Origin of the sequence: Bacteroides sp. MSB163 (genome assembly GCF_036416795.1) — a bacterium.
Classification (GTDB): domain Bacteria; phylum Bacteroidota; class Bacteroidia; order Bacteroidales; family Bacteroidaceae; genus Bacteroides; species Bacteroides maternus.
The window spans coordinates 2364531-2405000 of record NZ_CP143867.1 but is presented as its reverse complement, the minus strand read 5'-3'; the positions used below and the strand labels follow the sequence as shown (position 1 = coordinate 2405000).

The window sequence follows — 40470 nt, the reverse complement described above, 5'->3', positions numbered from 1 at the left end:
TGCTCCCCTACCGATGTATAAACATCCCATAGCTTCGGTAAATTGCTTATGCCCGATTATTATCCACGCCAAACTCCTCGACTAGTGAGCTGTTACGCACTCTTTAAATGAATGGCTGCTTCCAAGCCAACATCCTAGCTGTCTTAGCAATCTGACTTCGTTAGATCAACTTAGCAATTATTTCGGGACCTTAGCTGATGGTCCGGATTGTTCTCCTTTAGGACATGGACCTTAGCACCCATGCCCTCACTCCTGATATAGAACTAATACGCATTCGGAGTTTGTCAAGACTTGATAGGCGGCGAAGCCCTCGCATCTTATCAGTCGCTCTACCTCATATTAGTATAAATCAAGGCTGCACCTAAATGCATTTCGGGGAGTACGAGCTATCTCCAAGTTTGATTAGCCTTTCACCCCCACCCTCAGCTCATCCGGAAGCTTTTCAACGCTTATCGGTTCGGTCCTCCAGACAGTGTTACCTGTCCTTCAACCTGGCCAAGGGTAGATCACTTGGTTTCGCGTCTACTCCTTCCGACTATCCGCCCTATTAAGACTCGCTTTCGCTTCGGCTGCAGATCTCAAGATCCTTAACCTTGCCGGAAAAAGTAACTCGTAGGTTCATTATGCAAAAGGCACGCCGTCACAGCTAAAAGCTGCTCCGACCGCTTGTAGGCGCATGGTTTCAGGGACTATTTCACTCTTCTGTTCGAAGTGCTTTTCACCTTTCCTTCACAGTACTGGTTCGCTATCGGTCTCTCGGGAGTATTTAGCCTTACCGGATGGTCCCGGCAGATTCACGCAAGATTCCTCGTGTCCCGCGCTACTCAGGATACCACTAGGGTTAAGTTAGCTTAGTATACCGGGTTATCACCGTCTATGACTGAACTTTCCAGATCATTCTACTCACTAACTGTCGTCCCACGACGTGGTCCTACAACCCCATACATGCCGTAACACATATGGTTTGGGCTGTTCCCCGTTCGCTCGCCACTACTAGGGGAATCATTATTTATTTTCTATTCCTACAGGTACTAAGATGTTTCAGTTCCCTGCGTTCGCCTCCATCATTAGATGGATAATATCTCTTCAAGATATTGGGTTGTCCCATTCGGAAATCCGCGGATCAAAGGTTATTTGCACCTACCCGCGGCTTATCGCAGCTTATCACGTCCTTCATCGCCTCCGAGAGCCAAGGCATCCGCCATGCGCCCTTACTTACTTTTAGTCTTACCTAGCCGTATGGCTCGATATATACTTTCAGCTTGTTATAACTTTACTTTTTTTTGTACATCATGTCAAAGATCGATTACCTAGAAAAGGTAGAGTGGAGAATAACGGATTCGAACCGTTGACCCCCTGCGTGCAAAGCAGGTGCTCTAGCCAGCTGAGCTAATCCCCCCCTTTTAATTACGAATTACTAAATAACAACTACAAGTCCGAACGGAGTAATTTTTATTCATAATTTGTAATTACTTAAAGAGTAGTCCCAGGCAGAGTTGAACTGCCGACCTCTACATTATCAGTGTAGCGCTCTAACCAACTGAGCTATAGGACTGTCAGTCAAACCCTCGCCTTGCGGCTCGGCTTCTTCTTTCTCTTATATTATATAAACAACTACGCGTAGTCCAAGAGGTTCTAATGGAAGTATCACAAAAGAACCAACCTCTAATATTTGTTTCAATCGTTTAATTGAATTTGAGCGCCGCTCCAGAAAGGAGGTGTTCCAGCCGCACCTTCCGGTACGGCTACCTTGTTACGACTTAGCCCCAATTACCAGTTTTACCCTAGGCCGCTCCTTACGGTTACGGACTTCAGGTACCCCCGGCTTTCATGGCTTGACGGGCGGTGTGTACAAGGCCCGGGAACGTATTCACCGCGCCGTGGCTGATGCGCGATTACTAGCGAATCCAGCTTCATGGAGTCGGGTTGCAGACTCCAATCCGAACTGAGAGAGGCTTTTGGGATTAGCATCACATCGCTGTGTAGCTGCCTTCTGTACCCCCCATTGTAACACGTGTGTAGCCCCGGACGTAAGGGCCGTGCTGATTTGACGTCATCCCCACCTTCCTCACATCTTACGACGGCAGTCTCTCTAGAGTCCTCAGCATGACCTGTTAGTAACTAAAGATAAGGGTTGCGCTCGTTATGGCACTTAAGCCGACACCTCACGGCACGAGCTGACGACAACCATGCAGCACCTTCACAACTGCCCGAAGGAAGATCTGTTTCCAAATCCGTCAGTTGCAATTTAAGCCCGGGTAAGGTTCCTCGCGTATCATCGAATTAAACCACATGTTCCTCCGCTTGTGCGGGCCCCCGTCAATTCCTTTGAGTTTCACCGTTGCCGGCGTACTCCCCAGGTGGAATACTTAATGCTTTCGCTTGGCCGCTTGCATTATATCGCAAACAGCGAGTATTCATCGTTTACTGTGTGGACTACCAGGGTATCTAATCCTGTTTGATACCCACACTTTCGAGCATCAGCGTCAGTTACAGTCCAGTAAGCTGCCTTCGCAATCGGAGTTCTTCGTGATATCTAAGCATTTCACCGCTACACCACGAATTCCGCCTACCTCTACTGCACTCAAGAAACCCAGTATCAACTGCAATTTTACGGTTGAGCCGCAAACTTTCACAACTGACTTAAGCTTCCGCCTACGCTCCCTTTAAACCCAATAAATCCGGATAACGCTCGGATCCTCCGTATTACCGCGGCTGCTGGCACGGAGTTAGCCGATCCTTATTCGTATGGTACATACAAAACAGTATACATACTGCACTTTATTCCCATATAAAAGAAGTTTACAACCCATAGGGCAGTCATCCTTCACGCTACTTGGCTGGTTCAGACTCTCGTCCATTGACCAATATTCCTCACTGCTGCCTCCCGTAGGAGTTTGGACCGTGTCTCAGTTCCAATGTGGGGGACCTTCCTCTCAGAACCCCTATCCATCGATGTCTTGGTGGGCCGTTACCCCGCCAACAAACTAATGGAACGCATCCCCATCGGTTATCGAAATTCTTTAATAACAAGAAGATGCCTTCTCGTTATACTATCCGGTATTAATCTTTCTTTCGAAAGGCTATCCCAGAATAACCGGTAGGTTGGATACGTGTTACTCACCCGTGCGCCGGTCGCCATCAGTCTATTGCTAGACCATGCTGCCCCTCGACTTGCATGTGTTAAGCCTGTAGCTAGCGTTCATCCTGAGCCAGGATCAAACTCTTCATTGTAAAAGTATTGTTATTACTAGTAAGAATACTAGTGATTTTGCTCTGTTCAGGACGCTCGGTTTATTAAAAGTCTTCAAATTACCTATATATATAAGTTACTTGACGGTTCTTTTTTTTATACCCAGAATGTACGCTTGGTTATTAATTATTCATTACTAACCATTGTAGCATTCTGCTCTTGTACTACTTGTATTGTTTATGTAAATTCTTCAAAGATCGCTTCTTTTCAAAACTGCTTTTCTTTTCAGAAAGCGGATGCAAAGGTAAGAACTTTTAAGCATATCTTCCAAATAATTTCAGAAGTTTTTTTTCTTTTTTCTTTTTCTCGTCGTCTCTCTTTGCGAAAGGGAGATAAAAGAGGAAAGAGAAAGGAGTTCTTAACAACACCGGTTTCCTAATCAGCAAGTCAATTATCGATTGCCTTCGTTTGGAAAGCGGGCGCAAAGGTAAGAACTTTATCACATATCTTCCAAATGTTTCCGGAAGTTTTTTTTCTTTTTTCTTTTAAAATGCTGTATTCTTGGTTGGAATTAAGCCCAAAGAAAAGAAAAACGGTGGAGTTCCTACGCCGTTTCTGTCAGAATGTCAATTGCAAGGCTTACCGTCTCTTGGAAAGCGGATGCAAAAGTAGGGCATATTACGATTCAATCCAAATATATCTATCACTTTTTCACCATATTTCTGAAACAATTTCGTAAATGGCTGATTGATAAGGATGTTGTAGAACATAAATTTGAAAGGAAGTATGAAAGGGGGTGGAAGGGGATACATTATATATATACGTGCGCGTAACATGTGCGCGTAGACGGAGGCGGGAAAGAGGGAAAATAGGGATATGCGGGTACGAGGAAAAGAAAAGAACAGGGGAAGAAGGGGCTGACAGGTAAGAAAAGAAAGATGAGCTCACCTACCACCTCCCCCCTACGGGGTACTCCTCCTCCCGGGAGAAGGAGAAATGAATAGAAATAGAAAGGGAGGGCATACAAAAAAAGACGGAGCTCCTCACGAAACTCCGTACTCACAAGATGAAAAGGATAAAAAAAACAATATATACTGGTTAGATGAGGTATTAGTTATCAAGTTAGGTCTTTATTTCTTTTTGGAGAAGAGTAAATGCCAGAAAGAAGGCCAAAATTCAAATCGGCTACTGAGCGTAGACTTATAGTCTTCCACTATTTTCTGGTGCAACGAGTTCAAACGATCGGTAAGCTCTATCATTTTATCTAAATCAGCTTTTAGCTTAGCCTCCCACTGAACATGCAAATAATTCTCCTCCCGCAGATCATCATTCCTTTTTGCTAATCGGGAATTCTCCTGGTAAATCCAGTCTAAATGCCCTCTCGGAATTCGCTCAATAGTTTCATCGTCAGGATAGGATTGTATCGATTTTAATTCAAGAGCTCTATCGAGTTCGTCAGTATCCACCAGTGGGTCCGGATCTTCAAAAGGATCCCTCTTTAAAGAAGAGATTGTCAAATAATTGAGCCGAATCCTTTCCCGGATTAACTCCTCAGATACGCCGTATTTTTCGGCAGCTGCTTGTATAGAAAGCCAATTAGCCATATAGTATTTGATTAATAAGTTTAAAATCAACCCTATACGGCTAATAATATATTAGTGGTACGGGGCATTACCAATCCCAACAGTCAGGTATGTGGCGCACCCTTGACACAGGACGAGTAAGCCCGTACCAATGACTGATACAGGCTACGCTCATCCGGGCATCAATTAAATTGCCACATTTAGACTGTTCCGGAAGAGGACATGACATATTATATAAGATATCATCATGTCAAATAGTTCAGTTGCAAAGATACGTTTTTTTTCACATTCAACAACAAAAGCATTCATTTGTTTCGAATTTCATCAAAAAATATTCTCTAAAAACCGTTGAGTACCTATTCTTGTTTTCCTCAGTCAAACCAGCTTTTGCCATATTCATAGCGAGTATCCCTACCCTTCCACACTACCGAAACGCCCGATTCATCGGGGTTAGCGGGTGGAAGGGATATTTTCGGACAAAGAAATGACCGCATAATAATTCCCATAACGGCTACGTGAGCGGGAAAATCCCAATGGCGCCAACAATTGGGCAAACGCATTCGAATTAACTCCCCGCATGGCGGCCGGATTCTGTCTCTTCAAAACCTTGAAAATGTCTGCCGCGGAAAGGCGTTGCACCATTTCATCCCGATCTTCGGCTGTGGCAGGACGGAAACAGGCATAAAGCACTTCTTCCATTATGCTGCGACGCTGAAACATCTTATTATGCTCCTTCAATTCATGTTCTTCTTCTGCCGTAAACCAATATCGGGCACCCTTCAGAAGCTCCTGCTTCAACTGGGCATAGATTTGTTTGTGCACAATGCGGGAACAATCTATCTTCCCCTTCACTTCCACACAAAGAAAACGCCGGCTTCCCGTAGGATCGGATAATAAATCGAAACGGTTGCTTGTGCCTATGAAAGAGGCGATACGCGACAGGTTGCGATAGTTTCTCTGATAGGCTTTACAAAGGTTCAGCTCCGCCATCTGCATCAGATTCTTCAGCAAAGGCATTTTAGAAGCGGGATATTTATCGAACTCGTCGAGATTCAGCAGACCCATTTCCGACATTTTTCGGGTAACGTTTCCTTTTGAAGTCAACTCCACTTCATCCGAATAGTAACGTGACAGGGTTTCAGGCATTAAACTCTTGCAAAAGGTAGATTTCAAACAGCCTTGTTCCGTACTGATAAGGATAGGAGCCACACTGTTAGCATGCTTTCCCGTTATGCCCAGCCATTGTGCAGTAAGGGCAAGCAGCCATATATGGAAGTGTTTTATCCACAATGGATCAGAAGAAACACGGTGCGCCAATGCTTCGAGACGGTCAATACCATCCCAGGCCGGAAGTTCGTCCAGATACAGAAGGAAAGGATGATAACCGGGTACACTGGTAGAATAGAGATAACGACTGATGTCTTTATCCCAACAGGCAATGCCCCGTGCATGCGCTTCGAGGCAGAAAGAATTCAGTTCCCGCCTGCCCACAGGTGCAAAAGGTTCTCCTCTCCCATCTGCCGGACGGTATTCGGTTTCTTCCGTCAGCAAATTATAACGAAAATCGTAGGTAGATTGCAGGAAGCGGTTTACCTGATCCGTCAGACTAACCGGCACGTTCTTTACACGTTCCGCAACAGGATGGTTTGTGGAAGGTGTAACGGTAATATCCGTGTGCTCCACAATAGATTCCGGCTGATTTGCCAGCACTTTTTTTCTTCTCTCCAACTTTCAAAAAAAGAGGTAATGAATCGCATTAATTTTGTCTTCATAATTCTGTTACTATTTTAGTGATTAATGCTACGAAGTTAGCATCATAAAAGGCCTGTTTGCAAACGTTTCAGAGAAATCCGTTCAACTAATCAGCGCTAGTAAAGCAGGTATATATCGTTGTGATTTCACATATGGGATCATCGTCTTTTGCATAAGGCATCCGCAGCGTTTGATTATAGTCAGCAGGCTTACTGATTACTGTCAGCAAGCTTGTTGATTGCAATCAGCAAACCTGCCGACTATAATCAAACGATATGAATGGTTCGTTCAAAATTTGCTCTTCCCTTATATATATGGTACATTTGCATCATCAATTGTAAAACGACAAGCAATGGCAATACTTTTTGAATGGTATGAGACTCCGGTACCGAACAATGAAACGGACGAAACTGAGAAAACAACGATCCATGCACGCATCACCCTCAATGGAAAAGTAGGAACCGACGAAATCCGCCGAAAAATACAGAAACGCAGCTCGCTGACTGAAACTGATGTGTCGGCAGTGCTCGACGCGCTTTCTCATGTGATGGGCGAGGAATTATCGGAAGGGCGGCAAGTACATCTGGATGGTATCGGCTATTTCTACCCCACACTGAAAAGTGAAAAAGGAATCACAAGGGAGACGGACCGGAAAAATGAAAAGGTGAGATTGAAAGGTATCAAGTTCCGTGCCGACCGTGCGCTGAAGGACGAGGTGGGCAACGTGAAACTGAAAAACTTCAGGCACAGCGGGCACTCCGGTAAACTGTCCGATGTAGAGATAGATATGCGGCTGAAAGCGTATTTTGCAGAACATCAACTGATGACACGTGCCGATTTCCAGCGTATATGCGGCTTTATGCGGTCGAAAGCTGCGGAGCACCTGAAACGGCTGAATGCGGAAGGAAAGATAGAAAATATAGGAAGGAAGACGCAACCGATATATGTGCCGGCGGCAGGATATTATGGAGTCAGCCGGGAGCGGCTCGTAACGAGATAAGTCAGCAAAAAGAACACCCTTCCACACGCTATGCCCGATGAATAAAGGGACGCAGCGGTGTGGAAGGGGGCATATGTTATTCTTCTATTACTTTATACACCTGTTCGCAAATACTCTTCATTCCTTTTATGGAGGGATGTCCCCACTGTTTGTCAATATCGCGCAGGCGGATATTGGTTACTCCGTAATGGCGGCAGATTTCATCCATAGAAGTGGTTACATCTTCCGACAGTTCGGTGTTCGTGATATTATAGATTCGGGTATCCGGATAGCGCTTAGTCAGATAGCCCATCAGTCGGCAGAAGGCAGGACGGAAGTTGTAAAGATCGGCTTTAGTCCAATCTGCATACTGGTAGCTGCCGACAGGGGCTTTCGCCCAACTGTCGTTCGTACCGCCAAAGACCAGGAGAACATCAGGATTACCCAGGTTGTCCATACGCGTTACGAAGGAACGATCCGAGTAATCCGCTTTCTCATAACCGGTGTGGCAAACGGTTGAACCGGAATAGGAATTATTACGCTCCATCTGATAACCGTGCTCATTGATAAGAAGATACCACCAGGTATCCTCCACCCGCTTCACATCATTCTCTCTCTTTTCTTCCGGTACGCCATACCAACAGAGGTTGGTGTCGGGAGTGACATAACCGTAATATGTAGAATAAGAGTCTCCAAGGATGGAGAGTTTCTTTTGGGCAAAAGAAACTGAAACCGAAGTGAAGAGAATCGCTACAAATAATAAGAAAGAGTTGCGTTTCATGATAAATGTATTTTTTGTATGCAAATGTATTGAAAATAATTCATAGGTACAGCCATACTAAACTTTCTTTCTGCACAACACAATAAGGATTGTTGTAGTAATATCTCCTGCCGCCACAGCAAGCCAGATGCCCGTCACTCCCAACCATGCAGGAAGTACGAAGAAGAACAAGACCGGCAATATGCCACGCAGCAACGTAAGCCTCATTGCCAGGTTAATACGTTCAATACTGGTATAATACCCTATTGTGATTACATTTATCCCGAAAAAAATGTAATCGACAGCAAACAGAGGCAGACCGGCAACCGCATACTGCCAGGCATGACTTGTCCGGTCCGGCAAGAACAGAGAAACGATATCACCGGAGAAACAGACAAACACTCCACTAATCACCAAAGCAAACACAACGGCGGAAACAATGCATAAACGCAACGCTTTATTGGACCGCAATAACTGTCCGCAACCATAATTGTAACTGACAATGGGTTGTGCCGACTGAACCATAGCGTTAAACACCATGAAAATAATAGGGAACAGATAGCAGACAATGCTATAAGCCGCTACCCCATCCGTTCCGAGATGGCTCATAAACACATAATTGCCTGCAATAGCCATGACAGCAATCGTTATTTCACTCAAACAGGATGAAACACCCAGTTTCAGCATATACCATGTATTCCTCAGTGTCAGGCGGATGCTCTTGATGCTCATCTTCAACCTGGCAAACCGAACCGATACGGAGGGACGAAGCAGATAACCCAAGAGTAAAAGTGTTCCCACCAATTCTCCCAAATCAGTGGCGATAGCAGCACCGAACAATCCCCACTCAAAAACAAAGATAAAGATATAATCGAGCAAGATATTGACAACAGTAGCCGCCAGCATAGCCCACATGGCAAAGTTAGGATTCGTCAGGCGTACAAAGAACGGCAATGCCACCAGTAAGACCGTGGACGGAATGGATATGGAGAACCAAAACAGATATTCCGCTGACAATTCCGTCAGATGCCCTTCGGCTCCTAATAAGGTTACTACAGTTTCGGGGAACACAGTCAATAGTATTCCCATAATGATACTGACAATCGTCAGCATGACGATTGACTGCGTGACATTGATATTAGCGACCACCAATTTGCCACGAGACAGATTAATGGAAGCAAGAATTCCTCCACCCATACCGAACATCAGTCCCAACCCGGCCGCTATCATAAAAATAGGCGCCGCAATATTCACCGCGGCAATGGCATCACTACCTATTCCGCGTCCTACGAATATCCCGTCGACAACAGTGAACAATGCGGATGATACCATACCCAGCAACGTGGGGAAGAGTTGTTTTGTAAACAACTTACTCACACTCATGTTTTTGAAGTCCAAATTATCCCTTTGCATATCTCATTGTTTTTAAAAAAGCGGGGCAAAGGTAGGCTTCATAAATTTGCTGATACTTAACAAATGGTAATTAAAACATTTGCATTATCTTTGTCTCTCAATACATTATATAAGTAGTTGAATTATGAAAACTTCTCTCAACATTTTCCTCCTATTCCTGATCCTGTGTGCCTCATGCGGTAGCCGGAAAGCGAACGACAACAAGGAAACGGCAGTCCAGGCAGACACCGTAAAAAAATTCACGCTCCCCCTTATACCAACCATGCTGAACACTCCCGAATTGCGTGCGGACTATCTGGTACGGCACTATTGGGACAATATGGATTTTACCGATACCACTTATATCAACCTTCCGGATGTTACGGAACAAGCATGGGTGGACTTTATAGATATCCTGAAGATAGTACCGGACACTACTGCGATAACTGCCATAAAGCAAATGTATAAGATGGCAGATCAGAAGAAAGTCGTATTCTTCTATTATACGGACTTAGCAGAAAAATATCTGTATGATCCGAATTCTCCGATGCGGAATGAAGAATTTTACATTCCGGTACTGGACGCCATGCTGGAAAGTAAAGTATTGAATGATACGGAGAAAATACTTCCGCAAGGACGCCGGGAACTGGCAGAACAGAATCGTATCGGAAGGCCGGCAGAAGATTTCACCTATACACTGCTGTCCGGAAAAAGCGGTACGCTCTACGGAGTGAAAGCAAAATATACGCTGCTGTTTATCAACAATCCGGGATGTCATGCTTGTGAAGAAGGCATAGAAGCACTGAAACAGGCGCCTGCCATCAACAAGGAGTTTGCAGCAGGAAGTCTAAAGATACTGGCTATTTATCCGGATGAAGATAAGGAAGAATGGGAAAGACACCTACCGGATTTCCCCAAAGAATGGATAAACGGGTATGATAAAAAACTCGTTATAAAGGAAAAGAATCTGTATGACCTGAAAGCGATACCTACCCTGTATCTATTGGATAAAGACAAAAAAGTACTGCTGAAAGATGCAACGGTGGCACAGATTGACCAGTACCTGAATAAGTGATCACTAAAAATATCCCCTCTCACCACTCCACTTCGTGAAGGATAAAAGGGGATGAAGAAACGAGAGAAGAGAGAGTATATGATTTATTCTTTATTCCCTGCCACCACCTAAGGCTTGGTAGAGATTGATAATTCCCTGTATCTCATCGAAGCGGTCGGCTATCTGCGTCAGTTGGGCAGAGAGCAACGATTGCTGGGCGGTAAGTACTTCCAGATAAGTGGAGTTGCCATGTTTCATCAACAATTGCGTGCTGCGCACTGCAGTTTCCAATGAAGTGATTTGTCCGTCGCGCAACTCTGTTTTACCGCGGGCCACCTGCACTTGGGTAAGGGCATTATTCACTTCACTTCCTGCATTCAGCAGAGCCTGCTGGAAAGAAAGTTTAGCTTCTTCCTGTTGGGCTTTGGCTATTTTCAACTGTGCCATGTTTAATCCTTTATTAAATAAAGGTTGTGTCAGTGAACCAACTGCAGAGAGTAACAGCTTACCCGGGTTGATAATCATGCTTCCGGCAGAATTTGTCCAACCTGCCGTACCTCCCAAAGTGATGGAAGGATAAAAGGCTGAACGTGCCGCATTGGTACTATAAAAGGCCTGTGCCAGCGAGAGTTCCGCACTCTTCACGTCGGGACGACGGGAGAGTAACTGCAAAGGTACGCCAACGGTAAGTTCTTCCGGGAAATTTTGTCCCTGTAGCTTTCCACGTTCGATGGCGTCGGGCACATCACCCAGTAAAATAGAAAGTGAATTCTCCACTTCACGGATTTGCTGTTTAAGGTCGAGCAAAGAGGCTTCTACCATATAACAGTTTGCTTCGGTCTGGGCTACTCCGGCCTCATCCGTCATACCTGCTGCTTTCATGGCACGTATTGTCTTCACGCTCTCACGCCACTTGGCGGCAGTTTCGGCAGAGACGTTATATTGTGCATCGAGCATTAATAAGGTATAATACATATTTGCCACATTGGCTATCAACGAAGTAGTGACAGCCTGTTCGTACTCCAGGCTCTGAAGGTACAAAGCTTTCGCACGGCGTTTCGCATTGGTCAGTTTACCGAAAATATCAATTTCCCAACTGGCGGATGCTATGCTGCTATACGTCCAGGAACCTTTTGATTTATCAAAGCTACTGACACCTCCCTGCGGAGTCAACATAAAAGAAGGCAGATAGGCCAGACGGGCGGATGACAGAGTGGCTTCCGCTTCTTTGATACGCCACTGAGCGGACTGCAAGTCAGTATTGCCTTGCAGTGCATGCTCAATGAGAGATTGTAGTTGCGGGTCGGTAAACAACTCGCGCCAGGAGAGAGAGGCGATAGAGGCGGTGTCTTCCACCTCTACATCCTGCCCGTAAAGTCCGTCGGTCTTGACTTCGGGACGTTCATATTTGATATAGATGCCGCAACTACTCAACAGCAAGGCTGCGACAGCTAAAGTGATGATTTGTTTCTTCATTACTATAATATTATTTGTATATGACAATTTATTTAAATGAAGAACTAAGAATGAAGAATTACCTTGCGGCATGCTTGCATTGCGCAGCCAAATTCTTCATTCTTCATTCCTCATTAAATTCTCATTTATGTGATTCTTCTATTTCTTTCTTACTCACTTCCATCTCCTCCTCAATCTGCCAGTCTTTGGTAGGCATGGACTGAGCCGGACGAAGACGTTCTTGCAACCACTGGAAGGTGACAAACAAAGCCGGAACGATGAAAAGCAATGCCAGTGTGCCGATGGTCATACCACCTACTACACCCGTACCCAACGAGCGGTTACCGTTAGCACCTACTCCTGTAGCTACTACTAGCGGGAACAGACCGAAGATCATGGTAAGTGCCGTCATCAGGATAGGACGAAGACGGGCTTTGGCTGCGCTAACTGCGGAAGCAATCAATCCCATGCCTGCCTTTCGGCGCTCGGCAGCATATTCCGTCAACAGAATGGCTGTCTTGGCAAGCAAACCGATCAACATAATCAAACCTGTTTGCAAATAAATGTTATTCTCCAATCCTGCTATCTTGGCAAACAAGAACGTACCCATCAAACCTACCGGAACCGCAAGAATAACTGCAAACGGAACGATGAAGCTTTCATAAAGCGCACTCAGGATAAGATAGATCATCAGAATACAGATACCGAAGATAATTACCGTCGTACCACTCTGCTGGTTCTCTTCACGCGTGATACCACCGAAGTCATAACCGTAACCTTTCGGCAAGCTGATTTCCGCTGTCTCTTTCACGGCACGGATGGCATCACCCGTACTATATCCCTCGGCAGGCATGGCATTCACAGCTATGGAGTTATACATATTGAAGCGACTCAAAGTCTCGGCACCATAACTGCGGGTTAGCGTAACGAACTGGCTCAGCGGAGCCATCTCACCGTTTGCCATCCGTACAAAGGTGTTGTGCAATGAAGACTCATCCATGCGGTATTCCGGACCGGACTGTATCATAACCCTATATACCTTTGAGAAACGGTTGAAGTTGGATACATACTGTCCGCCATAGTAACCCGAAAGTGTAGAGAGCACTGCATCCGGAGTAATGCCGGCACGCTTACATTTGGCAGCATCTACTTCTACAGTCCATTGCGGATAGCGCACATCGAAAGTAGAATAGGCCATGGAGATTTCGGGACGCTGGTTCAAAGCACCCAGGTATTGCTGGGTAGTCTGGAAGAAGGTATTCACATCCGTGCCCAACTTATCCTGTACATTCAGGTCGAGTGCATTACCCATACCATAACCCGGAATCATACCCGGAGCAATTGCAAAGATTGTGGCATCCTTGATATCTGCCGTGCGGGCATAAATCTGTCCGATGACAGCCTGCACCTGATCTTCTTTCTTTGTACGTTCATCCCAAGGTTTCAGCTTCACAACAATCATACCGAATGTATTTCCCTGTCCGGAAAGCAATCCGTAACCGGTTACTTTCTGGATATGTAACTTTTGCGGAAGAGCTTCCAAGCGTTCTTCTATACGAAGCATAACATCATCCGTAGTCTTCAATGAACTACCCGGAGCTGTACTTACGTTGACAAACAATACACCCTGGTCTTCATCAGGCACCAAACTGGTCTTCGTAGAGTTCATCAGGAGTACCAACACTACCACTGAGCAAACCAGCAATGACCATGACAACCAGCGACGCTTGATAAAGAATAATACCGCATTCTTATACTTATTCACCACCACATCGAAAGCCGCATTGAACGAATTACGGAAACGGGCGGCAAAATTATTTTTCTGCGTACCATCTTCATTAATATAAGGTCTCAGCAACAGGGCGCAAAGAGCCGGGCTCAGCGTCAAAGCGTTAACGGCTGAAATACCTACCGCAACCGCCATCGTCAGACCGAACTGCGTATAGAACGTACCGGACGTACCACTCATAAACGATACAGGAATAAACACCGCCATAAATACCAGTGAAGAGGTGATAACCGCATTACTGATACCTTTCATAGCATCGATACTTGCCATATAAGAAGACTTATACCCGACATCGAACCTCGACTGTACCGCCTCGACGACGACTATGGCGTCGTCCACCACCGTACCGATCACAAGCACCAATGCAAACAGTGTAATCAGGTTGATACTGAATCCGGCAACGGACATAAAAGCGAAGGTACCTACCAGTGACACGATGATGCCCACCAACGGAATCAATGTGGAACGGATGTCCTGCAAGAATACATATACCACCAAGATAACGAGAATGATAGCCTCGATCAAAGTCTTTACTACTTCATGGATAGAAGCGAACAGGAAGTCATTGGAACTCATCATCTGTGTCAACTCCACACCTTTCGGCAGGTCTTTGCGTACTTCGTCCAACAGGTTGTCGATGTTCTGGTTTACTTCCGTAGCATTGGAGCCGGCCGTCTGAAATATCATACAGGAAACACCATTGTGACCGTCCATACCGCCTTTGTAGGCATAACTTTCCTTACCCAGTTCCACATCTGCAATGTCTTTCAACTTCAGCACTTCACCGTCTTCCGTAGAACGGATTACGATTTCACCAAATTCCTCCGGTGTAATCAGACGGCCTTTATACTTCATGGTATATTGATAGGTTTCGTCCGAATTTTCACCGAACGAACCGGTAGCCGATTCTATATTCTGCTCGGCAAGTGCTGCCGTCACGTCAGACGGAATCAGTTTGTACTGTGCCATCACATCAGGCTTCATCCAGACACGCATACTGTAGTCACCACCCATAATCATCATATCGCCCACACCTGCAATACGCAGCAACTGCGGTTTCAAGTTGATACTCATGTAGTTGGCAAGGAAGTTTTCATCGTACGAATTATCGGGGCTATGCAATGAAAACATCTGCAAAATACTGGTCTGGCGCTTCATAGTCGTCACACCTACCTGAGTAACTTCTCCCGGAAGCTGTCCGGTAGCTCTGGATACGCGGTTCTGCACATTAACGGCAGCCATATCCGGGTCGGTTCCCTGTTTGAAATAGACGGTAATGGATACCGAACCGGCATTGGTAGCGGTAGACGTCATATAGGTCATGTCTTCCACACCGTTGATAGCTTCTTCCAACGGAGCGATAACACTCTTCTGCAAAGTTTCCGCGCTGGCGCCGTAGTACGTGGTGCTTACCATAACGGTAGGCGGAGCAATATCGGGATATTGTTCGACGGGCAGGGTAAACAACCCGATGATACCCAGAATGACAATCGTTATAGAAATGACCGCCGAAAATACCGGGCGTTCAATAAATGTTCTCAGATTCATGGATTAATCCTCCTTTGTTTGTTGATTAGCGGTTTCTTGTGTTGCAGAGGATGCTGCCTTAGCTTGAATAGGTGTACCTTCGCGCAATAACCCTACGCCTTCAGCCACAATTACATCACCCACATTCAAGCCCTTGTCTACGATATACTCTTTTCCACCATTTACACGGGTCACCTCCACCGGGGCAGACTGCGCTTTACCATCTACTACTTTAAATACGAACACTTTATCCTGCACTTCATAAGTAGCCGCTTGCGGAACAACGATACAGTTCCGTTTTTGAACAGGGACCACTACATTGCCGGCTCCCCCACTCTGTAACAATCCTTCCTTATTCGGGAATACGGCACGCAGACTGACAGTTCCAATAGAAGTATCGATAACCCCACTGATTGTTTCAATCTTACCTTGCGAAGGATAGGTGGATTTATCATTCAAAATCAATTCAATAGCAGGCATTTCCTCCAATGCTTTACTCCTGGAACCGTAACGGCGCGTCATATCCAGCAACTGGTTTTCTGTCATCGAGAAGTAAACGTACATATCGGAATTATCAGAAACCGTAGTCAACGGTTTAGGCAGGCTGGCACTAACCAAAGCGCCCACACGATAGGGCAGAGTGCCTACAACACCGTCGGCAGGACTTTTCACTTCCGTATAAGAAAGGTTATTGGCGGCACTTACACGTTGAGCTTCCGTCTGCGCCAATTGTGCTTTCGCCGTCAGCAGGTTATTATAAGATGTTTGCAAATCGAACTCGGAAATCACGTTCTGGGCAAACAATTCTTTTTTACTGTCATACGTCAGTTGGGCCGTAGCTACACTTGCACGCGCCGCTTCCACATTAGCTTCCGCAGTCTGCAAAGCCGCACGGTAAGGTACTTGGTCAATAATAAACAAGACTTGCCCTTTGCGGACTGCCTGACCTTCTTCCACACAGAGTTTAGTCAGGAAACCTGATACCTGCGGGTAAATGTCAATGTCTTGTCTTCCCCGGATACTCGCAGAATAGGTCGTTTGCAATTCCTTGTCGGATGTCGTGATTCTCATCACCTCATACTCAGAACTGGTCTGCACGGTAGGAGCCTGTCCGCATGCTACTAATGTTACTCCACAAATGAATACCATCATTTGTCTAATCAATCTCTTCTTTGTTGTCATACTACAATCTTTTTAAAAACATCTTTTGCTATGTCGGCGGCAAAGGTATGCCGTTTTTGAACAACAACTTGTTTCATTTGTCGCACTCCTTTGTTCATTATCGGAACGGATTGCTTAACATTCCAAAAAGAACTTCTACCTTTGTTCCAGCAAAACTTTAAAAAGATAAAGTATGAATCCATTATTAACCACGAAAGCAGAAACCTTCAGATCCGGAAGCGATAACCTGGAATTTTATCACAACCGACTCGTCAAACTGACGAATGGAGTCCTTATGTTCTGTTCCAGCGGAGAAGCGGAAATCACCATAGATTTGGAGAAGCATCACATTATACCGAATACGAATATCACGTTATTGCCCGGTTCTATTCTTTCACTCAGATCGGCCAGTCAAGACTTCCGGATACACTATTTCGCCTATTCGGGCGAAATGATGAAGGTCGCCTGTTTCCGTCTGGATCCGGCATTCATGCATTTCATGAAAGAGAATTCCTGTTATACACATACCAGGCTCGAAACAATACGCCCCATCCTGGGAATGATAGAGGCAAGTGCTGCTATTTATGCCGACAAGGAAAACCAATTCCGCGAAAGCATTGCCCAGAACTTGCTTCAGATATTATTTTTGGATACCTATGATAAAGTGCAGCGATACTTCACCAAAGAGCAATTGGAAGGAGGGAACCGGAAAGGGCAACTGTTCAAAAAGTTCATTCACCTGGTACATACTAATTGTACCGCACAACGAGATGTAGCCTTTTATGCCGAGCAACTTTGTATTTCTACACGTTACCTTTCTGCTATAACTAAAGAGGTAGGCCAGATTTCCGCTAAAGAAATTATCGATGAATTCCTCACATTGGAAATCAAAGTTGCCCTGCAATCCACCAACCTCTCACTGAAAGAGATAGCCGACCGATATAATTTTCCCGACCAGTCGTTCTTCGGACGGTACTTCAAGAAGCATACGGGGATGTCACCGAAGGAATATAGGGCAAAAAGAATATGATGAAACTTATTGCTATAACTTGTCGCATTTCAGACGGGTTTTGAATCTTTTCACCACGGAGTACACGGAGGTTTATAAATGATAATTTATCGACACTATTCCCGATTATCCGCTCACTTACAGTTGCTTACATGAGTGTTGGAAGAGTGTATGTAAGTGTAGTTAAGAGCGTTGTCGACACTTTTTTTTCGATAATCACACAAGAAATGCATATTAATCATCTGTATATCAACTACTAATGCGCATAGATACCGTTTCTTCATAATCTATGCAAAATCACCGTATTTACGGCACTAAACAGCCCCAATATCGTCAGATATGTGCTGGTTTTCGCCTTCGGTACATAAATATCATTTGCTCCATGAGCTATCCTTCAGAAAGATACCGGAAACGGATGAATCCCGTTCATTCAAAACCGTTCCGGATGGGCGCTAAGTATCATTCTGACATTTTGTATTATCAACGCTCCGAGAATCGTTTCTTTGCGTCCGGGAGTGCGTTGCAGAGGAAATACGGGAAGGAAAAAACGCATTCTACTGTATGACAACCAAATACAGAAATACGTACAATTATTCTACAGAAAATAACAAGCAATGTGCCACGGATTAAGATACTATGTGCCGGGGATTAACAAGTAATGTGCCCGATCTCTATATCCAATGTGCCCGAAATATAGATCGGACACGCAGGAAATATAGATCGGACTTGCTGGAGATATAGATCCGGCGGCTCAATTCTCCATATTCGACAGGAAAAATGCGAATATACTGCATGTATATGCGGTAATCCGTTTGGAAAAGCCTCTATTTTATACTTTTCGAAAACAGCGATTGTTAGCTTATAATCTATTCCTCTGACTTTTTGCCGTCATATTCCTTTTTTTTTCAATCACTTCGCCATCTTGCCGAGACAAACGCTTTGTTCATGCGGCGAATCAGCATTCCTCCCCCAAGCTGTCCGAAAAGTGAGAGGAGTGAGAGTAAAATGAGCTCAACTTTTATTTGAAAGCAAAAAAGAAAAGTGAACGGGCGCTTAAAATAAATCCATACCCGGCATTTTAACATTCAACATGTTCATGGTACCTTTGTTGAAATGAAAACAAAACAAGAGAAAGGAGAAGAACTGATGACTAGTAATTATATTCGTTTCTGTAAGGGTTATGAATTAATTCACCACAGAGGAACACAGAGTCTCACTGAGTTTAATCAATTTGAAATCAAAAGAATAGAACTCCGTGATACTCTGTGTTCCTCTGTGGTGAAAACTCATTTCTTTTCCGTTATAAACAAAGTACAATGAGATAATTTAGAGTAATAAAACACTTAAAATCAGTCGTAACGTGAACAAAATCCTCTTGCACTGTAAGAAAACAAAACAATGTGCCCGGTTAGCATAGTTTTTTAGCATTTATTTGATAACTTTGTACACGAATCAATTAAATACTAACACCATGAGAAAACTTAACCACGCACTTCTTGCAGGTGCTCTCGCCTTGGCATGCGCTTCGTGTACCGCGGAGAAAGAAGCTAACTACCAAGTGATACCTCTCCCCCAAGAGGTAAGTTTAACCCAGAGAAATCCGTTCAAACTGAACGAAAATGTTCTCATCGCTTATCCGGAAAACAATGCCTTATTGCAACGCAATGCTGAGTTCCTGTCGGAGTACATCCAACAAGCCACGAACTATGCACCGAAAATAAAGGCCATCGCAGCAGGAGAACAGGTAAAAAATGCAATTGTACTGGGACTCGACCCGGGCATTGCAAACAAGGAGGGCTATGTGCTGACTACCACCCCCGAAGGAATCAGCATCAACGGACAAACCGAAAACGGAGTGTTCTATGGCATCCAGACTTTACGCAAATCCATTCCCGCCGAAGCCAAAGGAGCAACCGTCCTGATACCGGCAGGTGAAATTAAGGACGAACCGCGCTTCAGTTATCGTGGCATGCACCTTGACGTAGGACGTCACTTCTTCCCCAAAGAGTTTATAAAGAAATATATAGACTTGCTGGCACTGCACAATATGAATACTTTCCACTGGCACCTGACTGAAGACCAGGGCTGGCGTATTGAGATTAAGAAATATCCGAAACTTACGGAAATAGGTTCTCAACGCAGTCGTACGGTAATCGGAAGAAACACACAAGAGTATGACAATACGCCGTATGGTGGTTTCTATACACAGGAAGAAGCTAAAGAAATCGTGAAGTATGCGCAGGAACGTTACATCACGATAATTCCGGAAGTAGACTTGCCGGGACATATGCTTGCCGCATTAGCTGCTTATCCGGAAATGGGGTGTACAGGCGGTCCATATGAAGTATGTCCTCGTTGGGGCGTATTTGAAGACGTACTCTGCATCGGTAATGATAAAACCATGCAATTCCTGGAAGACGTAATGAGTGAAATCATCGAAATATTCCCATCAGAATATGTACATATCGGTGGTGATGAAGCTCCACGTACCCGTTGGGAAAAATGTCCGAAATGCCAGGCACGTATCAAAGCGGAAGGGCTGAAAGCTGATAAAAAACATACCGCAGAAGATCGCCTGCAAAGTTATTGCATGACACGTATCGAGAAGTTCCTGAACAGCAAGGGACGCCGGATTATCGGCTGGGACGAAATTCTGGAAGGCGATGTAGCCCCCAATGCGACAGTAATGTCATGGCGCGGAGCATCCGGAGGCATAGAAGCGGCACAAATGGGGCATGATGTAATTATGACGCCCAACACCTATTGTTATTTCGATTATTATCAGACGGCAGACACCAAGGATGAACCGCTGGGTATCGGTGGATATGTACCCATAGAAAAGGTGTATAGTCTGGATCCTACTTTCGATCTGAATGAAGAACAGAAAAAACATATTATTGGTGCCCAAGCCAACTTATGGACAGAGTACATAACTACCACAGAACACGTGGAATACATGGTATTGCCCCGTATGGCTGCCCTTGCCGAAGTACAATGGACACAGCCCGAAAAGAAGGATTTCAAAGATTTCACTAAACGTCTGGCCCGCCTGATGAAGTTCTATCAAAGAGATGGTTTCAACTATGCCAAGCATGTATTCGATCTGAAGGTCGACTTCACACCGGATGTTGCCAAGAAAGCGGTAGTAGTTACATTGAGTACTATTGATGACGCTCCTATTTATTATACATTAGATGGGACCGAACCGACTACAGCTTCATTGAAATACACAGAACCTGTTGCCATTACTGAAACAGCAGATTTCCAGGCAGTGGTTATCCGCCCGGAAGGAAAGAGCAAAGTGGTGAATAAAAAGATTTCTTTCAATAAGGCTACATATTGCCCTATCGAACTGACCTTCCAGCCTTCGGAAAAATATAAATTCGGAGGTGCTATCACCTTAGTAGATGGTATGAAGGGAAACGATAGCTATGCCACCGGAGCCTGGTTAGGTTTTGTAGGTGGTGATGTGGAAGCCATCATCGACCTGGGACAGGAAACAAAAATCAAACGGGTAGCTACGAACGCCATTGTCGATATGAGTGCCTGGATTATGGGAAGTACAGGGTTGGTAGTCTCTGTATCTGACGATAATAAAGAGTTCCGCGAAGTAGCCGTTAAGGATATTCCTGCTGAAACAAATATTGATAAGAAAGGTGTGGAAAACTATGAGATAACTTTTGATCCGGTAAAAGCACGGTATGTGAAAGTTGTTATCAAGCGTAGCCCTGCCCTGCCGAAAGGACATGCAGGCGAAGGAAAAGCTGCTTATATGTTCATTGACGAAATAGAGGTGGATTAGAAACCTCTCCCAATGAAGGGAGAGGAGAAATTTTAGAACTGGAAGTAAATGAAAGGCTGAATCTCCGTACTCTTCATCTGGATTACCAAGTAAATTAAAGCAAGCATCAGAGCCGCCTTTCCTATAAGGGGAAGGCGGGTTACTGTTTTACAGCAAGCGTTCTCCCAACGATCAGGGCAGAAATGCAGAAAGAAACCCAATGCCATCAGTGCAAACACTTCCCAATAGCCTGCAATCAGTTGCGGGAAAAGTTGCGGACGGAAAGTGTTACAGATCTGTTTGATCATATCCAAAGAAGTGGAAAAGTCCACATTACGGAAGAATATCCAGCAGAAACAAACAAAGTGGAATGTGATCAGTATACCGAAGAAACGGCGGATGCCGTGGCTTTCTTCTCCTTTCTTTCTTCCGGTCAATGTCATCCAGAATTTATGTGCCGCCAAAGCAATACCATGGAACAATCCCCAAATGACAAAGTTCCAGGAAGCCCCATGCCACAAACCACCCAAAAACATAGTAATAACAAGATTGGCATACTGGCGAATCTTTCCTTTCCGGTTTCCACCCAAAGATATATAGAGATAATCTTTCAGCCAACTGGAAAGCGAAATGTGCCATCGCCGCCAAAACTCTGTAATGGAAGCGGACTTATAAGGAGAGTCAAAGTTCTTATTAAAATGAAAACCTAACAACAAGGCTATTCCGATAGCCATATCACTGTATCCGGAAAAGTCGCAATAGATTTGCAAGGCATATCCATAAACACCCATCAGGTTTTCTACCCCGGAATAGAGCGTAGGATTATCAAAAATACGCTCTACAAAGTTCACACTGATATAATCCGAAATAATCGCTTTCTTGAACAGACCGCTTGCAATCAGGAATATCCCCCTTCCGAACATCTCATGGGATACGAACAAAGGACGGCGTATCTGTGGAATAAAGTCACGGGCACGTACAATAGGACCTGCCACCAATTGTGGGAAGAAGGATACGTAAAAAGCATAATCCAGCAAATTAGTAAGAGGGGTTATATCTTTGCGATAAACATCGATGGTATAGCTAAGTGACTGGAAAGTAAAGAAAGAAATGCCCACAGGGAGGAATATATCGTAATGATGGAACGTGCCGCCTACCAGCGAAGCGAAGACATCTCCCAGAAAATTAGTATATTTGAAGTATGCAAGCAAACCAAGATTAATAGCAAGGCTAAGCACAACACTTGCCTTACGTTTCCAGCCTACGGAAGTACCTGCCATAAAACGAGCGATAAAGAAATCGCTTACCGTGACAAGTGCCAGCAGGAAAAAGTAAGTTCCGCTACTTTTATAATAAAAATAATAGGAGAATGCGGTAACAAACAACAAGCGTGCAGTCAGACGGCGTTGCAACAGCAGATAAACCAGTATAAATGCTGCAAACAACCACAAGAAAATGCCGCTACTGAATATCATCGGCGCTTGCGGGTCATAAACGAATACATCTTGCAGACGGTTAAAGTCAATATCCCACATAATCATTATAGGCTTTTAAAAGAGCTTGATAAAACAATTCACCTTGCAGCACATATCCTTCGGGAAGATAATGTACATGGTCCGGACGCATCAATTTTGCTTCCTGCCAGTTCAGACAAGCACGCTGTCTCCCTCCCACCGCTTCGTACATATCCCACACGGCAAGACCGTTGTCATCAGCAAAGCGACGCATGGTTTCTACGGCAACAGCAGTACGGGGATTAATGGAATAGGTGCGGCGGCGGCGACTTTTCCGGAAACTGTCGTAGGAGCCGGGAGGAGTTGTCATCAGTAAGGGTACATTGGGCAGACTGTCGCGAAGCATACGCACCAGTTCATCCATTTGTCGGTAGTGCAACAGGGTGTTATAACGTCGGTTATGGCTTTCGTTCGTTCCGAAAGAAAGTATAACCAGGTCGGGATGCAGGGCAGCAATATCAGAAATACGGTCAGGACGGGTAAAGGTGGTACAAAAAGCGCCATTGATACCCATATCGGTATAAGAGATAGCACCAAAAGTTTCTGTCAGCAGCGTTCCGGTGGTACGGGGCAAGATACGTCCACGGATATGGCTGTCACCGATATGTACGATACGGATGGTATCTGTAGAAAAGCCGGCATGTAACAGACGCAACTTTTCCCAAAAAGGATTGAGAATATCAAGGCTATCCGTCAACTCATTTTCACCAAGTTGCTGAAAACCGGAAGGAAAAGCTATTTGAGGAACAGCAACAGTATCCGTACGCTGGGAATAGGAACGAAGTGTGTCACAATTTGCTGTAGCTTTGCTGATTAGAGGACAGGATGGAATAGGGTCCTGGGCATGAAGCGGAAAGAAGCACAGAAGAAACAAAGTTGTGATAAAGAGATTCTTCATCCGCAGATAACACGGATGACACGGATTCTTATATTTAAAATCTGCGTTATCCGTGTTATCTGCGGATGAAAAATATGCTTTTGAAACCTCCAATACGATTTTTATTCTATTATTCCGCTTCATAAGCCCTCCTCCTGTCGTACTGTTCCTTTCCATACACAAGCGCTTCATAAAGTAGGCCTGCCAGGTGCTTACCTCCCCGGAAATTAATATGCGTATAGTCATAATTCGCCAAAGAAGGCTTGGCATGTACCAGATTCGCCATGCTTCCCTCTCCTCCCATTGCTTCGAACATATTCCAGAAAGCAATGTCGTTATCTGCCGCCAGATTTTGTTGGTAACGCACCAGATTTTTAATGCCGGGCATTGTGCGCAAAGTGCCATCTTCCGTCTTATAATCCCGGTCTCCCACACTGACTATCAAGATACCTGCTTGAGGAAATGCATCCTTCAAATGATCAATAGTAGTCTGCATACCTGCAATGTATTTGTCATAATTCCGTCCACGTTCAGTAGCAACGTTCAATCCATATTGCAAGATAATCAGATCGTAAGGACGCTGCTCATTAAATTCGTGCATCATCCACACAGGAATAGAACGCAAGGATAAGCCCGAACTACCGCGCAAAGAGAAATTATCCAGGATAATTCCTTTTTTACCATCCATAGCCAAACCATAGAATAAGGTAGAATCCGCCTCATCAACCGTCCAACGGACAGAACCGATGTTTCCATCCACTTGCATTTCCTGCAAATCATCTGTAGCCAGGAAGGTACGGGTTTGCTTTTCATTCCGGTTGACATTCACAGAAAGAGTGACTTCTCCTTTACTATAAAAGAAGATAGAAGCTTGTTCACAGGTATCCAGATGGGAAGCATATTTATTCTGTCCCTTCAGTTCCACATAAGCACCGGGACGGGGAACAAAGTAATGTCCGGAAATGCCTTGCTTTTTGCGATCAAAGAAAGTAGAATCCATTACAGAATGGCTTTGCCAACCGCCAAACGAGTGGCGCACGGTAGGGCGGAATCCACTGGTCATAGAAGTAATGGTAACAAAACCTACTCCGCAACCACCATATTTATCCTGCAACATATTGCGCAAATCCGCAGTAAGTATATCCGCTTCAATGAAGGAATCTCCGAAAACGGCAATACGTACCCGGCGGGGACGTTGCGCCAATTCATCCAAAGCCCGGTAAAAAGGTGTCATGCCGCGCAGAGTGGAGTCGCTGTAGTCTTCAATGCACGTCATACCCGCACGGCAGGTATCCACAAAAGCCGGTTTCACCTTCGGTGGAGACGGAAGCAAACTGTCCGGTTCTTCCGCAATATCTTTCTGAGTACGCACGTCACTCAGCAAGTCGACACGCCTCATCACGTGTTCACCTACCGTAAAACCGGGCAGGAAGTACATCAGTAACAAGCCTGCCAATATAATCAATGCCCAAATGCAAGTATATTTCAGATAATTCTTTTCCATGTTGTCCATAAAGGATTTGCAAAGATAGAGAAAAGACATAAAAAGAGAGGGAAATCTTCACGTTTTGTAAGATTTCCCTCTATCAAGTTATTAGTGAACGCCTCCAATACCCTATGCGAGCGTCTTGCGTAAACTATATAGTTTTCTCAATATTCCAGACGAATGCCCGGAGACCGAGTTGCTGCGTCTCTTCGTCCATCCGATGGAGTGCATCGAGCAATGGGTCAACTTTAGCTTCATCTATAATAGTAATAATAGCAGAGCACATGCTGGGCCATGCGTGGCTACCATAGTGAGGATCACCCGTCTTGCTGCCACGTCCCTGCACCTGTTGCCAATAGCTGAATCCACGGCAACCCTGGCGATCAAGCAACGCCATGATACGCTCAAAGAATGCCTGGTCGAATGTTATAAATACTGATTTCATATTAATTATGAATTACAAATTATGATATATAATATATGAATTACGAATTATGAATTACGAATTATACAGTTCATCGTAATTTGTAATTCGTAATTATTCTCACTGTTTTCTGGGTTTCGTCATTTTCTCCTTATGAGTCTGATAGTAATCGTTCAGTTCACGGTCTTTCTTGATCTTGCCACGTTTGCGGCTGATACCGATACCAGCAAACGAACAGTAGAGAACGGGAACCAGAATCAGCGTCAAGATGGTAGATACCGTCAAGCCACCAATTACAGCCACACCCAGCGGACGCCACATCTCGGCACCTTCACCCTGCCCTACAGCCATCGGCACCATACCAAGGATAGTAGTCAGTGTGGTCATCAATACCGGACGCAGACGGCTACGGCCTGCCGTAACCACAGAATGAATCACCGACATGCCTCGCTCACGGCAAAGCGTAATGTAGTCGATCAACACGATACCATTCTTCACCACAATACCAATCAACATGATTCCACCCAGCAAACTCATTACGTTCAGGTTTGTGCCCGTAAAGAAGAGTGCCATCAACACACCGCTGAATGCAAACGGAATGGAGAACATGATAATGAACGGATAACTCAAAGACTCAAACTGGGCGGCCATTACAATAAATACCAGAATGATGATCAGTACAGCCAGCGTACCCAAATCGGAGAATGAATCCTGCTGGTCCTCGTACGAACCTGAAATCTGGATAGAAATACCGCTCGGCAAGTCCATCTTATCGATAATGGCATTACCATCGGCCACTACGTCACCTAATGGAACTCCGGAAATAACAGCGGATACAGTCACAATACGTTCACGGTCCTTGCGCTCGATGGTAGGAGGAGCCGAACGTTCAACCACTTTACCGAGGTCCTTCACACGGATACCTTCACCTGAAGGTGTATAAATAAGAATGTTCTCCAAATCTTCAATCTTTGTACGGAACTCAGGAGCATAACGCACACGGATATCGTACTCATCACCGTCCTCACGATAATAAGAAGCTAAGGCTCCGTTCACGCGGTTACGAAGATAACCGGAAGCGGTCGACAGATTCAGTCCATGCAATGCCAGTTTCTCACGGTCGAAGTCTACCTGATATTCAGGTTGATAATCCTGACGGCTGATGTTTACTTCACTCACACCTTTTACATTCAGCAGTTTCTCTTTCAGTTCGGCCGAGACTTTATCCGTAGCGGTAAAATCATAACCATATACTTCAAAGTCGGCACTGGCCTGGGCACTCATACCACCGGTACTACCACCCAAAATTACTCGTGCCTTATCCAACTCGGGATAGCCCTTCAAGTCTTCACGCATCTCATCACAGACTGTTTCCAACTTGATTTTACGGTCGCCCGGACTCACCAAACTGATGTTAAAGCTGATTATATGACTACCATTGTCCTGCATGGAAGCAAAAGTATTATCCGAATCAGCCTGTCCCACAGTATAATTACAAACCCTCATCACACCTTCGTAACGTTTCATCCACTTTTCCGTCAGTTCCGAAGCCAGCGCTTGTGCACGCTCTACACGGGCACCGATGGGAAGTTGCAAGTTCACACCGATACGGCTATTATCAGCCGCCGGGAAGAACTCCGTACCAATATACTTGGTACAGAACAAACTTGCCCCAAAGAAAATGGCACAACCAACCATGATAGTTATACGATGACGCACTGCCCAGTTCAGACGATTCTGATACCACACATCAAGAGCATCGAGCCCGCGCTGAATCGGCTTATAGAAAGCGATGAACATCTTGCTCTGCTTCTTCTGCAAACGCAGGAGCTGCGCACACATCATCGGTGTAAATGACAAAGCCGAAATAGTAGAAACAGTCATGATCACACACATCATCCAACCCAACTGGCGGAACAATACACCGGACATACCGCTCACCATAGTCAGCGGGAAGAATACCGCAATCATGGTCAGCGTCGAGGCAATAACGGAGATGGCCACCTCATTCGTGGCATGAACCGCTGCCTGCTTCGGCTCGGACCCTCGTTCAATATGGGTCGTCACATTCTCAAGCACTACAATAGCATCGTCCACCACATTACCGATAGCAATGGAAAGACAAGAGAGCGAAATAATATTCAACGAACCGCCGTCTATAATACCCAAATAGATAAATGAGGCTACCAATGACATCGGAATAGTGATACAGATAATAACCGTAGCACGCCAACGCCCCAAGAATACAAACACTACCAGGATTACGAACAACATAGCGTACATGATAGTCTCTTCCAAACTGTCGATGGTATTCAGAATGTTATCGGAAGTATTGACAATGATGCCCAGTTTCACGTCACTCGGTAACGATTTCTGCAACTGTGGCAGCATATCAATTACTTTTTGCGAAATAGCCACAGAATTGGCACCGGATTGCTTCTGTACCACAATCATAGCACCTTGTACACCATTACTATACGTCTTCTGCGCACGTTCTTCCACAGAGTCTACCACTGTTGCCACATCGCGCAAATAAACGGAAGCTCCATTGTACGTACCTACTACGATATTCTCCATCTCCTTGGGGTCCTTGAACTCTCCCTCTACACGGAGTGAATAGGTATTGTTTCCCACATCGAAGGTACCACCCGGTGTATTGCGGTTTTCAGCACTGATGATGGAACTGATGGTCTCCACTGAAAGATTATAAGCATCCAGCTTGTTAGGGTCACAATAAACATTTACCTCACGCTTGGGTGCACCGGAAATAGACACCGTACCCACACCCGGCACACGAGCCAGCGGATTTACGATGTTGTCGTCCAATATTTTATAAAGTGCCGGCTGACTCTCTTCCGCCTGAACGGAAAGCAGCAGGATAGGAATCATGTCCGTACTGAACTTAAAGATAATAGGTGTCTCCACTTCATCGGGAAGTTGAGAGCTTACCATATCCAGTTTATCACGCACATCATTCGTCAGCACGTCAATATCATATCCATATTCGAACTCCAATGTTATCACAGAAATATTCTCTGAAGATCTGGAAGTAATATGTTTCAGGTTGCTGACAGAATTCAGCGTATTTTCTAACGGACGGGTCACATTGTTCTCAATATCCGACGCACTGGCTCCCGCATAGGAAGTCATCACCATAATGGTGTTGGTCTCGATATCCGGGTAAAGGTCCACCGGTAATTTTGACAAAGAGAACAGACCAAATATCGCTACTGCCAAAAAGCAGAGCGAGGTCATAATCGGTTTTTTAACCGCTCCTTCGTATAAACTCATATTGTCTTTTTTAATTAAGAATGAAAAATGAAGAATGAAGAATTACCCTGCGGCAAGACTGCGTTGCACAACCAGATTCTTCATTCTTAATTCTTAATTCTTCATTTATAATTATTTCTCTACCTCTACTTCTACGCCATCAGCCAACTTGGACTGCCCTGCAACAACCACCTGTGAATTGTTATCCACACCGGAAATCAACTCATATTCCGTATCCATACGACGTCCCAGTTCAACTTTGTTATAAGAAACTTTTCCGTCCTTATATACATATACATAGCGGTCGCCGGAACCGGCACGTTTCACAATAGCCAAATCGGGCACAACTACGTGCTCCTGTGTTCCGAAGTTCAGCGTTACACGTGCAAACATACCCGGACGGACTTTCTGGTCACGATTAGTTAAACGCACTTCAACAGGGAAAGTACGGGTATTCGAATCAATGGTCGGATAAACCAGATTTATCGTTCCTTCAAACTCTTCATCGCCATACACGTCTACCTTAACAGCTACGGGAGCGCCCTTCTTTACTTTCGCAAAGTAGCCTTCGGAAACGTTGATCATCAGTTTCACCGGAGTGATTTGCTCTACTACCAGCACCGGATCACCTCCACTGTACATATCGCCGTTATCGTAATTACGAGCCGTCACCACCCCATTGATGGGGCTGAGCAGCGCCGTATTTTCCAACAGATTCTTATACGTTGTCTTCTGTACGTCCAATGCCATTTTAGCAGCATCCCATTCTGATTTGGAAGTACCGCCCACCTTATATAATTCGTCGGTACGCTTGAACTCTATTTCCTGATTGTCCAAACGGAACTTAGCTTGTTTCAGGTTGGCAGCATCCATCTGCACCAATTTCTGACCTTTAGATACACGGTCACCCACTTCCACAAATATCTGATCGATACGCACCGGGGAAGAAGGAGCGATATTATTTTTCACTTCTGCCTGGACAGTAGCAGTATATTCCTGGATCTGGTCTACAGGACGTGCCATTACAGCAGCCAGTTTTACTCTCGGTTTTTCATCTACCTTTTCAGTTGCAGCCTTGTCTTTCTCTCCACCGCCGCATGAGCTCAGCAGAGCAACGGCCACCAGGGCGATCAATTGAACACTTTTTTTCATATCGTTGTGATTTTTCTTTTTTACTTATTTAATTGAATAGTCGCGACCCAAAACCTGGTCAAGGTCAGCCTTAGATACCAGATAGTCGTAAATAGATTGATTGTAAGTCAATTCAGCCTGGGTTAACGACACTTGAGAACTGTTCAGTTCCAACACCGTACCTTTACCTACTTCGTAGCGTTTACCGGCTATTTCCACTGCTTTCTGAGCCTGCATTACGTTCTCCTTATTACTTACCACCTGTTCGGAACTTGCCGCCATGTTATTCTGGTAACTAGTAATCTGCATATTCAGTTTACGCTCAGTATCCGTGCGGTTTTCCTTCAACTGGTTGATCTGAATTCGTGCGGTTTTCAGTTTCGTAAAGTTACTGGCCTTATAAAGAGGAATATTCAGGGTAAATACCAAAGCTGAACTTCCACCCCAATTATAGTCGAACACATTCCAGTTATTATTATACAATGACTGGTATTGATAAGAATAATTCATTCCCAATGTCGGCATAAAGTTTGTCTTCAGGGATTTCAGATTCTGATTGAGCATCTTCATGTTCAGGTCGAATTGCTTCATTGTGGTATTGTTCACCAAGCCCTCATTCAGCTCATTCAACTGGTTAGCAAACAAATCAGTCTCATAATTAGCCAGATTATCAGCAATCTTGAGATCGAATTCTTCCGTTATTCCCATCAGCACTTTCAGCTGAAGCTTGGATAAAGTAACAGCATTTCCCGCTGAAATCACATTCGGCTTCACACTACGCATCTGTACTTCAGCGCTAATCTTATCGAATTCGCTGACAGCTCCCTGCTGGTATTTCGCATTAACCACGTTATAATTGTCTTCTGCCAATTTATAACTCTTCTGCAAAACTTCATAAGAGTCTTGTGCCAGCATCAACTGGTAATACGCTTTCGTAACCTGATTTACCAGATCCTGCTTAGAAGCACGTGATTTTTCTACTGCCAATTCTATGTCGGTTTTCGTCATAGACATTGCTTTGTAGACTGAAGGGGCAAATAACGGTAAGCTGATATTCAAGGTTCCGCTTACTGTATTCGAATCGTCCTGACCCATTTTAAAAGACTGGCCGCCGAGATTCATTTGAGCCGCCGTAATTGTATGGTTCCATGTTCCACCAATACTGGCTTCCGGCAACAAACTCTGCCAGGTCTCCTTGTTAGCCACTTTTTTCAGGGCTATTTCCTCTTCGGCAACCTTTATCGTAGGATTATCACTAAGTGCGATTTCCAGTGCTTTGTCAAGGGTCAAGGTTAGGGTTTCTGTCGTCTCCTGTGCCCGTATATGGCCTATAGCCAATAAAAGGACCACAGTCAACATCATTTTCTTGCTTACCAAAAATAGTTGTCTGTCCATAAAAATCAATCTGTATGTTTATTAGGATTATTCTTTTATTCCGTATTGGACTGTCGATCCTTACGATATTCCCGGATAAATTCTTCCAGTTTGCGAGCTCCCTTTTCTGTTGATATTCCCCGGAGATAGGTGAACATGATAGATTCATATACTTCCAGAAAAGAGTGCTCTTTGCAGAGATCCGTATTCATCAGCAAATCGAGCTGCTCGCGTACCAACAGGTTTACAATCGTAAAGTTGACGTCATCGCGGAAATACCCTTGTTGTATACCTAGTTTAAAGAAAGCAATCGTTTCCTCGGAATCGCGGTTGCGACGCTTCATCAATTCTGCATAGACTTTAGGATATTTCTTGATGTCTTCAAAGAACTTTTTATTAGTATTATGAAACTTCTCAATACTCCGCTGATAGAGTTTTAACAAAACTTCCAATACATTTGAAGCCTTTTCATAGACATCTTTCACGTAAGCGTCTCCCTCACGCTGGGCCTTCAGGAGGCATTCCATAAGTAAGGTTTCTTTATCAGAAAACACCTCATACAAAGTACGTTTGGAGATGCCCAGTGCCGCAGCAATATCATCCATCGTAATGCTCTTGATACCATGGGTAGCAAAAGATTTCAGAGCAGTATCGATGATACGCTCCCGTAACTCTAATCTTTGAGGGTGTTCTTTCACATTGTCGCCCGTTTTCATTTCTATTTTCTCTTTAATTTTTTAGATTTCAAGCAGAAGAATGTCCACTTTCGGAATAAAACTGGGCAAATATAGAAAGAAAACTCAATTCTTCAATTGAGTTTCCTTTGAAAGATTAACTATATTAATGTTTATTATATTTCCGGCAGATTTATTGGGAAGAATGTTAATAATCGAACTTCGTCCGGTTCAGGAACGCCACTGTCTTATGAATTTCCTTGTACATGACAATGTCGTCTTTAATAAAAGGGACTTCTTTGCGATATTCATTCAGGAAGCGTTCCAAAGCGGGAGAGGTTTTCAGAGGACGACGGAACTCGATGCCTTGGGCAGCATTCATCAGTTCGATGGAGAGAATGTGTTCCAGATTGTCCATGATACGGTACAGTTTGGTAGCTGCATTAGCTCCCATGCTGACATGATCTTCCTGGCCGTTGGAGGAAACAATAGAATCACTGCTGGCAGCATAGCAATACATCTTATTCTGACTGACCATGGAAGCAGCAGCATATTGTGGTATCATAAACCCTGAGTTCAAACCGGGATTGGCTACCAGAAATTCAGGCAGACCGCGCAGTCCCATAATAAGTTGTGCCACACGCCGCTCGGAGATGTTGCCTAATTCGGCAAGGGCAATACCCAGGAAGTCATAAGAAATGGCAAGCGGCTGCCCGTGGAAGTTTCCGCCGGAAATGATACGGTCTTCATCGGGAAAGATAGTAGGATTATCCGTTACGGAATTAATTTCGGTCAGCAAGACAGAAGAGACATAACGGATGGCATCTTTCGTTGCACCATGCACTTGGGGGATGCAGCGGAAAGAATACGGATCTTGGACATGGGCTTTGTATTGAGCAATGATTTCACTGCCTTCCAGGAGTTTACGGAAATTATCGCCTGTCTCGATTTGCCCCCGATGCGGGCGGATTTGCTGGATGCAATCCATGAAAGGATCGATACGCCCATCGAAAGCTTCGAGGGAGAGAGCAGCAATAAGGTCGGCTTTCTTGGAGAGACGGAAGGCTTTCAGAATGGCAAACACACCATTGGCACTCATAAACTGCGTACCATTGAGCAGGGCAAGGCCTTCCTTACTCATAAGTTTCACCGGTTCCCAACCGAACTCATCGAGGACGCTGATGGCCTCGCGCTTCTTACCTTTATAATAAACATCGCCCACACCGATAAGCGGCAGGAAGAGATTGGCAAGAGGAGCCAGATCACCGGATGCACCGAGCGAACCACGGTCGTAGACAATAGGCATCACATCGTTATTGAAGAAATCGAGGATACGCTGCACGGTAATGACTTGTACGCCACTATGTCCCAAAGAAAGGGCATGGGCCTTGAGCAGCATCATTAGTTTGACGATGACAGGACGTATTTCTTCACCGACGCTGCAAGCATGACTCTTAATCAGGTTTTCCTGCAAAGTACCCAATTCATCAGGAGATATATTTTTGCTGCACAGGGAACCGAAGCCTGTAGTAATGCCGTACAAAGGTTCTTCGGACGCGGCTATCTTATGATCGAGGTAGTCGCGGCATTTTTGTATCCGTTCTTTGGCTTCGGGAGCCAGTTCCAGTTTCAGATTCTCGTTGATAATTCGTTCGATGATGTCGAATGTGAGTTCACCGGACCCTACATGATAGACATTTTTCATACTCGCAATTCTTGGTTAACAACATCCAATACTTCTTTTTCACGGTCACAAGCCAATCGCTCCAATACATCGGCTTCTCTTTGAAGTTCATCCGCAAAGGTTTTATCTTTGATGGAACCCAGGTTGATGCGGACATTCAGCAGTGCACCCAGCACAGCAGTGCGGGCAGACATCATGGCCACACAAGCATCAGTCACTGCATTACGATTTCCCAAACGGGCAACATCGGCAATCACCGACATCAGTTCGTAGGCATTACGAGCTACTTGCATGGGGACTAGGGCGGCATGCTTAGTGGCTTCCTGGATGGCTGCACTGCGAGCAACTTTTTCTTCATCGGTAGCCTTGGGCATTTTGAAGCAGGCAAATACGGCATCATAAGCTTCCGAGTCACGATCTATATCGGCTACGAATACGTCTTTCTCGCTCAGTGCGAGAGAAGCAATATGGTTCATAAGTTCCTCGTGTTCTTCGTAATTCTTCTTGCCGATGGTGAGGTTAGCAACCATAGCGGCAAGCGCCGAAGCTACGGCGCCGTTCAAGGCAGCAATGCTTCCGCCACCGGGGACGGGATCACTGCCCGCCACTTTACTCAAGAATTCTTTCACTGTCAAATCAACTAACATGGTATTTTTCTTTAAAGGTTTTACAATACAGGATAAATCACTCCTTCTTTAATGGTGGTATTTACACAATTCATACCGACATAATAAGGCAAAAAATGGTAATTATCGGAATTCAGCACTACAAAATCTCCTTTCTTGCCTACTTCGATGCTACCGATACTGTCCGCCCGGTTCAAGGCAGCAGCCCCGTTCAGGGTAAGGGCAGTGATAGCTTCTTCAATAGTAAGACGCATATAGATGCATGCCAAGGCAAAAGTCAACGGAATGGATCCGGAGAAACAACTGCCCGGATTGAGATCCGTGGCAAGGGCTACGGCACAACCGGAATCAATCATTTCACGGCCGCGTGCATAAGGTTCTTTCAGGGCAAAAGCAGTAAGAGGAAGCAAAGTTGCAACAGTTCCGGCATCCCGCATAGCGCAGATACCTGTATCGGATGCATGCAACAGATGATCCGCAGAAACAGCAGAAAGTCCGGCAGCCAGTTCGGCACCACCCAGCGGAACGATTTCATCAGCATGGAGTTTCAAACCCAGACCATATTCCTTGGCAGCTTGCAACAAACGGCGGGATTGCTCGACGGAGAAAACGCCTTGTTCGCAGAATACATCACAAAACTCGGCCAGTTCGTTCTTGGCAACGCAAGGCAGGACATCACTGATAATGAAATCGAGGTATTCGTCCGTCCGTCCCTTATATTCCTCGGGTACGGCATGCGCCCCCAGAAAAGTGGATACAATATCCACCCGCTTATGCTCTTCGTTATTCAAGCTACGCATGACCTTGAGTTGCAGAAGTTCCGTTTCCTTATCCAGTCCGTAGCCGCTCTTGCCTTCTACGGTGGTAACCCCCATATTACTCATTTGTTTCAAAAAACCTTCGGCTTTGGAGCGAAGTTGAATGAAACTACATTCGCGGGTGGCTTTCACAGTGCTTACAATGCCACCACCACGCTCCATAATAGACATATAGCTTTCTCCTTTCAGCCTCCAGGAAAATTCTTCGGCACGTTCACCACCAAATACAAAGTGGGTATGCGAATCTACGAAACCGGGCAACAGACATTTGCCACGAGCATTATAGTGCCAATAGCGTTGATAATATCCGTCACGCATCTCGCCCCGGGAAGGGCCGACATAGGAAATGATACCATCGGTTACTTCTATTGTAGCATTATCAATGATGCACAGTTCCCCCATCTCTTTGCCGCAACGGGCGGAAAAGCCGATGGGGGTTACAACGCGGGCATTGAAAATTATCAGGTTCTCGGTCATACTAAAACTTTATTTGTGTAATCTGTATAAATTGGTGTCTTGCCTTATTCTTCCATAATCCTCGCCTCAAGCACTTGTTGCATAGAGAAATTCTCTAAACCAAGATAATAAGAAGCTGTATCAATGAGCGCCTCCATCGGAACAAGGCCGATAATCTCACTCCCCACGATGCTAACTCCATAACGACGTGCTTCTACACGGGTCAGTTCAAAAGCGCGGTAAAGGGCGGTACGGGTATAGTCTGTCATATTGATGGAAACCTGAGTAATGCCCCGGTCTTTCAACTCTACTCCCATGGCTTTGCAATAACGCAGGCCACCGCCAATGAAACGAATCTTCTTGGCAATATCATGTGCGATATCCAGATTAGGTGTATTCAAATTGATATTGTAGGCTACCAACGGCATACGGGCACCGATAGCAACGGTTCCGGCAGTGGCATGGCGTTCGGCAGGACCAAAGTCGGGCTTCCATTCGGGTAGCTTTATCTTTTCTGCCATACCTTCAAACTCACCTTTACGCACGGCAGCAAGATTTTCGCGATGCGGAGCGGATGCGGATTTCTCATAGAGAAAAACAGGGAGATTATAGCGTTTGCCCACTTCTTCCCCTACTTCTTTGGAAAGGGCGATAGCTTCTTCCATCGTCACATTCTTAATGGGGATGAAAGGAACTACATCTACGGCACCCATACGGGGATGTTGCCCGGTGTGGTGGTTAAGGTCAATAAGCTTTACAGCAATACCGATGGCTTCGAGCACGGCATCACGAAGGGGTTCCGGTTCTCCTACCACAGTTACTACCAAACGGTTGTGGTCTTCGTCGTTACTGTAATCCAGAAGTTTTACACCTTGTTTACCTCGGAAAGGGGATATGATTTGATCTATTTTCTGCAAGTCACGTCCCTCGCTGAAGTTAGGGACACATTCGATGATTTTATTCATAATCTTTTAAAATTAAGAATGAAGAACTAAAAATGAAGAATGAAGAATTATGAATGAAGAATTACCTTGCGGTGCAACCCGCATAGCGCAGCTTAATTCTTCATTCTTCATTCATAATTCTTCATTTATTATATGTATTTATTTACTAATTCGTCATCAGCCACATAGGGCATCGTGATATGATAACCGTCGGCATATGTCCGGTTAAACTCTTCACTCGTCTCCATAGCATGTTCATTGCGTGCCCATGAACGCCGGGCTACACCGCCCATCACGTCCCATAACATAGCCGAACGAAGTATCTCATCCACCCGCTCACTACCATCACATACCATACCAAAACCACCATTTATGGCTTTTCCGATACCCACGCCACCACCATTGTGCAGCGCTACGAGGCTCATTCCACGAGCACAGTTTCCGGCAAAGCATTGCACGGCCATATCCGCCATGACATTGCTTCCATCTTTTATATTAGAAGTTTCGCGGAAAGGAGAGTCCGTACCGCTCACATCGTGATGATCGCGTCCCAACATAATAGGTCCCACCTCACCATTGCGTACCATTTCATTGAACTTCAACGCTATCTTCATACGCCCTACCGCATCCTGATAAAGAATACGCGCCTGTGTACCTACCACAAGATTATTCTTTTCCGCGTCGCGTATCCAATTGTAGTTATCCAGATCTTGGCCGCGACGGTTCGGATCAATGCATTCCATCGCTGCATGATCGGTCTTTATCAAATCTTCATGTTTACCACTGAGACATACCCAGCGGAAAGGTCCGTAACCGTAATCAAAAAGTTCCGGCCCCATAATATCTTCTACATAACTGGGGAATATAAACCCGTTCTTATCGTCTTCTTCTTTGGCAATCTCACGAACTCCGGCATCATAAACGGCTTTCATAAAGGAGTTTCCGTAATCGAAGAAATAGGTTCCATGCTCTACAAGGGCCTTTATAGCCCGAAAGTGACGTGCCAACGATTCATTCACCAATCTACAGAATTTCTGCGGGTTTTCATGCAACAGATTTGTACGTTCAGCGAAAGTAATTCCCACCGGACAATATCCGCCTTCGTAAACAGCATGACAGGAAGTCTGGTCAGAAAGCAGGTCTATATGTATATCTTGGTCTACAGCATATTCCAGCAGGTCAACGATATTCCCATGGTAAGCAATGGAAATCGGTTTCTTACCGTCCATCGCCTCATGCGCCAGCGAGAATGCTTCGGGAATAGAATCCGTGACGTGCCCTACCCAACCTTGCCAATGCCGGGTTTCAATGCGTGACATATCCACCTCGGCTATAATGGAAGCTGCACCCGACATCTCTGCGGCCTTAGGCTGAGCACCGCTCATGCCGCCCAAACCGGAAGAAATAAACAGGTGTCCGCGCAAATCAGCGCTTTGAGGAATACCGAGTTTCATACGTCCGGCATTCAGCAGAGTATTGAAGGTGCCATGCACAATACCCTGAGGACCAATGTACATCCAACCTCCGGCAGTCATCTGACCGTAGTTGGCAACTCCCATTTGCATGGCCACGTGCCAATCCTTCTGATTATCGTAAAGACCTACCATCATGGCATTCGTAATAATCACGCGTGGTGCATCGGGCTTAGAACGAAATAATCCCAGCGGATGTCCACTTTCAATAACGAGTGTCTGATCTTGAGTCAGCACTTCAAGATATTGTTTAATGAGACGATACTGCATCCAGTTTTGGCAGACCTGTCCCGTTTCGCCATAAGTGACGAGTTCATAAGGATAGAGAGCAATGTCGAAGCAGAGATTATTGTCAATCATCACCTGAAAAGCCTTGCCTTCAATGCAGTTTCCTTTGTAGGCATTGATAGGTTTTGCTTTGAGGTCGCCTTGCGGACGATATCGGTAGCCATAGATACGCCCGCGGGTACGAAGTTCTTCCATAAACTCCGGAGCGAGGGTCTCGTGTAATTCTTTGGGAATATAGCGCAATGCGTTCTTTAACGCCGTGGCAGTTTGTGCGGGCGAAAGTGTGAAGCCACGGTCGGGAGCCCTCCGGATACCCTCTACGAAAGTGGGATAAGGGGGCAATGTGTTACTTAAGGTTATTTCCATAACATACAGGATGAAAGGTTACAAAATGTCATCAGTTTACTTCCGTAATATGCCGCAATATAGAAATAAATCCCGATATCAACAAGTAATACCGGGATTTATTTACCATTTAGTCATTTTAAGCGCAGTAAGTATTTACCTGTAACTTCCGCACTTTCACTGCTTTCCTGTAAGAAGGCGTTCAGAAGTTCCGGCTCATTTTTTAGTAGCTGTAGCATTTTGTCTTTCCCTACGAACTCTACTTTACCCGTTTCCGGATTCAGTTCATAATAAACCCGCGCATTGACCAGCCCCGAAGCGGCAATAGCCGTACCGACATCTCCACCCAGCTTCGTAGCGTCGGCAGGCTGTGTGGTACTTGCCGCCACAGATCCTACAGGCTGTGCGTAGAAATAAATTTTCCCCTGTATCCAGGTGGCAGGGGCGTACCAACCGCCGAAACGGAAACGTTTATAACGCACTTTCTTACAGTTGACGTATAACGCCGAGTCAGCCCTCACCGCATAACAACGGGATTTCAAATATCGGCAGAGACCGGGATTGTCATCTACCGAGATGCGATAGTCAGCACCTCCCATCAGTAAAATCTGATTCTTGGAGCGCTTCTCTATCTTCAATGTGGAGAGTGTGTCGCCACGATCTTCCACCAGTTCCTTCAAATTGGCATATATCACTTGCTGGGCGCTCCCATGCAAAGCAACCAATAATCCGAATATGCTTAATAACCACCACCTTTTCATACCCCAAGCTTTTCTTTCTAAAACAGTTTTATCTGAGCGAAAGTTACATTATTTATCCAAGAAGAGCAAATTATTGAAAAGAAAAATGCAATTACGGCAGATTTATGTTCATGCATATTTATACTTGGGCTTATCTCTGTACTGCATAATACGCTTCAAAGTTGTGAGTAACTGGAAAAATAAGTAATATTCATCAAAGGGATATCTAAGGCGGAAACCTACTACCTCGATGAAGAAGAATCGCTTCATCACTTGGAACTGCAAGTTTCTTCTAGGTGAAACAAACGGTTCTCTAAAAGGAAACATAAATATGGATGCTAAGTTCTTAATTAGAACAAGAGAAAGCAGATAAAGCATTTGGTTATAAAGCAGGCTTATTTTACCTTTGCAGCAAAGAGACAATAGAATGAACACAATCGATGAAATAACCGCCACTTATCAGCGCATTGCTGAAGAAGGACGTTCGGAATTAAATAAAGTACAAAACAAGATTTACCGCATAGGCTCACTGCGATTATTGTTATTTGTAGCAGGAATTGCGGGAATTATATATTTCTGGTCATCAGGCTGGATAGTATTAACAGGGATCATTACCGTTACACTTCTGCCTTTTATCCTGTTGATAAAATATCACAACCGGCTGTTTCACCGGAAAGATTATCTGGAAAAAAAGATAACAATCAATGAGCAAGAACTTTCGGCACTGAATTATGACACATCCTCTTTTGAAGACGGAGCAGAATTTATCAATCCAGCACACCTGTACAGTTATGACCTGGATGTGTTTGGGCCACATTCTCTTTTTCAGTATATAAACCGTACCTGTACGCAACTTGGAAAGAGCTTGTTAGCCAATTGGCTGGGCACGCACCTTGTAAATAAGAAAGAGAT

Annotated in this window: 26 protein-coding genes, 2 tRNA genes and 2 rRNA genes (2 of these 30 running past the window's edge); 5 read left to right on the top strand and 25 right to left on the bottom strand. The window is 45.0% G+C overall.

Features of this window, described 5'->3' with window-relative positions; genetic code table 11:
• From VYM24_RS08555 to VYM24_RS08530, 6 genes are all read right to left on the bottom strand, one after another.
• Positions 1–1225 (bottom strand): 23S ribosomal RNA (locus VYM24_RS08555) (it extends 1658 nt beyond the left edge of the window).
• Positions 1226–1325: 100 nt separating this feature from the next.
• Positions 1326–1399 (bottom strand) — tRNA-Ala (locus VYM24_RS08550).
• 82 nt (positions 1400–1481) lie between these two features.
• A tRNA-Ile gene (locus VYM24_RS08545) sits at positions 1482–1555 on the bottom strand.
• A gap of 156 nt (positions 1556–1711) precedes the next feature.
• Positions 1712–3234 (bottom strand): 16S ribosomal RNA (locus VYM24_RS08540).
• Together the 16S and 23S rRNA genes with 2 tRNA genes alongside form the textbook arrangement of a ribosomal RNA operon.
• A gap of 1089 nt (positions 3235–4323) precedes the next feature.
• On the bottom strand, positions 4324–4797 hold the full coding sequence (locus VYM24_RS08535) for a hypothetical protein (protein WP_044272243.1): 474 nt from the start codon (positions 4795–4797) through the stop codon (positions 4324–4326).
• Positions 4798–5226: 429 nt separating this feature from the next.
• A complete protein-coding gene (locus VYM24_RS08530; protein WP_425286653.1) occupies positions 5227–6444 on the bottom strand; it encodes a VapE domain-containing protein in 1218 nt (405 codons plus the stop codon).
• Between the two features lie 436 nt (positions 6445–6880).
• On the opposite strand from VYM24_RS08530, the gene VYM24_RS08525 reads away from it, so the two are divergent.
• Positions 6881–7528 (top strand): HU family DNA-binding protein, encoded by a 648-nt coding sequence (locus VYM24_RS08525; protein WP_044272238.1) that lies wholly within the window; start codon positions 6881–6883, stop codon positions 7526–7528.
• A gap of 76 nt (positions 7529–7604) precedes the next feature.
• On the opposite strand, the gene VYM24_RS08520 is transcribed toward VYM24_RS08525, so the two are convergent.
• Both VYM24_RS08520 and VYM24_RS08515 read right to left on the bottom strand, forming a co-directional pair.
• Positions 7605–8288 carry an SGNH/GDSL hydrolase family protein gene (locus tag VYM24_RS08520; RefSeq protein WP_299089007.1) on the bottom strand — a complete coding sequence of 228 codons (684 nt, stop codon included), beginning with the start codon at positions 8286–8288 and terminating at the stop codon, positions 7605–7607.
• 57 nt (positions 8289–8345) lie between these two features.
• Positions 8346–9680 (bottom strand): MATE family efflux transporter, encoded by a 1335-nt coding sequence (locus VYM24_RS08515; protein ID WP_330941950.1) that lies wholly within the window; start codon positions 9678–9680, stop codon positions 8346–8348.
• 124 nt (positions 9681–9804) lie between these two features.
• Between VYM24_RS08515 and VYM24_RS08510 the strand changes: the two genes are divergently transcribed.
• Positions 9805–10734 (top strand): DUF5106 domain-containing protein, encoded by a 930-nt coding sequence (locus tag VYM24_RS08510; RefSeq protein WP_044272234.1) that lies wholly within the window; start codon positions 9805–9807, stop codon positions 10732–10734.
• Positions 10735–10824: 90 nt separating this feature from the next.
• On the opposite strand, the gene VYM24_RS08505 is transcribed toward VYM24_RS08510, so the two are convergent.
• The 3 genes from VYM24_RS08505 to VYM24_RS08495 form a co-directional block, all read right to left on the bottom strand.
• A complete protein-coding gene (locus VYM24_RS08505; RefSeq protein WP_330941949.1) occupies positions 10825–12189 on the bottom strand; it encodes a TolC family protein in 1365 nt (454 codons plus the stop codon).
• Between the two features lie 121 nt (positions 12190–12310).
• Entirely contained in the window at positions 12311–15505 is a 3195-nt protein-coding gene (locus tag VYM24_RS08500; protein ID WP_330941948.1) for an efflux RND transporter permease subunit, read from the bottom strand.
• 3 nt (positions 15506–15508) lie between these two features.
• Positions 15509–16666, bottom strand: coding sequence for an efflux RND transporter periplasmic adaptor subunit (locus VYM24_RS08495; RefSeq protein ID WP_330941947.1), 1158 nt, complete (start codon positions 16664–16666; stop codon positions 15509–15511).
• 172 nt (positions 16667–16838) lie between these two features.
• Here VYM24_RS08495 and VYM24_RS08490 point away from each other — a divergent pair, with 172 nt between their 5' ends.
• On the top strand, positions 16839–17675 hold the full coding sequence (locus tag VYM24_RS08490; RefSeq protein ID WP_291555113.1) for a helix-turn-helix domain-containing protein: 837 nt from the start codon (positions 16839–16841) through the stop codon (positions 17673–17675).
• Positions 17676–19125: 1450 nt separating this feature from the next.
• Positions 19126–21456, top strand: coding sequence for a glycoside hydrolase family 20 protein (locus VYM24_RS08485; protein ID WP_330941946.1), 2331 nt, complete (start codon positions 19126–19128; stop codon positions 21454–21456).
• 32 nt (positions 21457–21488) lie between these two features.
• Here the strand turns inward: VYM24_RS08485 and VYM24_RS08480 are convergent, their stop codons facing one another.
• The 14 genes from VYM24_RS08480 to VYM24_RS08415 form a co-directional block, all read right to left on the bottom strand.
• Entirely contained in the window at positions 21489–22976 is a 1488-nt protein-coding gene (locus VYM24_RS08480; protein WP_291554482.1) for an MBOAT family O-acyltransferase, read from the bottom strand.
• Positions 22957–24003 carry an SGNH/GDSL hydrolase family protein gene (locus tag VYM24_RS08475; protein ID WP_425286642.1) on the bottom strand — a complete coding sequence of 349 codons (1047 nt, stop codon included), beginning with the start codon at positions 24001–24003 and terminating at the stop codon, positions 22957–22959. The genes VYM24_RS08480 and VYM24_RS08475 overlap by 20 nt, the downstream gene beginning before the upstream one ends.
• Positions 23957–25330 carry an SGNH/GDSL hydrolase family protein gene (locus tag VYM24_RS08470; RefSeq protein WP_291554483.1) on the bottom strand — a complete coding sequence of 458 codons (1374 nt, stop codon included), beginning with the start codon at positions 25328–25330 and terminating at the stop codon, positions 23957–23959. The genes VYM24_RS08475 and VYM24_RS08470 overlap by 47 nt, the downstream gene beginning before the upstream one ends.
• Positions 25331–25463: 133 nt before the next feature.
• The gene (locus tag VYM24_RS08465; protein ID WP_149925024.1) at positions 25464–25757 is read right to left on the bottom strand and encodes a PG0541 family transporter-associated protein; all 294 of its coding nucleotides are present in this window, start codon (positions 25755–25757) and stop codon (positions 25464–25466) included.
• A gap of 99 nt (positions 25758–25856) precedes the next feature.
• Positions 25857–29027, bottom strand: a complete 3171-nt coding sequence (locus VYM24_RS08460) for an efflux RND transporter permease subunit (RefSeq protein ID WP_330941945.1) — start codon at positions 29025–29027, stop codon at positions 25857–25859.
• Positions 29028–29138: 111 nt separating this feature from the next.
• Entirely contained in the window at positions 29139–30158 is a 1020-nt protein-coding gene (locus VYM24_RS08455) for an efflux RND transporter periplasmic adaptor subunit (RefSeq protein ID WP_256141458.1), read from the bottom strand.
• Positions 30159–30182: 24 nt separating this feature from the next.
• Positions 30183–31532, bottom strand: coding sequence for a TolC family protein (locus VYM24_RS08450; RefSeq protein ID WP_044272209.1), 1350 nt, complete (start codon positions 31530–31532; stop codon positions 30183–30185).
• A gap of 35 nt (positions 31533–31567) precedes the next feature.
• Entirely contained in the window at positions 31568–32227 is a 660-nt protein-coding gene (locus VYM24_RS08445; RefSeq protein ID WP_291554488.1) for a TetR/AcrR family transcriptional regulator, read from the bottom strand.
• A gap of 166 nt (positions 32228–32393) precedes the next feature.
• Positions 32394–33890 (bottom strand): histidine ammonia-lyase, encoded by a 1497-nt coding sequence (gene hutH, locus VYM24_RS08440; RefSeq protein ID WP_291554490.1) that lies wholly within the window; start codon positions 33888–33890, stop codon positions 32394–32396.
• Positions 33887–34516 carry a cyclodeaminase/cyclohydrolase family protein gene (locus tag VYM24_RS08435; protein ID WP_291554492.1) on the bottom strand — a complete coding sequence of 210 codons (630 nt, stop codon included), beginning with the start codon at positions 34514–34516 and terminating at the stop codon, positions 33887–33889. The genes hutH and VYM24_RS08435 overlap by 4 nt, the downstream gene beginning before the upstream one ends.
• 20 nt (positions 34517–34536) lie before the next feature.
• Entirely contained in the window at positions 34537–35790 is a 1254-nt protein-coding gene (hutI, locus tag VYM24_RS08430) for an imidazolonepropionase (protein ID WP_291554493.1), read from the bottom strand.
• Positions 35791–35834: 44 nt separating this feature from the next.
• Entirely contained in the window at positions 35835–36734 is a 900-nt protein-coding gene (gene ftcD, locus VYM24_RS08425) for a glutamate formimidoyltransferase (RefSeq protein WP_291554496.1), read from the bottom strand.
• A gap of 128 nt (positions 36735–36862) precedes the next feature.
• Positions 36863–38839 carry a urocanate hydratase gene (locus VYM24_RS08420; protein ID WP_330941944.1) on the bottom strand — a complete coding sequence of 659 codons (1977 nt, stop codon included), beginning with the start codon at positions 38837–38839 and terminating at the stop codon, positions 36863–36865.
• A gap of 113 nt (positions 38840–38952) precedes the next feature.
• The gene (locus VYM24_RS08415; protein ID WP_291554500.1) at positions 38953–39579 is read right to left on the bottom strand and encodes a DUF6563 family protein; all 627 of its coding nucleotides are present in this window, start codon (positions 39577–39579) and stop codon (positions 38953–38955) included.
• 406 nt (positions 39580–39985) lie between these two features.
• Here VYM24_RS08415 and VYM24_RS08410 point away from each other — a divergent pair, with 406 nt between their 5' ends.
• Positions 39986–40470, top strand: partial view of a MutS family DNA mismatch repair protein gene (locus VYM24_RS08410; RefSeq protein WP_330941943.1) — the start only. Its footprint extends 1327 nt past the window's final position; only the first 485 of its 1812 coding nucleotides appear in the window; the start codon lies at positions 39986–39988; its stop codon lies beyond the right edge, outside the window.

What these genes read in the sequence shown, in the direction of transcription:
- VYM24_RS08470 (WP_291554483.1), bottom strand. Translation starts at nt 25,330, where the DNA reads ATGGAAAAGAATTATCTGAAATATACTTGCATTTGGGCATTGATTATA.
- VYM24_RS08455 (WP_256141458.1), bottom strand. Translation starts at nt 30,158, where the DNA reads ATGAAAAAAAGTGTTCAATTGATCGCCCTGGTGGCCGTTGCTCTGCTG.
- VYM24_RS08435 (WP_291554492.1), bottom strand. Translation starts at nt 34,516, where the DNA reads ATGTTAGTTGATTTGACAGTGAAAGAATTCTTGAGTAAAGTGGCGGGC.
- VYM24_RS08510 (WP_044272234.1), top strand. Translation starts at nt 9,805, where the DNA reads ATGAAAACTTCTCTCAACATTTTCCTCCTATTCCTGATCCTGTGTGCC.
- hutI (WP_291554493.1), bottom strand. Translation starts at nt 35,790, where the DNA reads ATGACCGAGAACCTGATAATTTTCAATGCCCGCGTTGTAACCCCCATC.
- VYM24_RS08465 (WP_149925024.1), bottom strand. Translation starts at nt 25,757, where the DNA reads ATGAAATCAGTATTTATAACATTCGACCAGGCATTCTTTGAGCGTATC.
- hutH (WP_291554490.1), bottom strand. Translation starts at nt 33,890, where the DNA reads ATGAAAAATGTCTATCATGTAGGGTCCGGTGAACTCACATTCGACATC.
- VYM24_RS08445 (WP_291554488.1), bottom strand. Translation starts at nt 32,227, where the DNA reads ATGAAAACGGGCGACAATGTGAAAGAACACCCTCAAAGATTAGAGTTA.
- VYM24_RS08415 (WP_291554500.1), bottom strand. Translation starts at nt 39,579, where the DNA reads ATGAAAAGGTGGTGGTTATTAAGCATATTCGGATTATTGGTTGCTTTG.
- VYM24_RS08480 (WP_291554482.1), bottom strand. Translation starts at nt 22,976, where the DNA reads ATGATTATGTGGGATATTGACTTTAACCGTCTGCAAGATGTATTCGTT.
- VYM24_RS08525 (WP_044272238.1), top strand. Translation starts at nt 6,881, where the DNA reads ATGGCAATACTTTTTGAATGGTATGAGACTCCGGTACCGAACAATGAA.
- VYM24_RS08495 (WP_330941947.1), bottom strand. Translation starts at nt 16,666, where the DNA reads ATGACAACAAAGAAGAGATTGATTAGACAAATGATGGTATTCATTTGT.
- VYM24_RS08500 (WP_330941948.1), bottom strand. Translation starts at nt 15,505, where the DNA reads ATGAATCTGAGAACATTTATTGAACGCCCGGTATTTTCGGCGGTCATT.
- VYM24_RS08505 (WP_330941949.1), bottom strand. Translation starts at nt 12,189, where the DNA reads ATGAAGAAACAAATCATCACTTTAGCTGTCGCAGCCTTGCTGTTGAGT.
- ftcD (WP_291554496.1), bottom strand. Translation starts at nt 36,734, where the DNA reads ATGAATAAAATCATCGAATGTGTCCCTAACTTCAGCGAGGGACGTGAC.
- VYM24_RS08520 (WP_299089007.1), bottom strand. Translation starts at nt 8,288, where the DNA reads ATGAAACGCAACTCTTTCTTATTATTTGTAGCGATTCTCTTCACTTCG.
- VYM24_RS08535 (WP_044272243.1), bottom strand. Translation starts at nt 4,797, where the DNA reads ATGGCTAATTGGCTTTCTATACAAGCAGCTGCCGAAAAATACGGCGTA.
- VYM24_RS08420 (WP_330941944.1), bottom strand. Translation starts at nt 38,839, where the DNA reads ATGGAAATAACCTTAAGTAACACATTGCCCCCTTATCCCACTTTCGTA.
- VYM24_RS08490 (WP_291555113.1), top strand. Translation starts at nt 16,839, where the DNA reads ATGAATCCATTATTAACCACGAAAGCAGAAACCTTCAGATCCGGAAGC.
- VYM24_RS08515 (WP_330941950.1), bottom strand. Translation starts at nt 9,680, where the DNA reads ATGCAAAGGGATAATTTGGACTTCAAAAACATGAGTGTGAGTAAGTTG.
- VYM24_RS08475 (WP_425286642.1), bottom strand. Translation starts at nt 24,003, where the DNA reads ATGGAAAGGAACAGTACGACAGGAGGAGGGCTTATGAAGCGGAATAAT.
- VYM24_RS08460 (WP_330941945.1), bottom strand. Translation starts at nt 29,027, where the DNA reads ATGAGTTTATACGAAGGAGCGGTTAAAAAACCGATTATGACCTCGCTC.
- VYM24_RS08485 (WP_330941946.1), top strand. Translation starts at nt 19,126, where the DNA reads ATGAGAAAACTTAACCACGCACTTCTTGCAGGTGCTCTCGCCTTGGCA.
- VYM24_RS08450 (WP_044272209.1), bottom strand. Translation starts at nt 31,532, where the DNA reads ATGGACAGACAACTATTTTTGGTAAGCAAGAAAATGATGTTGACTGTG.